59 protein-coding genes and 3 pseudogenes (2 of these 62 only partly in view) are annotated in these 57,671 nt (G+C 45.9%); 10 read left to right on the top strand and 52 right to left on the bottom strand.

Annotated elements, in window-relative coordinates; translation table 11 throughout:
• From pstA to ACWJJ5_RS12490, 7 genes are all read right to left on the bottom strand, one after another.
• A protein-coding gene (gene pstA / locus ACWJJ5_RS12520; RefSeq protein WP_017418153.1) for a phosphate ABC transporter permease PstA crosses the window boundary here: on the bottom strand, window positions 1-332 show its 5' portion. It extends 553 nt beyond the left edge of the window; the window shows 332 of its 885 coding nt (coding positions 1-332); the start codon lies at window positions 330-332; its stop codon lies beyond the left edge, outside the window.
• Window positions 332-1,261 carry a phosphate ABC transporter permease subunit PstC gene (gene pstC / locus ACWJJ5_RS12515; RefSeq protein ID WP_007612605.1) on the bottom strand — a complete coding sequence of 310 codons (930 nt, stop codon included), beginning with the start codon at window positions 1,259-1,261 and terminating at the stop codon, window positions 332-334. Before pstC ends, pstA begins: the two co-directional genes overlap by 1 nt.
• A gap of 48 nt (window positions 1,262-1,309) precedes the next feature.
• Entirely contained in the window at window positions 1,310-2,212 is a 903-nt protein-coding gene (locus tag ACWJJ5_RS12510) for a phosphate ABC transporter substrate-binding protein (RefSeq protein ID WP_454022440.1), read from the bottom strand.
• A 156-nt stretch (window positions 2,213-2,368) separates the two neighbouring features.
• Entirely contained in the window at window positions 2,369-4,516 is a 2,148-nt protein-coding gene (pbpA, locus tag ACWJJ5_RS12505; protein WP_102421889.1) for a penicillin-binding protein 2A, read from the bottom strand.
• Between the two features lie 101 nt (window positions 4,517-4,617).
• Entirely contained in the window at window positions 4,618-5,907 is a 1,290-nt protein-coding gene (locus ACWJJ5_RS12500; protein WP_012118002.1) for an MFS transporter, read from the bottom strand.
• A 117-nt stretch (window positions 5,908-6,024) separates the two neighbouring features.
• Window positions 6,025-6,630: a superoxide dismutase SodA gene (gene sodA / locus ACWJJ5_RS12495; RefSeq protein ID WP_003153025.1), complete on the bottom strand. Its 606-nt coding sequence runs from the start codon at window positions 6,628-6,630 to the stop codon at window positions 6,025-6,027.
• A gap of 166 nt (window positions 6,631-6,796) precedes the next feature.
• Window positions 6,797-7,279, bottom strand: a complete 483-nt coding sequence (locus ACWJJ5_RS12490) for a DUF456 domain-containing protein (RefSeq protein WP_017418157.1) — start codon at window positions 7,277-7,279, stop codon at window positions 6,797-6,799.
• A gap of 158 nt (window positions 7,280-7,437) precedes the next feature.
• On the opposite strand from ACWJJ5_RS12490, the gene ACWJJ5_RS12485 reads away from it, so the two are divergent.
• From ACWJJ5_RS12485 to ispG, 3 genes are all read left to right on the top strand, one after another.
• The gene (locus ACWJJ5_RS12485; RefSeq protein ID WP_014418394.1) at window positions 7,438-8,202 is read left to right on the top strand and encodes a DUF1189 domain-containing protein; all 765 of its coding nucleotides are present in this window, start codon (window positions 7,438-7,440) and stop codon (window positions 8,200-8,202) included.
• A 91-nt stretch (window positions 8,203-8,293) separates the two neighbouring features.
• Entirely contained in the window at window positions 8,294-8,596 is a 303-nt protein-coding gene (locus ACWJJ5_RS12480; protein WP_003153022.1) for a LysM peptidoglycan-binding domain-containing protein, read from the top strand.
• Between the two features lie 132 nt (window positions 8,597-8,728).
• Complete coding sequence (gene ispG / locus ACWJJ5_RS12475) at window positions 8,729-9,847, top strand: flavodoxin-dependent (E)-4-hydroxy-3-methylbut-2-enyl-diphosphate synthase (RefSeq protein ID WP_169510269.1); 1,119 nt, start codon at window positions 8,729-8,731, stop codon at window positions 9,845-9,847.
• Window positions 9,848-9,880: 33 nt separating this feature from the next.
• Here ispG and ACWJJ5_RS12470 read toward each other — a convergent pair whose 3' ends face one another.
• The gene (locus ACWJJ5_RS12470) at window positions 9,881-10,258 is read right to left on the bottom strand and encodes a DUF308 domain-containing protein (protein ID WP_087920773.1); all 378 of its coding nucleotides are present in this window, start codon (window positions 10,256-10,258) and stop codon (window positions 9,881-9,883) included.
• Window positions 10,259-10,391: 133 nt separating this feature from the next.
• On the opposite strand from ACWJJ5_RS12470, the gene ACWJJ5_RS12465 reads away from it, so the two are divergent.
• Window positions 10,392-10,973 carry a nucleotidase gene (locus ACWJJ5_RS12465; protein WP_007408297.1) on the top strand — a complete coding sequence of 194 codons (582 nt, stop codon included), beginning with the start codon at window positions 10,392-10,394 and terminating at the stop codon, window positions 10,971-10,973.
• Window positions 10,974-11,004: 31 nt separating this feature from the next.
• Here ACWJJ5_RS12465 and ACWJJ5_RS12460 read toward each other — a convergent pair whose 3' ends face one another.
• On the bottom strand, window positions 11,005-11,415 hold the full coding sequence (locus tag ACWJJ5_RS12460; protein ID WP_003153018.1) for a Fur family transcriptional regulator: 411 nt from the start codon (window positions 11,413-11,415) through the stop codon (window positions 11,005-11,007).
• A 123-nt stretch (window positions 11,416-11,538) separates the two neighbouring features.
• Window positions 11,539-12,420, bottom strand: a complete 882-nt coding sequence (locus ACWJJ5_RS12455; protein WP_003153016.1) for a YitT family protein — start codon at window positions 12,418-12,420, stop codon at window positions 11,539-11,541.
• A gap of 118 nt (window positions 12,421-12,538) precedes the next feature.
• On the opposite strand from ACWJJ5_RS12455, the gene ACWJJ5_RS12450 reads away from it, so the two are divergent.
• Complete coding sequence (locus ACWJJ5_RS12450) at window positions 12,539-12,793, top strand: DUF2624 domain-containing protein (protein ID WP_003153013.1); 255 nt, start codon at window positions 12,539-12,541, stop codon at window positions 12,791-12,793.
• A gap of 28 nt (window positions 12,794-12,821) precedes the next feature.
• Here the strand turns inward: ACWJJ5_RS12450 and ACWJJ5_RS12445 are convergent, their stop codons facing one another.
• Together ACWJJ5_RS12445 and ACWJJ5_RS12440 are read right to left on the bottom strand one after the other, a co-directional pair.
• Window positions 12,822-13,715 carry a deoxyribonuclease IV gene (locus ACWJJ5_RS12445; RefSeq protein WP_367069088.1) on the bottom strand — a complete coding sequence of 298 codons (894 nt, stop codon included), beginning with the start codon at window positions 13,713-13,715 and terminating at the stop codon, window positions 12,822-12,824.
• 11 nt (window positions 13,716-13,726) lie between these two features.
• On the bottom strand, window positions 13,727-15,043 hold the full coding sequence (locus tag ACWJJ5_RS12440; protein ID WP_017418162.1) for a DEAD/DEAH box helicase: 1,317 nt from the start codon (window positions 15,041-15,043) through the stop codon (window positions 13,727-13,729).
• 165 nt (window positions 15,044-15,208) lie between these two features.
• Between ACWJJ5_RS12440 and vrrA the strand changes: the two genes are divergently transcribed.
• Window positions 15,209-15,904, top strand: coding sequence for a VrrA/YqfQ family protein (gene vrrA / locus ACWJJ5_RS12435; protein ID WP_454022439.1), 696 nt, complete (start codon window positions 15,209-15,211; stop codon window positions 15,902-15,904).
• Between the two features lie 122 nt (window positions 15,905-16,026).
• The gene (locus ACWJJ5_RS12430; protein WP_003153006.1) at window positions 16,027-16,971 is read left to right on the top strand and encodes a 4-hydroxy-3-methylbut-2-enyl diphosphate reductase; all 945 of its coding nucleotides are present in this window, start codon (window positions 16,027-16,029) and stop codon (window positions 16,969-16,971) included.
• A 20-nt stretch (window positions 16,972-16,991) separates the two neighbouring features.
• Here ACWJJ5_RS12430 and ACWJJ5_RS12425 read toward each other — a convergent pair whose 3' ends face one another.
• The 25 genes and pseudogenes from ACWJJ5_RS12425 to rpsU all read right to left on the bottom strand — a co-directional run bounded on the left by ACWJJ5_RS12425 (window position 16,992) and on the right by rpsU (window position 39,976).
• Window positions 16,992-18,113, bottom strand: a complete 1,122-nt coding sequence (locus ACWJJ5_RS12425; RefSeq protein ID WP_017418165.1) for a Nif3-like dinuclear metal center hexameric protein — start codon at window positions 18,111-18,113, stop codon at window positions 16,992-16,994.
• Window positions 18,106-18,810, bottom strand: coding sequence for a tRNA (adenine(22)-N(1))-methyltransferase (locus tag ACWJJ5_RS12420; RefSeq protein ID WP_038460841.1), 705 nt, complete (start codon window positions 18,808-18,810; stop codon window positions 18,106-18,108). The genes ACWJJ5_RS12425 and ACWJJ5_RS12420 overlap by 8 nt, the downstream gene beginning before the upstream one ends.
• Window positions 18,811-18,935: 125 nt before the next feature.
• On the bottom strand, window positions 18,936-19,298 hold the full coding sequence (gene cccA / locus ACWJJ5_RS12415; protein WP_003152999.1) for a cytochrome c550: 363 nt from the start codon (window positions 19,296-19,298) through the stop codon (window positions 18,936-18,938).
• 350 nt (window positions 19,299-19,648) lie between these two features.
• Window positions 19,649-20,770, bottom strand: coding sequence for an RNA polymerase sigma factor RpoD (gene rpoD / locus ACWJJ5_RS12410; RefSeq protein ID WP_003152998.1), 1,122 nt, complete (start codon window positions 20,768-20,770; stop codon window positions 19,649-19,651).
• Window positions 20,771-20,962: 192 nt separating this feature from the next.
• Window positions 20,963-22,774, bottom strand: a complete 1,812-nt coding sequence (gene dnaG / locus ACWJJ5_RS12405) for a DNA primase (RefSeq protein WP_003152996.1) — start codon at window positions 22,772-22,774, stop codon at window positions 20,963-20,965.
• Window positions 22,775-22,795: 21 nt separating this feature from the next.
• Window positions 22,796-23,302, bottom strand: coding sequence for a YaiI/YqxD family protein (locus ACWJJ5_RS12400; RefSeq protein ID WP_014418404.1), 507 nt, complete (start codon window positions 23,300-23,302; stop codon window positions 22,796-22,798).
• 255 nt (window positions 23,303-23,557) lie between these two features.
• On the bottom strand, window positions 23,558-24,370 hold the full coding sequence (locus ACWJJ5_RS12395) for a pyruvate, water dikinase regulatory protein (RefSeq protein WP_146277181.1): 813 nt from the start codon (window positions 24,368-24,370) through the stop codon (window positions 23,558-23,560).
• Window positions 24,371-24,395: 25 nt separating this feature from the next.
• Window positions 24,396-25,034: a transcriptional regulator CcpN gene (gene ccpN, locus ACWJJ5_RS12390; RefSeq protein ID WP_003152989.1), complete on the bottom strand. Its 639-nt coding sequence runs from the start codon at window positions 25,032-25,034 to the stop codon at window positions 24,396-24,398.
• Window positions 25,035-25,134: 100 nt separating this feature from the next.
• The gene (gene glyS, locus ACWJJ5_RS12385; protein WP_146277183.1) at window positions 25,135-27,174 is read right to left on the bottom strand and encodes a glycine--tRNA ligase subunit beta; all 2,040 of its coding nucleotides are present in this window, start codon (window positions 27,172-27,174) and stop codon (window positions 25,135-25,137) included.
• Complete coding sequence (glyQ, locus tag ACWJJ5_RS12380) at window positions 27,167-28,054, bottom strand: glycine--tRNA ligase subunit alpha (protein WP_003152984.1); 888 nt, start codon at window positions 28,052-28,054, stop codon at window positions 27,167-27,169. The genes glyS and glyQ overlap by 8 nt, the downstream gene beginning before the upstream one ends.
• Before the next feature lie 301 nt (window positions 28,055-28,355).
• Window positions 28,356-29,123: a DNA repair protein RecO gene (gene recO, locus ACWJJ5_RS12375; RefSeq protein ID WP_003152982.1), complete on the bottom strand. Its 768-nt coding sequence runs from the start codon at window positions 29,121-29,123 to the stop codon at window positions 28,356-28,358.
• A gap of 36 nt (window positions 29,124-29,159) precedes the next feature.
• Entirely contained in the window at window positions 29,160-29,303 is a 144-nt protein-coding gene (locus ACWJJ5_RS12370) for a YqzL family protein (RefSeq protein ID WP_007408286.1), read from the bottom strand.
• Between the two features lie 155 nt (window positions 29,304-29,458).
• On the bottom strand, window positions 29,459-30,364 hold the full coding sequence (gene era, locus ACWJJ5_RS12365) for a GTPase Era (protein WP_007408285.1): 906 nt from the start codon (window positions 30,362-30,364) through the stop codon (window positions 29,459-29,461).
• Window positions 30,345-30,755 carry a cytidine deaminase gene (locus ACWJJ5_RS12360; protein ID WP_003152976.1) on the bottom strand — a complete coding sequence of 137 codons (411 nt, stop codon included), beginning with the start codon at window positions 30,753-30,755 and terminating at the stop codon, window positions 30,345-30,347. Before ACWJJ5_RS12360 ends, era begins: the two co-directional genes overlap by 20 nt.
• Window positions 30,756-30,878: 123 nt before the next feature.
• Window positions 30,879-31,253, bottom strand: a complete 375-nt coding sequence (locus ACWJJ5_RS12355) for a diacylglycerol kinase family protein (protein WP_038461537.1) — start codon at window positions 31,251-31,253, stop codon at window positions 30,879-30,881.
• Window positions 31,234-31,707, bottom strand: coding sequence for an rRNA maturation RNase YbeY (ybeY, locus tag ACWJJ5_RS12350; RefSeq protein WP_003152973.1), 474 nt, complete (start codon window positions 31,705-31,707; stop codon window positions 31,234-31,236). The genes ACWJJ5_RS12355 and ybeY overlap by 20 nt, the downstream gene beginning before the upstream one ends.
• Window positions 31,708-33,840, bottom strand: coding sequence for an HD family phosphohydrolase (locus tag ACWJJ5_RS12345; RefSeq protein ID WP_070082124.1), 2,133 nt, complete (start codon window positions 33,838-33,840; stop codon window positions 31,708-31,710).
• An 80-nt stretch (window positions 33,841-33,920) separates the two neighbouring features.
• Complete coding sequence (locus tag ACWJJ5_RS12340) at window positions 33,921-34,880, bottom strand: PhoH family protein (RefSeq protein WP_003152970.1); 960 nt, start codon at window positions 34,878-34,880, stop codon at window positions 33,921-33,923.
• Window positions 34,844-36,068, bottom strand: a pseudogene (gene yqfD / locus ACWJJ5_RS12335) (sporulation protein YqfD). Before yqfD ends, ACWJJ5_RS12340 begins: the two are co-directional and overlap by 37 nt.
• A 17-nt stretch (window positions 36,069-36,085) precedes the next feature.
• The gene (gene yqfC / locus ACWJJ5_RS12330; protein ID WP_003152966.1) at window positions 36,086-36,367 is read right to left on the bottom strand and encodes a sporulation protein YqfC; all 282 of its coding nucleotides are present in this window, start codon (window positions 36,365-36,367) and stop codon (window positions 36,086-36,088) included.
• 56 nt (window positions 36,368-36,423) lie between these two features.
• Window positions 36,424-36,858 (bottom strand): hypothetical protein, encoded by a 435-nt coding sequence (locus ACWJJ5_RS12325; RefSeq protein ID WP_024085620.1) that lies wholly within the window; start codon window positions 36,856-36,858, stop codon window positions 36,424-36,426.
• 27 nt (window positions 36,859-36,885) lie between these two features.
• Window positions 36,886-37,878 carry a flotillin-like protein FloA gene (gene floA / locus ACWJJ5_RS12320; protein ID WP_003152961.1) on the bottom strand — a complete coding sequence of 331 codons (993 nt, stop codon included), beginning with the start codon at window positions 37,876-37,878 and terminating at the stop codon, window positions 36,886-36,888.
• A gap of 24 nt (window positions 37,879-37,902) precedes the next feature.
• Complete coding sequence (locus ACWJJ5_RS12315) at window positions 37,903-39,219, bottom strand: NfeD family protein (RefSeq protein ID WP_017418173.1); 1,317 nt, start codon at window positions 39,217-39,219, stop codon at window positions 37,903-37,905.
• 122 nt (window positions 39,220-39,341) lie between these two features.
• Window positions 39,342-39,788: a GatB/YqeY domain-containing protein gene (locus tag ACWJJ5_RS12310; protein ID WP_003152958.1), complete on the bottom strand. Its 447-nt coding sequence runs from the start codon at window positions 39,786-39,788 to the stop codon at window positions 39,342-39,344.
• Between the two features lie 14 nt (window positions 39,789-39,802).
• Window positions 39,803-39,976: a 30S ribosomal protein S21 gene (rpsU, locus tag ACWJJ5_RS12305; RefSeq protein ID WP_003152957.1), complete on the bottom strand. Its 174-nt coding sequence runs from the start codon at window positions 39,974-39,976 to the stop codon at window positions 39,803-39,805.
• 171 nt (window positions 39,977-40,147) lie between these two features.
• Here rpsU and ACWJJ5_RS12300 point away from each other — a divergent pair, with 171 nt between their 5' ends.
• A complete protein-coding gene (locus ACWJJ5_RS12300) occupies window positions 40,148-41,074 on the top strand; it encodes a Na/Pi symporter (protein WP_454022438.1) in 927 nt (308 codons plus the stop codon).
• A gap of 37 nt (window positions 41,075-41,111) precedes the next feature.
• Here the strand turns inward: ACWJJ5_RS12300 and mtaB are convergent, their stop codons facing one another.
• The 12 genes from mtaB to gpr form a co-directional block, all read right to left on the bottom strand.
• Complete coding sequence (gene mtaB, locus ACWJJ5_RS12295) at window positions 41,112-42,467, bottom strand: tRNA (N(6)-L-threonylcarbamoyladenosine(37)-C(2))-methylthiotransferase MtaB (RefSeq protein ID WP_014305444.1); 1,356 nt, start codon at window positions 42,465-42,467, stop codon at window positions 41,112-41,114.
• Entirely contained in the window at window positions 42,467-43,237 is a 771-nt protein-coding gene (locus tag ACWJJ5_RS12290) for a 16S rRNA (uracil(1498)-N(3))-methyltransferase (protein WP_094247719.1), read from the bottom strand. The genes mtaB and ACWJJ5_RS12290 overlap by 1 nt, the downstream gene beginning before the upstream one ends.
• A 22-nt stretch (window positions 43,238-43,259) precedes the next feature.
• Window positions 43,260-44,195, bottom strand: a complete 936-nt coding sequence (prmA, locus tag ACWJJ5_RS12285; RefSeq protein ID WP_077722610.1) for a 50S ribosomal protein L11 methyltransferase — start codon at window positions 44,193-44,195, stop codon at window positions 43,260-43,262.
• A gap of 23 nt (window positions 44,196-44,218) precedes the next feature.
• On the bottom strand, window positions 44,219-45,346 hold the full coding sequence (gene dnaJ, locus ACWJJ5_RS12280; protein ID WP_003152895.1) for a molecular chaperone DnaJ: 1,128 nt from the start codon (window positions 45,344-45,346) through the stop codon (window positions 44,219-44,221).
• Window positions 45,347-45,531: 185 nt separating this feature from the next.
• Window positions 45,532-47,370: a molecular chaperone DnaK gene (dnaK, locus tag ACWJJ5_RS12275; protein ID WP_003152893.1), complete on the bottom strand. Its 1,839-nt coding sequence runs from the start codon at window positions 47,368-47,370 to the stop codon at window positions 45,532-45,534.
• 24 nt (window positions 47,371-47,394) lie between these two features.
• The gene (grpE, locus tag ACWJJ5_RS12270) at window positions 47,395-47,970 is read right to left on the bottom strand and encodes a nucleotide exchange factor GrpE (RefSeq protein WP_003152892.1); all 576 of its coding nucleotides are present in this window, start codon (window positions 47,968-47,970) and stop codon (window positions 47,395-47,397) included.
• Between the two features lie 59 nt (window positions 47,971-48,029).
• A complete protein-coding gene (hrcA, locus tag ACWJJ5_RS12265) occupies window positions 48,030-49,061 on the bottom strand; it encodes a heat-inducible transcriptional repressor HrcA (RefSeq protein ID WP_017418176.1) in 1,032 nt (343 codons plus the stop codon).
• An 80-nt stretch (window positions 49,062-49,141) separates the two neighbouring features.
• Entirely contained in the window at window positions 49,142-50,281 is a 1,140-nt protein-coding gene (gene hemW, locus ACWJJ5_RS12260) for a radical SAM family heme chaperone HemW (RefSeq protein WP_025649831.1), read from the bottom strand.
• A 59-nt stretch (window positions 50,282-50,340) separates the two neighbouring features.
• Window positions 50,341-52,176 carry a translation elongation factor 4 gene (gene lepA / locus ACWJJ5_RS12255; RefSeq protein WP_013352938.1) on the bottom strand — a complete coding sequence of 612 codons (1,836 nt, stop codon included), beginning with the start codon at window positions 52,174-52,176 and terminating at the stop codon, window positions 50,341-50,343.
• A gap of 132 nt (window positions 52,177-52,308) precedes the next feature.
• Entirely contained in the window at window positions 52,309-52,647 is a 339-nt protein-coding gene (locus ACWJJ5_RS12250) for a YqxA family protein (protein ID WP_007408270.1), read from the bottom strand.
• 16 nt (window positions 52,648-52,663) lie between these two features.
• On the bottom strand, window positions 52,664-53,857 hold the full coding sequence (spoIIP, locus tag ACWJJ5_RS12245) for a stage II sporulation protein P (RefSeq protein ID WP_454022437.1): 1,194 nt from the start codon (window positions 53,855-53,857) through the stop codon (window positions 52,664-52,666).
• Between the two features lie 67 nt (window positions 53,858-53,924).
• Complete coding sequence (gpr, locus tag ACWJJ5_RS12240; protein WP_003152878.1) at window positions 53,925-55,031, bottom strand: GPR endopeptidase; 1,107 nt, start codon at window positions 55,029-55,031, stop codon at window positions 53,925-53,927.
• 202 nt (window positions 55,032-55,233) lie between these two features.
• On the opposite strand from gpr, the gene rpsT reads away from it, so the two are divergent.
• On the top strand, window positions 55,234-55,500 hold the full coding sequence (gene rpsT / locus ACWJJ5_RS12235; RefSeq protein ID WP_003152876.1) for a 30S ribosomal protein S20: 267 nt from the start codon (window positions 55,234-55,236) through the stop codon (window positions 55,498-55,500).
• Window positions 55,501-55,516: 16 nt separating this feature from the next.
• Here the strand turns inward: rpsT and holA are convergent.
• Together holA and ACWJJ5_RS12225 are read right to left on the bottom strand one after the other, a co-directional pair.
• Window positions 55,517-56,558 (bottom strand): annotated as a pseudogene (gene holA / locus ACWJJ5_RS12230) (DNA polymerase III subunit delta).
• A 39-nt stretch (window positions 56,559-56,597) separates the two neighbouring features.
• A pseudogene (locus ACWJJ5_RS12225) lies at window positions 56,598-56,752 on the bottom strand (hypothetical protein).
• A gap of 40 nt (window positions 56,753-56,792) precedes the next feature.
• On the opposite strand from ACWJJ5_RS12225, the gene ACWJJ5_RS12220 reads away from it, so the two are divergent.
• A complete protein-coding gene (locus ACWJJ5_RS12220; RefSeq protein ID WP_003152870.1) occupies window positions 56,793-56,927 on the top strand; it encodes a YqzM family protein in 135 nt (44 codons plus the stop codon).
• Between the two features lie 18 nt (window positions 56,928-56,945).
• Here the strand turns inward: ACWJJ5_RS12220 and ACWJJ5_RS12215 are convergent, their stop codons facing one another.
• Window positions 56,946-57,671 carry the 3' portion of a DNA internalization-related competence protein ComEC/Rec2 gene (locus tag ACWJJ5_RS12215; protein WP_327969212.1) on the bottom strand. Its footprint extends 1,626 nt past the window's final position, so only the last 726 of its 2,352 coding nucleotides appear in the window; the start codon falls outside the window, past its right edge — the gene reads right to left on this strand; it ends in the stop codon at window positions 56,946-56,948.

The raw sequence follows: 57,671 nt of genomic DNA, 5'->3' as shown, positions 1-57,671 counted from the left end.
GGAAGCGAAGACAGCACCTCAATACACGTTCTGATAAAATCGGTGATTTTATTTCGGGGCGCATATTCAGCCATAAAGACGCCGCCCCCCACACCAAGCGGTATCGTGATCAGCATGGTGATAAACAGAATGTAAAAGGAGTTAAAAAGCTGATCCCGTATTCCGCCGCCTGAGGCAATGGCGCTCGATTTTGACGTAAGAAAATGCAAGGAGATTTCAGAGACGCCGTGAATAAGAATGTACAAAAACAATCCTGCCAAAATCGCCGCGATTACAGCGGCGCATAACCCGAATACACCGGTGGCCAATTTATCCGTTATTTTCCGGTTCATTACACTTTCCTCCTAGATGACAAGTAGCGTATGAGCAATATAAACAGAAACGACATGATGAGAAGAACAAGCCCCATAGACCATAACGTATTATTTTCAATACTGCCGTATGTGGTATGGCCCATGTTTAACGTGATAATCGTCGTTAATGTTCCCGCCGTATCAAGCAGGCTTTCCGGCAGAAGCTTTGTATTTCCGATAACCATCTGTACGGCGAGTGCTTCTCCGAACGCTCTTGCCATCCCGAGCACGACAGCAGTCAGCAATGTCGGAAACGCCGCCGGGATAAGCACCTTTCTGATTGTCTGCCACCTCGTCGCACCAAGCGCATATGAACCGTCGCGAAGGTGTTTCGGAAGTGACGCAAGCGCATCAGCGGAAATCGATGTAACAGTCGGCAGAATCATTACCGAGAGTACGATCGTCCCCGCCAGAAGGCTGTGACCCGTTCCGCTTGATTTAAAAGAGCCGATAAACGGAACCAATACTGTAAGACCTATGAATCCATAAACGACGGACGGAATGCCGACAAGCAGCTCAATTACCGGCTGCAGCACCTTCTTTCCCCAAGTCGGCGCAATTTCCGTCATAAACACGGCACCCGCAATACCGAGGGGCGCTGCGATCAGAGCGGACAGAACCGTGACCGCAAATGATCCGAAAATAAAAGGCAGCGCGCCGAACTCAGGTTTTGCCTGGGTTGGATTCCAATTCAGACTTGTTAAGAACTCAATCGGGCTTACACCATTTACAAAAAAAGATTGCAGCCCCTTTATGCCGAGAAAAATTGTGATCGCCGCTGATGCCGCAATGATAATCGCGGCACACACAGACACAATCACCCTTCCGCGGACTTCATCCAATTGCCTGTTTTGTTTTGAGCTTATTAAGCGTTCGCTTACAGACTCTTTTTCTCTGTGATTTATCATTTGTTTACACTCCTATAAAGAAGAAGAGGCGGGGAGCCCGCCCTCCCCTCAGCTTTGCTTGCCGTTTGCGTCACGTGTGACTTTCATATCAGAGATCGGAATGTAGCCCTGATCTTTTACGATACTTTTCTGTACTTCATCGCTGTTCATATAGTCAAGAAACGTTTTTGTCAGGCCTGACGCTTCACCTTTCGTATAAGAGTGCTCGTAAGCCCAAATCGGATACTCGCCTGTGACGACGTTTTTCTCTTCCGGTTTGATGCCTCCGATCGATAAAGGCGTTACTTTGTCATCGTTTATATAAGAGAATGCCAGATAACCGATTGCTCCCGGCGTCTCCGCAATGATTTTTTTGACTGTATTGGAGGAATCCTCTGTAATGCCCTCTGCAGGCTCTGCTCCGTCAAGAGCATATTTGACGAACGTAGCGCGTGTTCCAGATGAATCAGGACGGTTCACGAGTGTAATTTTTTGATCTTTACCGCCAAGCTCTTTCCAGTTTTTAATTTTGCCTGTAAAGACGTCTGTCAGCTGTTTTTTGGTTATATCCTTTACGCCCGCACCGGGGTTGACCGCAGCCGCCATCGCCACTACCGCTACTCGGTGGTCTTTTAGGTCTTTCGCATCAATGCCTTCTTTTTCTTCAGCAAAGACATCTGAGTTGCCGATTTGCACTGCCCCTTCAGACACTTGCGAAAGTCCTGTTCCTGAACCTCCCGCTTGCACCTGCACATCAGCATCCGGATGTTTTTCCATAAACTTTTCCGCCGCTGCCAGTACTAACGGCTGCATGGCTGATGAACCAGAAATGGTTAAAGAACCTGATGCTTTTTTATCCTCACTTGCAGATTGACTGTCTGTCTTGCCGCTTTCCTTTGCATTTCCGCATGCTGCAGCAACAATCATAACAGCAGCCATCAGAAGCATAAGCATCCATTTGTTTTTTTTCATTTCCTGAATTCCCCCTGCATTTAATGTGTAATTTGTCCTACACGTATAGAGTAAAGGGTTCTTGTAAAATGCGTATAAATCAAGTGTTAAGGTTTTGTAAATCCGGATGTTTTTTTGTATAAAAAAAAACGCTCACAGGTTGTGAGCGTTTTTCTGTTAGTTGCTTGTATTGCCGTTTTCAGCGTCTTCCTGAATTTTATCTTCGTTTTTCTGCTTCGTATTATTATCTTCTTGTTTCTTTTTCAGCTCAAAGTATTTGTCCAGAGCTGCTCTTCCTATATCATTCGTAATCGAATATCGATCGCTGTAATTAATATAGGCCCAAGGAACGACTACAGAAATAGCCACTTCCGGATTATCAGCAGGTGCATACGCGACAAGAGTCGTATTATACGTTCCTTCACCCGTCTCTGATTTGTCAGGACCGTCATAGAAAGATTGCGCCGTACCCGTTTTACCGGCAGGACTGTATGTCGCCGTCGCAAAATCAGTTGCGGCTGTCCCTTTTGTCATGACACGTCTGAAACCTGCCTGCACTTCTTTAATGTCTGCATGATTCATATCAATCTTGTTCAGTACTTGAGGCTGAACAGACTCTACAACGGCTCCGATTCCTTTTTTCGAATCAGGCTGTCTGACCTCTTTTACAAGCTGAGGTTTCAAACGATAGCCTCCATTGGCGATCGTTGATACATACTGCGCCATTTGCAGCGGTGTAAACGTATCATACTGTCCGATGGCAAAGTCTAACAGAAGCCCGGAAATTCGCTGTGTCCCTTGGTACCCGGTTGCTTCATTCGGAAGATCAATCCCCGTCTTAACTCCGAGTCCGAACTGATTGAAGTAGTATCTGAAAGTATCGAATGCCTTCATATCAAGCGGCAGGGACTGGCCTTTTTTGTACTCCCCTTTACCGACAGCAATCGCCGTTTTGAACATGAACACGTTTGATGATTCCTGAAGCGCTTTTTGGATATCTACGGGTCCTAAATTCGTCCATGATTTTTTCGGGTTTTTACTTCCCTTGAAATACATAGGTTCATCCTGGAAAACGGTGTTCAAATTAATCGCGCCCGTCTGCAGTCCGGTCAACACCGTCGCTCCTTTGACCGCCGATCCCATTGCGTAGGAGGAAGTCATTGCGCCGAGGGCATAATCATTAATTTTGTACTTTCCATGGTCATTCGTAATCTGCTTGCCGGCCATCGTCAGCACTTCTCCGTTTTTCGGGTTCATCATGACGACGAAGGCCCGATCAAGAAGCTTCGTGCTCGGTCTCGCTTTTGCCGATCTTAAATTTTTCTCAATGATTTTTTCAACGGATTTCTGCAGGTCCATATCAATGGATAAAACAAGGTCTTTGCCGGCCTGTCCTTTTGAAATCACTTTGCTGCCCGTGACATTTCCGGATGAGTCGGTTAAGTTCTGCACTTTCTCTTTTTGACCCTGCAGCAGGCTTTCATATTGATATTCTAAATAGCTTTTTCCGACCCTGTCATTCCGGCTGTAGCCGAGTGACAGATAGTGATCCAGCAGATTGGAAGGAAGACCTTCGTTCGCACTGGATACACTGCCGAGCAATGTCCGGATCAGGCTTTTATAAGGATAAGACCGTTCCCAGTCAGACGTCACGTCAACTCCCGGCAGTTCATCTAAATGTTCACTGACGACGGCCATTTCTTTTGCCGACACCCCTTCATTTTTGATGTATTGAGGCGTCAGTGAGTAGCCTGAATCCATCTGCCTTTTGATCGCAAGGATCTGCATATCTTTTGAAGTGAGCTCATTCAGCTGTTTGTCTGTGATACGTTTCAGCTGAAGCTGATATAAATCATCTACAGACAGTTTTTTGTCTTCAGCTTTTTGCTTTTCTTCGGCCGTAATCAGTTTTTTCGCTTCATCAGGCCTCGTTAACATCCAATAGTCTTTTTTATCCCGCTCAGTCACCTTTTTGGTGCTTACCTTAATCATACCCGACAGTTTTTTTGCGATTTTTAAACGCTGCGCCTGGGTGGTTGAGGCTGAACGTGTATATGTAATCGCATTTAATGCTTTATTCGTTACGATGGGATTTAGGTTCCGGTCGTATATTTTCCCTCTCGGAACCGCCGTGCTGACATCAGACTCCTCCTGCTTATTAGCGGCGTTTTTATAATCATCACCCTGAACGATCTGCTTGATGCCAAGCTCGACGATAATCCAAGTGAAAATAAGAAACGCGGCCAAAAACAAAAAATTAAGCCGGATCGGCAGTGATTTTTTCTTTTCTTTGTTTACAGCTATTTTCTTTTTATTTCTCCTCATGACATCACCTTTTCTTATTTACAGAAAGAAATGACACCTTCTGTTCAGGTGCCATTTTTCATTCTAAAGGTTTTTTCGATATTTTTCTACAGATAACCCTTTTATCTTTCTCCTTTTATAAAATTCGGTTCCGCCGCCTGTTTTTGTCGGTCTTCTTCTACTGTTTCATCAGAAGTTTCCGTATCCAGTTTAATGTCTTTTATAAAGTAATAAATCAGCGGATGGCCGGCTCCGAGCAGCACGAGCGCCGCCGGTATTCCCACTTTTTCCTTGAATAATGTAACGATTACAAGGAAACAAAGGATGGAAACGATCCGGCCCGCATTTAAAAATAACTCCCTGAGCACAATGTATTCAATTCTGGCTTTTCTGGCAAGACGCGCCCGGCCTATCACATCATATGTAAGCGAGACATACGGCACGAGCAGAACTGGATAGCCGATCGCAATAAACACTCCGTACAAAAGGAGCGTCGTGAAGCTCATTTTAAAAATGATGAGAAACAGGGCGCCGTACAAGATCAATCCGCCGATAAGAATCGCCTTTTTCCGAGCTCTTTTTTTGATGAGCCTTGATGCAAAATAATAGGCAAAAAAAGAAACCGCGGAATTGACGAGACCGAATGTTCCGAGCGCCAGCTCACTGTTTGTCGCAATGAATACAAATACGCTGATTAAAAAAACAAAAATCCCTTCTCTCAAGCCTTGAAAAAAGTGCGCGTTGGTAATCCGGCGCCAATTCAGATTCGTGTGGCGCTCATCAAAAACTTTTTTCAGCATAAACCGGCCTTTCGACTCCCTCCGCTTCAGAAAAAAGCTCATAACCACGGCAAGGGCAAATAAGCCGAGCGACAGGCTGAAAATGATTGTATAACCCGTATTGTTTTCAAGTCTTGAAATGACATATCCAGCCACAATCGGACCGATCATGCCCGCCGATGAAGACAAAATGCCTAAAAACCCGTTAAAAAAATCTCTCGTTTCCGGTTCCGTAATTTCGAACGTCAGCACATTAAAAGCCAGCCAGTAAAAGCCGTATCCAACTCCGAGCACGGCCCCTATCAAAACGAGACGGGAAGCCGCAGTTTCTCCGGCAAGCAGCACACTTAAATAAAAAGCGGCCAAAAAGATAACGCCGAACCTGAGAATAAACACCCTGTCAATTTTTTTAGCCAGCCGGCCGGCCAGCAGAAAGGTAACCGGCTGCATCGTTACGACCGACAAATTGTATATGGCCAAATCAATAAATTTTCCCGACTGCTTCCACAAATACACGTTGACAAATGTATTTGACAGCGCGATGCCCAATGAGTAAAGGCCGCCAATCGTCAATAACAGCAGCAGCCCTTTATTTATTTCGATGTCGCCGATAATTTTTTTTATTTTGCTCATCATTGACTCCCCTTTACTACACATTAGTTTGTCTCACTCAAACTGAGATATGTAAAAGGATTCAAAGTCAATAAAAAAACAAGGCCTCCCGCGGGAGACCTTGTTTTATCGAACTATTTATTTTGCTTCGCTGTAAAGACGGGCAACTTCATCCCAGTTCACAACATTCCAGAAAGCTGAAATGTAATCAGGACGGCGGTTTTGGTAGTTCAGGTAGTACGCATGCTCCCAAACATCAAGACCGAGGACAGGCGTTTTACCCTCAGAAAGCGGTGAATCTTGGTTTGGCGTGCTTGTAATTTCAAGTTTGCCGTTGTTTACAACAAGCCAAGCCCAGCCAGAGCCGAAACGGCCGGCTGCTGCGGCGGCGAATTTTTCTTTAAATTGATCAAAGCTTCCGAACGTGCTTTTGATCTCTTCAGCAAGCTCACCAGTCGGTTCGCCTCCGCCGTTCGGAGATAAAAGAGTCCAGAATAAAGAGTGGTTGGCATGTCCGCCGCCATTGTTGCGGACAGCTGTGCGGATGTCCTCCGGCACTGCGTTCAAATCAGCAACAAGCTCATCTACAGATTTCTCTGCAAGCGCTGATCCTTCGATCGCTTTGTTGAGGTTTGTCACGTATGTGTTATGGTGCTTCGTATGATGAATCGTCATCGTTTCCTTATCGATATGAGGTTCTAAAGCATCATAAGCGTAAGGCAATTCTGGAAGTTTGTAAGCCATAATTTTTTTCCTCCTTTAAATATATGTACTGAAATGCCGCTTAACGCGAACTTTTCTAATCTCAATGTAACAAAAGAAAGCATGGTAATCAATGAAAAAGCTCACAATCCGGCGATTCCAGCAGACATATTACACTTTATCCGTTCACTGCCGAAATTAAACCTTTCTAAAGCACCGTCCATAAGAAATATCCGATCATAAAGAGCTGAATGACGCCTTTTGCCGCCACGCTTGTTAAAAAGCCGATTAACGAGCCGAGCCCCACTTTTGCCGCGGACTTGATATCCTTTTGATGAACAAACACCTCAGCGCAGACAGCACCGATAAACGGGCCTATTATAATGCCTGCCACAGGAATAACGAAGGGCCCGATCAACAATCCGATCGTGCTTCCCCAGATTGCCGCCCTGCTTCCTCCGTACCTTTTAACGCCAAGTAAATTTGACACATAATCAGCTGCAAATAAAACGGCCGCAAATACCGCCTCAATGAGCCAAAACAGGTAAGAATAAGGACTGAAGGAAAACAAAAATCCGTAGAGAAGAAAACCGGCCACAATAAAAATAACGCTTGGAATCACCGGATATACAAGCCCGATAAAAGCAATGACGAAGACCGCAATGATAATCAGCCAATACAAAACACTCATGACAAAAACACCCTCCTTTGTTTTGCGGGCGATCACCGCTTCCCGCTTTATCTTATTATGTATGATTCCTTATCACCGCTTTAAATACTCTCACTTGTGTTCATCCCCTGTGAACGATACAATAAGCAACATATACCAGTTTAGGCTAGGAAGTGAAGATGTTGAACATATTTACGGCTTTATTGAAAAGTACATACTCTCCGGCAGATATTGCAAAAACACGGTTTCAGGGGATAGGAAAAGCGATCCTTTATGTATTTTTGCTGTCTGTCCTTTTTACGCTGCCAAGCGCTTATTACCTTTGCTCCGGCACCGTAAACTCAATGAACGGTTTCAAAACCGTGTTAAAGAAAGATTTCCCTGATTTCAGCATTTCAAACGGAGAATTGCAGACGAAAGCATCCGCCTCTAAGGAAACGGAAGCGAACGGGTTCGTCATCGTGTTTGATCCCACAGATGCTTACGGCGCGAAACAAATAGCGGCGAAACAAAATGCGATCGGCATTTTGAAAAATAAAATGGTGCTTGCTGTAGACGGACAGGCGACAGAAATGAATTATTCGCTGATGCCTGCCGATATCACAAAAAAAGAAATCATATCAGCATTAAACCAAAATAAAACAATGATCGTCACCGTCCTGTCCGTTTTGCTGTTCATCATGACAGCGGCCGGCAAATTCATTGAAGTATCATTTCTCGCCGTCATCGGCCTGATATTGAAAAATGCGCAAAGAAAGACATTGAATTACCAGCAGCTCTGGAAGCTTTCGGCTTATTCCATTACACTTTCGACCATATTCTTTACGATCATGCGCGCGCTTGTTATTACGGTGCCGAGTGAATTTTTAGTGAATTGGTTTGTAAACTTTATCATCCTTTTCCTCGTCTTAAAAGAGATACCGCCAAGAAAAACAGCTGTGTAACAAAGACTGCCCCCGGCGGTCTTCTTTTTTGTCATGAACAAAACGGGACAAGCATACAATGAAGTAAAAATGTATGCGGGAGGCGGTTGGAATGAAGCGGCTTACTTTTGTATTCGGCAGTTTATTTGTGATATTCATTATCTTTTACGATCTTAAAATCGGCACGATCCCTTCTCAAGACCTTCCAGCATACGCAGCGGCGGCACAGCCAGCACAACAGGAAGCTTCATACAGAACGGTTACGGTCAAAAAAGGCGATACGGTGATGTCGATAGTCGGCGCACATAAAGCGCCAGATGATATTGCACAAGATTTTGAGGCGCTGAATCCGAATGTAAAAGCAAATGCCATTCAGGCAGGCACCGCTTATAAATTCCCCGTCTACCGCAATTAAACGTTAATTTCTTGTCAGTTCGGCAAATACACTGTTACAATATAACATGTAAATAGAAGTTGCCTGACATGTAAAAGGCTCAGCCTGCAAAAGCGGTAACTACAATTAAGGAGCGATTGACAAGTGAGTGAAATCACACATCGTACAAAAACGCGTCCCGTCAAAGTGGGACCTTTAACAATAGGCGGAAATAACGAAGTCGTCATTCAGAGTATGACGACGACCAAAACACACGACGTAGAAGCAACAGTTGCGGAAATCAACCGTTTAGCCGAAGCCGGCTGCCAAATTGTCCGGGTGGCATGTCCGGACGAACGCGCCGCTAACGCGATTGCCGACATCAAAAAACAAATTTCCATCCCTCTCGTTGTCGATATTCATTTTGACTACAAGCTTGCATTAAAAGCAATTGAGGGCGGGGCCGACAAAATCAGAATCAACCCGGGTAACATCGGCCGGCGCGAAAAAGTGGAAGCCGTCGTAAAAGCGGCGAAAGAAAAAGGAATTCCGATCCGGATCGGCGTAAACGCGGGATCTTTGGAAAAGCGTATTTTAGAAAAATACGGCTATCCGACTGCTGACGGAATGGTTGAGAGTGCGCTTCATCATATCAAAATCCTGGAAGACCTTGACTTTCATGACATCATCGTCAGCATGAAAGCCTCTGACGTCAATCTCGCCATAGAAGCATACGAAAAAGCGTCAAAAGCATTTGATTATCCGCTTCACCTCGGAATTACAGAATCGGGCACGCTGTTTGCCGGAACGGTAAAAAGCGCGGCCGGACTCGGAGCGATTTTAAGCAAAGGAATCGGTAACACGCTCCGGATCTCTCTGAGCGCCGATCCTGTTGAAGAAGTAAAAGTAGCCAGAGAACTGCTGAAATCATTCGGTCTTGCTTCAAACGCGGCTACGCTTATTTCATGCCCGACATGCGGACGGATCGAAATTGATCTCATCAGCATCGCAAATGAAGTGGAAGAATACATTTCTAAAGTCAAAGCGCCGATTAAAGTAGCGGTTCTCGGATGTGCCGTTAACGGACCGGGCGAAGCAAGAGAAGCCGATATCGGGATTGCCGGCGCGCGCGGCGAAGGACTTCTTTTCCGCAAAGGCCAAATCGTCCGCAAAGTCCCTGAAGAAACAATGGTCGAAGAGCTCAAAAAAGAAATCGACAAGCTGGCAGAAGAACACTATGCAAAGCTTGAAGCAGAAAAAGCAAAAGCAGAACAAGAAACACAAAAAGCTTGACGGATATTCCGCCAAGCTTTTTTTTGCGTTGTGTTAAAAAAACGGTGTAATGAAGATGCCAAGCACAAGGGAAACAATACCGATTCCCATCGCCCATCCGCCTAAAGCGCCTGCTCCTCTTCTTCTGGCGATATAGCCGACGATAATGCCGCATGCCCCTAATAAAACAGGGAGCACAAACAGGGAAATGATAGAAATAGCCAATGCTGCATACCCTATCCCCCGGCCTTCACTTACTCCGTCCCGATTATCATCACGGTCTGCTGCCCGGTCAGAAGCACGATATGGCTCTGAGATTTCGGCCGCTGTTTCTTCTGAATAAACATCACGCGTGATATCGGTTCCTTCCGATCCATGATCTACATAGTAATCGTTGCCTTTTCGATTTTCGTAATCGTATGCCACCTTCAATTCCCCCTTTTTCTTTTATGAAAGGAGCTTTTTTAGTTTCCGCGTTTTTTACGAATTCATGTTTGCTAAACTTTTCTGGTATTGTTAATTGTTTATGTTACACTTGAAGGGATGAATTTATAGGAGTGTGGACATGTTACGGTTAGGTATAGATATTGACGGCACAGTTACGGCACAGGATACATTTGTCCCTTATTTAAACCGCTCATTTCATCTTTCCATTACCTTGGATGATATGACTGATTATGATCTGACGAAGCTTTTGAACATTACAGACGAGGAATTTTGGGAATGGATGAACGTTCATGAAGCAGCCATATATAAAGAAGCGAAGCTCGCGGAATTTGCCAAGCAGGCACTGGACGGACTGAAAGAAGAGCACCGTCTTATCTACATTACGGCAAGACGCGGCCACTTAGAAGATGTTACGCTGGACTGGTTTGCAAACCGGGACATTCATTACGATCACATTGAGCTTGTCGGAGGCCATCACAAAGTGGAAGCCGTCAAAAAACACGGCATTGATTTATTTTTCGAAGATCACCACGGCAACGCGACAATGATCGCAAAAGAAGCAGGCATTCCGGTTATCCTTTTTAACTCCCCATATAATCAGCTCCCCATCGATTCCAATATTATCAGGGTGCAGAATTGGCTTGAAGCCGTCGCCTGGATTAATAAAAACAAACACAGCTTTCAGCATGTTAAAAGCTGAAAAAAAACCTCCTGTATAAGCAGGAGGTTTTTTATCGGCACGCCGGACAGGTGCCGTAAATTTCAAACTTATGGCCGCTGATTTCATACCCTTCCAAATCATCGTGCAGCTTATCCATCGGACAGGACTCAATTTCCTTCGTTTTCCCGCAGGTTAAACAGATAAAATGGTGATGATGATGGGTATAAGAGCATGTAAAACGGAACAGTTTTTCTCCGGAAAGCTCCGTCGTTTCCAAAATGCCGAGTTCTTCATATAACGAAAGATTTCTGTATATGGTATCAAAGCTCAGACCCGGATAGTCGTCATTTAATGCGGCAAGCACGTTTTTGGCGGTCAGATATTTATCAGAATCAGCAAAAAGCTGCAGCATGTCTTCTCGCTTACTCGTATATTTATACCCTTTTTCTTTCAGCAGGTTCAACGCTTCTTGTACGTTCATGAGGACCTCCCCTTTACAACACGGTATCGCTCCAAAAAGAAAATGGCAGCTGTCTGAACAGCAGGCCATTTTCTTATGATGTATCAAATTATACCTATAAAATGATGAAAAGTAAATGAAAGCCTAGTGAATCGCGGTTTTGAACTTACCGCCCCTCGTTTCATGGGTATTCATGATCGTAATAAAGGCGTTTTTATCAATTTCAAACACAATGGATTTCAATTTAGTCACTTCAAGCCTTGTCACGACCGCGTAAATGACTTCTTTGGATTCATCCGTATATCCGCCTTTTCCCTGAAGCTTGGTGGTTCCCCTTCCAAGCCGATGCAAGATTGCATCTGAAATTTCCGCATACTGATCTGCCACAATAATGACCGCTTTTGTTTCATCAAGCCCCTGGATGACGGCGTCAATCGTTTTCATGGCAATATAATAAGTCATGAAAGAATACATCGCCTGCTCCGGACCGAACACAAAACCGGCCCAAATAAAAATAAACACATTGATGAGCATAACGAATTCTCCGACTGAGAAGGGCAGCTTTTTTGTGAGAAGGATACCGAGTATTTCAGTACCGTCCATCGAGCCTCCGTTTCGGATGACAAGGCCTACCCCGAAACCGAGCAAAAGCCCGCCGAATACCGTCGCCAAAATAGGCTGGGTCGTAATGGCCTCCACATGGTGCAAGGAGGATTCAATCAGCGCTAAACCGACAATTCCGATAACAGTAGAGATGAGAAATGTTTTTCCGATATATTTATATCCGAAAATCATAAATGGAATGTTGAGTAACACAACGAATAAGGCGAAATTGAGGAGGGGATTGGACATAAAGAGGTGGTCTAAAATTAATGAAACACCGATAATGCCTCCGTCGATAAAATTATTAGGGACCAGAAACAATTCAATACTTACGGCGGCTGAACCCGCCCCGATCAGAATCATGATGACCCTGAAGATAAAGTGTAAAAATGATTCTCTTTTGTGCTGTTTATTTGGAGTCATAAAATCTCCTTTCCTGTAATAACTATTTTAAACAGTAAGCAACTTCATTTTACCATTAAAAGCCGTAACATTTTAATGATTTGCTCAATACATTATGTCTAAAGAGGTGATAGTATCGATGATTTTAATACAAAGAATTATTTTGCAGCGGCTCAATCAAGTCACTGCGGACGATCTTCTGAAATATTCCAAGCAATACGGAATCAGCATTACGAGAAGTCAAGCGGCTGAGGTAGCGGCTCTGATGCACGGAAAAAACATCAATATTTTTGATGAACAGGAGCGGCTTCGCCTGCTGAAAAAAGTGGAAACGATAACCTCAAAAGAAACGGCTCGGAAAGTTGACGAACTTTTCAATCAATTCTCAGGGTAAAAAAGGAGGGGCAATTCCCCCTCCTTTTTTATTGAGCTGATATTTTTTTAAGAAGCTCCTGATCAAACTGCTTTTCTTTCAGCATTTCGATTTCAAAACGGTACGGCGGCTTCTTATTTTTCTTGTCTTCGCCTACATACGGTGTTTCGAGGATTTTCGGAATATCGGCAAGCTGCTCGTGATGAACGATGTACTGCAGAGCGTCAAAACCGATCTCTCCGAACCCGATATTTTCATGGCGGTCTTTCCGGGCGCCTTTAATATTCTTACTGTCATTCACATGAAGGACTTTTATCCGATCGATACCGACGATTTTATCAAACTCGTTAAGAACGCCGTCAAAATCATTGGCGACATCATATCCTGCATCATGGGTGTGACAAGTGTCAAAGCAGACGGATAGATGTTCATTATGCGTAACCCCCGAAATGATCTCGGCCAGCTCTTCAAAGCTTCTTCCGCATTCTGATCCTTTGCCCGCCATTGTCTCCAGCGCAATCTGCACGTGTTGACCGGGAACAATCACTTCGTTTAAACCTTCAATGATTTTTTTGATGCCCGTCTCAGCCCCGGCTCCGACATGCGCCCCTGGATGAAGCACGATCTGTTTCGCGCCGATCGCTGCCGTTCTTTCAATTTCAGAACGCAGAAAATCAACGCCCAGCTCAAACGTTGCCGGATTTGTCGTATTTCCGATGTTAATGATGTACGGCGCATGCACGACAATCTCGTCGATGCCGTTTTCCTTCATATGGGCGCGGCCCGCTTCAATATTCAAGTCTTCAATTTTTTTGCGGCGCGTATTTTGGGGAGCGCCCGTATAGATCATAAATGTGTTCGCCCCGTATGAAACGGCTTCCTTGCTTGCGGCAAGGAGCATATGTTTTCCGCTCATTGAGACGTGTGAGCCTATTTTCAGCAACCCGATTCCCCCTACTTTCCTCTGTTAGATTGGTTTCTTCTCTGCTTCTTTCTGATTTTTTCCATTTCGTAGCTCATTTTCTTTTTATAGCCCGGCTTTACTTTTTTCGGCTTTTTCACAAGGCGTTTCGCCATTTGGTCAGCCTCATTTGCCGTCTTTTTGCGATTTTTGCGGCGGTGGCGGTCATCGCCTTTCTTCCATTCGCCGTTTACAAGCTCCGCATATTCAAACACAATACCCATCTTTTCGAGTCTTACGAGCGCATCTTCGTCAGAAAGCTCATAAATGGTCAGTGCTTGGCCTGATGAACCGGCGCGTGCGGTTCTCCCGACGCGGTGAACATAAAAATCCAGATCGTCCGGAAGCTCATAGTTGATGACGTGGCTTACGCCTTTAATGTCAATTCCTCTTGCCGCAAGGTCTGTCGCAATGACATAAGTGAATTCCAGATCATTAATCTGCTTCATTACCTTCTTACGCTCACGCGGCGTTAATCCCCCGTGCAGAAGACCGATCCTCATGCCCTTTTCAGTCAGGTATTTCGCAATATGGTCAGCCGTGTTTTTCGTATTGGCAAACACAATGCCCAGATAAGGGTTCAGATGAGACATCATATCAAAAAGCAGTTTGTCTTTATCACGCTGTTTAGAAGGAACCAAAACATGTTCAATCTTTTCGGCTGTGATTCTTTTCGGCTCAACATGCGCGTACTTCGGATTTTCCATATACTTTTTCAAAAACGGCTTCAGCTTTTCCGGAATCGTAGCTGAGAACACAAGCATCTGAAGTTCTTCCGGCATCCGTGATCCGATGTAATCAACGTCTTCTAAAAAGCCCATGTCAAGCATCAGATCTGCTTCGTCAATGACGAGAGACTGCGCTTTATAGACGTTCAATGCCTGCGCCTTAATCAGATCCGCGATCCGGCCCGGCGTTCCGACGACGAGATGAGGCTGTGTTTTCAGCTTATCAATTGATTTTTGCTTGTCCGTCCCGCCGATGAAGCATTTTGTCCGGATCGGCTCATCTTCCGCACCCTGTGTGATTTTGAGCGCTTCCTGATGAATCTGATTGGCAAGCTCTCTCGTCGGCGCCGTGATAACAGCCTGCACCGTATCAGAACCCGGATCAATCCGATTCAAAATTGGCAATAAATAGGCGTGGGTTTTCCCCGTCCCCGTCTGGGACTGCCCGATCACGCTTTCGTTTTTCAGTACGGCAGGTATCAGCCGCTTTTGAATATCTGTCGGTTCATAAAAACCAAGGCGGTGAACTGCATCTATAATAAACGGTTTTAAGTTGTATCCATCAAATTTAGTTTCTTTCATTTTTCCCAGCTCCTTAAAGCGGCACATTCTGTGTCCATCATCACATTATAACCGATTTTACTTAAAAACACCATGTCTTGGGGGAATCCTGTTTTCAAGACAGAAAAGCAAATGCCCCCTCCGATGCATATTGTAATAGCAGAGAGACAGAAAGGAGGTACAAGTATGTTTCCACAGCAGCCGATGAGAAATATGGCGCAGCAGGGCCGGCCGTTGATGAATCCGCGTATGAGGATGGGAGGAAGACCGTCATTGCCGGGCCGGCAGCTGATGCAGCAGGGCCGGCAGCTTTTCCCTCAGCAGCAGATTGCCGGAGCGGGCCTGAGAAACGCAGGCACGGGCGGCGGAGGGGGCTTAAAAGGGATGCTTTCCCGTTTTTTACCCGGTTCAGGAGGAGGAAGCGCTGCCGCGTCGGCACCGGCGGCGGCCAGCGGAGGAGCAGGTGCAGGACTGCAGGGAATACAGAACCTGGCAAGTCCGGCATCCCTGTCGAGCATGCTCGGCAACGTTCAGAAGGTGCTCGGCGTGGCGCAGCAGGTTACGCCGATGATCCAGCAGTACGGTCCTTTAGTACGGAGTCTGCCCGCCATGATGAAGCTTTACAGCCAATTAAGCAGCAGCGATGATGAGAATGAATCTGACGAGACAAAAGAAACAGACGAACAGGACAAAAAGGATGAAGCCGAAAAAACAGATGAAACAGAAGATGAAAACAAATCAGACGCCTCATCCAAAACATCAAAGAAGACGTCTGAAAAAGCATCCGCTTCAAAAGAAAAAGACGCCGCACAGGCAGAATCAACGGAACAGCCGCGTCCAAAAAGAACATCGGGCAGATCAACGCCGAAATTATATATTTAACATTCTTTGATATCTCACGAAAGATTAGCTATAATGAGATCAGAAGAATGCAAGATTTGAGCCGTTTAACTACGGCTTTTTATATTGCCTCTACACTCACTTTTGATAGGAGGACATCTACATTGGACGTTATCAAAATATCGCCGCGCGGCTACTGTTACGGCGTTGTTGATGCCATGGTCATAGCCAAAAACGCGTCACTCGATAAAACACTGCCAAGACCTATATATATACTCGGAATGATTGTTCATAATAAGCATGTCACAGATGCGTTTGAGGAAGACGGCATTTACACGCTTGACGGCACAAACCGTCTGGAGATTTTAAAGCAGGTGGAAAAAGGAACCGTTATTTTCACGGCTCACGGGGTATCTCCGGAAGTAAGAAAAGCTGCTGAGGAAAAAGGGCTTGTTACGATTGACGCCACATGCCCGGACGTCACGAAAACACATGACTTAATCCGAAAAGTAAAAGCTGAAGGCTATCATGTCATATACATCGGCAAAAAAGGCCACCCCGAGCCTGAAGGAGCCGTCGGCGTCGCTCCTGAAATCGTTCATCTCGTTGAAACAGAAGAAGACGTCAGAAATCTCGATATTCAGGCTGAGAAATTAATCGTTACAAACCAAACGACAATGTCCCAGTGGGACGTCCACGATATTATGGAATCAGTCAAAGAAAAGTACCCGCACGTGGAATACCATCAGGAAATCTGCCTGGCCACACAGGTTCGTCAAGAAGCTGTATCGGAGCAGGCAAAAAAAGCGGACTTAACCATTGTTGTCGGCGATCCGAAAAGCAATAACTCCAACAGGCTGGCTCAAGTGTCAGAAGAGATCGCCGGAACAAAAGCCTACCGAATCGGAGACATCAGTGAACTGAAGCTCGAATGGCTGAAAGACGTCAATACCGTCGCCGTTACCGCAGGCGCATCAACACCGACACCGATTACAAAGGAAGTCATCCGCTTTTTAGAGCAGTTTGACCACAACGATGAATCGACATGGCAGCTTGAACACAGTGTGCCGCTCAAAAAAATCCTTCCGAAAGTAAAAATAAAAAACTGAGGCCCGGGGCCTCAGTTTTTTTATAAGAAGGTAAATGGGTTTGTATCTGTTTCGGAAGCGAAAATGCGCACGTCATAGTTTTTCTCTCCGGCCATTGCCGTAAGCTTCTCAGCCGTGCCTTTTCTCATGATCTTTTCAGCATAATGCCCCGGGTCCACGACGTTTAATCCCATCATCATCGCATCATGCGCTACATGAAAATAAAGGTCGCCCGTCACGTAAACATCTGCACCTTTCCGCTTTGCCTGATAAATATATTTATTTCCGTCCCCGCCAAGAACCGCGACCTTTTTCACCTTGCTGTTTCGCTCTCCGACCATCCGGACTCCGTTAACGTCAAACTTTTCTTTCACAAACAGAGCAAACTCTTCAAGCGTCATGTCCTGCTGAAGTTTTCCGATCCGGCCGAGGCCTTTTTCAAGCGGAGACTGCTCCACCGGATAAATATCATACGCCACCTCTTCATACGGATGGCTTTTTTTCAGCGCTTTTACGACGGTTTTCTCCATACTTGCCGGAAAAACGGTCTCAAGTCTCACTTCATGGACGAGTTCCAGCTCTCCCGTCTGTCCGATAAACGGGTCTGCCCCCTCCAGCGGCTTAAAGCTCCCGATTCCCTCAGAAGAGAACGCGCAATGGCTGTAATTGCCGATATGTCCCGCTCCGGCGTTGCCGAGCGCGGTTCTTACAGCTTCTTCATAGTCTTTCGGAACATATACGGCAAGTTTTTTCATCGGGTCCGAATATGTCGGGACGAGCACTTCTGTGTCTGTCAGGCCGAGAGCTTCGGCAAGCAGATCGTTAACACCGCCGTCCGCTACATCAAGATTCGTATGAGCCGCATATACGGCAATATCATGCTTTATACATTTCTCAATCAGTCTTCCGCCCGGTTGATCAGTGGTGATCTGTTTAAGCGGCCGAAAAATCGGCGGATGGTGGGCGATAATTAAGTCAACTTTTTTCTCAATGGCTTCATCTACCGTTTGTTCCAAAACATCCAGTGTCACCATGACATTTTTCACCGGCTTATTCAATGTACCGATCTGCAGTCCGATTTTATCTCCTTCCACCGCATAAGCCTTCGGTGAAAATTGTTCAAACAGCTGGATGATTTCCTGTCCGTTCACATGTTTAGGCATGTCCGATTACCTCCTTCAGCAGAGAAATCCGCTCTTTCAATTCAGCTAATTTTTCATGATTTTCATGCTTTGCACTGCGGCTGATCTGTTCATAAATTTGCTCAGTATGCTTAAGTTCCTGGCTCCATTTCCGAAGAAACACTTCATTCCTCTCTTTTAATAAAAACGGACCCGCAAGCATTCCGGCAGCCATCGGCACATCCCGATAAGGCGCATCACGGTCGCCAGTTTCCGCAACGAGGATTTCATAACACTTTCCGTCTTCTTCGAGAATCACTTCATCAAGCAGTTCATAGCCTTCCTGATACAGCCACTCTCTTATATGAACGGCATGAATATTCGGCTGCAGAATCAGCCGTTCACGCCCCGTCAATTTCGTTTTCCCCGATTCCAAAATATGAGCGATCAGTGCTCCGCCCATGCCAGCGATTGTAATGGCGCCGGCTTCTCCTTTTTCAAGGACGCTCAGCCCGTCACCTTTCCTTACGGAGATAAGAGTGCTTAAGTCCAGTTTTTCCACCTGCTGTTTGGCGGATAGATACGGCCCGTCTGTAATTTCACCGGCGATTGCCCGGCTTGCCAAATGATTCAAAACTGCATAGCAAGGAAGATACGCGTGGTCTGACCCGATATCAGCAACCAGGGCACCCGGAGGGATATATTCCGCCACAGACTGCAATCTTTTAGATAACTTCATTTCATTCACAATATCACAACTTTTCTCAGGTTCTTTTTCCTTTACTATCATATAAAAAAACCGCCCGGAATCCAAGCGGCGGATAGAGTTTTTCATATGTCTTTTATATAGGGACCGGTAAAGCTTTATTTAATGTCAGAAACCCATTTTGCCATGTCATCCAGCTTTTCGGCCGGCACAAGGCCCGCGGGCATCCCGTTGCCGCCTTTTTCAATTTTTGTTTTAATCTCAGCGACATCTTTTCTTTTGCCGACGCCTTTTAAGTTCGGCCCTGACACACCTTCATAGTTTTCTCCGTGACAGGTGATGCAGTTCGCTTTATAAATCTCTTCAGGTGAAGCGTTTGCAGTTTCCTTCTCGGCATTTTTGCTTTCACCGCCGCTTGCGATCTGATGCGCATCTCCATTGCCTTTTACAGCTAAAAAGAAAGTCAGCCCTATTCCCAGCACTGCAATGAGCAAAAAAGGAATCAGCGGATTCCACTTCATATCTCCATCCCCCTTTTTCATTCTCCCCCTATGTAAACACTTCTAATTCTAACTTATTTTTACAAAAAGTAAATGGTCTTGCTCAGCAATTTCATTGATTTCACAATTTATACAAAAAGCAAAAATAACTGTTTTGTTTATCACAAAATTATCTTTATTCTATTGTATAATGAATTGTATACGCTTACAATAAAGAATATAAATAAACTTATCTGATTCTCCCCCTTTCAGGACATGCCGCATTTTTTCCGAACCCATTTGCAAAACATATGCTTATCCAGTAAAATAAAGGTATATTATCCATATATCTTATACACAAAAAAGAACGGATCAAAAAGACCCGTTCCATTCTATTCGAGAAAATCCTTCAGACGTTTGCTTCTGCTCGGATGTCTCAATTTGCGAAGCGCTTTTGCTTCAATTTGGCGAATACGCTCTCTCGTTACTCCAAACACTTTGCCGACTTCTTCTAAAGTTCTTGTGCGTCCGTCATCCAGACCGAAACGGAGACGCAGCACGTTTTCTTCACGATCTGTCAACGTATCCAGCACATCTTCCAGCTGTTCTTTTAAAAGCTCATATGCCGCATGATCCGACGGAGATGTCGCTTCCTGGTCTTCGATAAAATCACCGAGATGTGAGTCGTCTTCTTCACCGATCGGCGTTTCTAAAGAAACCGGCTCTTGAGCAATTTTTAATATTTCACGGACTTTTTCAGGCGTAAGATCCATGTCTTCAGCAATCTCTTCCGGTGTCGGCTCTCTGCCAAGATCCTGAAGAAGCTGACGCTGCACCCGGATTAATTTGTTAATGGTTTCCACCATGTGAACCGGGATACGGATTGTTCTCGCCTGGTCAGCGATGGCGCGTGTAATCGCCTGTCTGATCCACCAAGTCGCATACGTACTGAATTTATATCCTTTACGGTAGTCAAACTTCTCGACGGCTTTCATGAGACCCATGTTTCCTTCTTGGATCAAGTCTAAGAAAAGCATGCCGCGGCCGACATACCGTTTAGCAATGCTGACAACTAAACGAAGGTTTGCTTCAGCCAGTCTGCGTTTAGATTCCTCGTCACCCTCTTCAATTTTTTGAGCGTAGGTGATTTCTTCTTTAGCAGAAAGAAGATTTACCCGTCCGATTTCCTTAAGGTACATGCGGACTGGATCATTGATCTTTACGCCAGGCGGTACGCTGAGGTCATTAAGGTCAAATTCTTCTTCGGCTTTGGCAAGCTGTTGAATATTAGGATCTTCCGTTTCTTCATTTTCACTAATTAATTCAACACCTTGTTCTCCTAAAAATTCATAATACTCATCCATTTGGTCTGATTCAATTTCAAAGCTGGACATGCGTTCAGCAATTTCTTCATATGTTAAAACGCCACGTTTTTTTCCAGTTTCAGTAAGCTGCTCTTTTACCTGGTCTAATGTAAGTTCTGTTTCTGTTTCGTGGGTTTGTTTATCAGCCATTATGGATCCCTCCTTCCAAAGCTTGCAACGAATTCTAAAAGCGGTATGTTTCTTATCCGACCCGGAAGCCTTCTCTCTTTTTCAGCATGCAGGGCTGCGGATAATAAATGACAATTCATGATGAGGTTAAGCGATCTATTTGCTCCTCCGCAAGGAATCATTGCCAATCAGAACGCAAGCCTCTTTTTGGTGTTACTTTAATGATCGGTTCAATGCAACAATTTCTTGAGCCAGAGACGCAGCTTTCACGAAGTCTTTCTGCCTCTCCGCATCCGCTCTTTCTGCTTCTTTTTCCTTTATCATTGACCATTTTCGGTGATCCAACACTTTTTTTACGTAATCGGATAACTCGGCCTCTGAGAGCTCCTCGTTTACTTGGAGCATCCCTATATCTGAAAGCAGCTGGCTGATTTCCTCATCCTGCATTCTCGCCATAAGATGCTGCGGCGTCATGTCAGCACCCTCTTCATAAACAGCGTACAGGTATGCTGCCAGCGCACGATGTCCGTCAATGTTAAATTCAAAGCCGACACGCTCAATCACTTTCTTTATGACGTTTCGGTCTCTCAGCATATGAGCGAGCAGAAGTCTTTCCGCGTTCTCATAGGCGGGACGGAGACGGCGCCGTTTCGCTTTTGTCGTCACCCGGGCCCGTCTTGTCTGCGGTTCGGCGTTTTTGTCGCCGGGGGCGTTTTGTCTGGCGTAGATGGAAAGCTGTTCCGTCAAAGATTCTACCGAAAGAGAAAATTCAGAGGCGAGCTGCTTCACATACATTTCCTGCTCAAGCGACCCGGAAAGAGCGCTGATTTCTTTCAGCACTTCTTTCATATAAGCGAGCCGGTCTCCTTCGTCAGATAAGTTTTTCCCTTTGCGGAAATATTGCATTTTAAAAGCCATGACCGTAACGCTTGCATCAATGATATCGGTCCGGAATTTTTCTCCGCCCCGGGTTCTGATATAATCATCAGGATCAAGCCCGTCAGGCAGCATGCTTACTCTTACCTTACAATCGGCTTTCTGGAGCAGGCCGGCCGCTTTCAGCGTAGCTTCGTACCCGGCTTTATCCGAATCGTAGCAGAGAATGACCTCCTGAACATTTCTTCTGAGAATTTTCACATGCTCTTCGGTGAGCGACGTCCCCATTGTGGCAATACTTTCTTTTACGCCTGAGCTGACGGCGGATATGACGTCAGCGAAGCCTTCAAACAGAACGGCTCTCTCCTCTTTCCTGATCGGCAGGCGCGCCTTATGAAAGTTATACAGCAGCTTAGATTTATGAAACAGCGGCGTTTCCGGGCTGTTCATATACTTCGGCTGCTGGCTTCCGAGCGCCCTTCCTGAAAAAGCCGCCACGGCTCCGTGGTGATCATGAATGGGAAACATAATTCTGTTTCTGAAACGGTCAAAATACCCGCTGCCGTCTTCCCTTCTGATCAGCAGACCCGCTTTTTCCATCATTTCTTCCTCAAAACCGCGCTTTTTCAAGAATTTCGTCATGAAATCCCAGGAATCCAGCGCGTAGCCGATTTCAAACTCATCTATGAGCTCTTTCGTAAAACCCCTTGATAAAAGGTAATCTAACGCTTCCTGGCCTTCCTTTGTATTTATTAGCAAATGATGGTAAAATTTCTTCAGAAGCTCGTGGGCTTCCGCCATCTTCTGCTCTCCGGAAGATTCAGGCCTGGATGCAGAGTGAATCGTTATATCATCAGGGAAATCAATCTGATATTTATCCGCAAGGTGAGAAACAGCTTCCGTAAATGAATAGCCTTCCATCTGCCGTAAGAAAGAGAAAACGTTCCCGCCCGCTCCGCATCCGAAGCAATGAAAGATCTGCTTATCGCTGGAGACGGAAAACGAGGGCGTGTTTTCCCCGTGAAACGGACAGAGCCCAAAGTAGTTGCGGCCTTGCTTTTTCAATTGGACATAATCACCTATGACTTCAACAATGTCTGCTGACTGCTGCACCTGATTAACTACTTCATCTGGTATGCGGTTTCCCATCTTATAACACTCCGTCGTACATTATTCGATGTTTTGATTTGAAATCCCTTCATCATTCGACAGGATTTTTTTAAGCAGGGTAACAAATCGATTCCGATCTTCTTTATTTAATTTTTTAGGTCCTTTGGAATGAATGCCGCTTCTTCTCATTTTGCCTGACATATGACGGCTCATCAGAGCGAAGTCAATCGTGTCTTCAGTATAAGAACGGCCCCTTTCCGATAAGACGGCAATATTTCTGTTCAGCAAAAGAGATGCTAAACCGATATCCTGCGTGACTACGACGTCTCCCGATCTCACATGGTTTGCGATATATAAATCTGCCGCTTCTTTATGAGGATCAACGTATACCCAGTTCTCGTCTTTGCTTCTGGAAAGCTGGTAGTGTTCAAATGATGCGACGAAAATAACCCGAACGCTGAATTGCGATGCAATGAGCATTATTTCCTCTTTTACGGGGCATGCGTCTGCATCGACAAAAATCGTCTTTTCTTTTTCATTTAGAAGACTAATTCTCCATCCCTCCATCAATCTCCTGCATAAAAACAAGCGAAATCGCATATGCTCCATGACTGCGGATCTATTTTGAGCTTTGTCGAAAAATTTCCGGGAGTTATTCTTGACATCTTACCCATAATAGTTTATTCGTATCACACGAAGCTTAAACCTAAAAATAAACATTTTATCACAATTTTTTATTATAATACAAACTTCGCGAAGATGCCATCCTTTTTGTTTATTCCCTATTTGCATACCCAAAAACCCAGGATAAAGCGTCCTGAGTTATCGGCCCTTTGTTTTGAGATGATGAATGATGTTCGCTGTTTCTTCGACCGCTTTATTCGAAACGTCAACGACTTGGCAGCCGATCCGGTTCACGATTTTCTCAAAATACTCCAGCTCTTCTTTAATTCTGTTGATATTGGCGTAAATGGCTTTGTCATTTAAGCCGAGAGATTTTAACCGTTCTTTACGTATATGGTTCAGTTTATCAGGGCTGATTTTTAAGCCGATGCATTTTTTCGGATCAACGCTGAACAGTTCTTCCGGCGGATCGACCTCAGGAACGATCGGCACATTGGCCACTTTCAGACGCTTATGGGCAAGATATTGTGATAATGGGGTTTTAGACGTTCTGGATACTCCGAGCAGGATGATATCGGCTTTTAAAATGCCTCTTGGATCCCTGCCATCGTCATATTTGACGGCAAACTCGATCGCCTCGACCTTTTTGAAATAATCTTCATCAAGCTGCCGGACGCGGCCCGGTTCATATTTGGCGGTCAGACCGTAAGCCGATTCCATTTTATCGATGAGCGGACCGATAATATCGTAATACAGCACATTCGCTTTTTCCGCTTGTTCAACCAGGTATTTGCGCATTTCAGGAACAACGAGCGTAAAACAAATAATGCCGCCGTCCACTTTGGCGAGAGACACGACTTCATTAATGGTGCCGATATCTTCCACATAAGGTATTCGTCTGATATGCGTATCATCGGCTGAGCCGTTAAACTGGCTAAGCGAGGCTTTTACAACGAGTTCGGCGGTTTCTCCGACTGAGTCTGATACTACATAAATGATGCGATTGTCCATGTTATCCCCCCGTTAGTTTTCAAGCTTATATGATTTCATTTTCTGATAAACTGACAAGTATCTTAGTCATATTCGTTTTGGTAAACCGGCCGATGACCTCAAAGCCTTTATCCGTATCTTTAATAACGGGCAGGGCATCGATCTGTTTTTCAATTAAATACTTGGCGATGTCCATCACATAATCATCACGCCGGCAGACGGCGATATTCGGCATTCTTGTCATGATAATATGAACCGGTATTGAGGCAAGTTCCTGCTGGCCGATGCTCGCCCGCAGCAAATCTTTGCGTGACAGCACACCGACTAAGACAGCATCACGATCTACGACAAATAACGTGCCGACATCTTCTAAAAACATGGTGCAGATGGCATCGTATACCGAGACATTTTCATTGATGACAACAGGGATCGATTGAAAATCTTTCACTTGCAGCTTTTTCAATTTATCCGCAAGCAGCTGATTTCCCGTTTTCCCCGTATAAAAATAACCGACCCGCGGACGGGCCTCTAAGAAGCCTGACATGGTGAGTATGGCCAAGTCCGGCCGCAGCGTGGCCCTCGTTAAATTGAGCTGTTCTGCGATATGCTCTCCGGTAATCGGGCCGTTTTCCTTTACAATCTGTAAAATTTGTTCTTGCCGTTTATTTAATTCGATCGTACTCACCACCTTTATGGAAGGGTTTCTTTATCTATGTTTTCATTCTGTGATGTTTATGTAAAAGGGGAAAAGACGATTGCCGATCACACAGCAACCGTCTTTTTCTTTATTTTACAATAAGATGATTCATATTAGCAAAAGACTTGATTACATCTGCAAGAGCGGTCATTTGCGCTAAACGGTTGGTTTTTAATGCTTCATCGTCCGCATTTACCATCGTGTGATTAAAGTAATCTTCGATCGGCTCTTTTAATCCGCTGAGCACGGCAAGCGCCTGTTCATAGTTTTTGGAGGCAAAGCTTTCCGCGACACTGTCTTTTGTTTTTTCATAAGCGTCAAACAGCTTTTTCTCCTGTTCATTTTCAAACAGATCCGGCTTGATATCGCGGCTCTCGCCTTTTTTACTGATGGAGATAACCCGGCCGAGTGATTCAGCCGTTTCTTTAAAGCCGGGTGTGCCGAGGTGCTTCTCAAGCACTCTTGCCTTATGAACGGCTGCATACGGCTCAAGTTCTGTGCTGTCCAGAACGGCTTCAATAACGTCATGACGGATGTCTTCGGCGTTTAAGACGTATTTCAGACGCTGTGTAAAGAAATCGAGGAGTTCATTTTCTTTTTCCGTTTCTGTCAACGACAGCAGTTCTTTAAAAGAAATGCCCCAGTTGCGGTCGATCAGAATGGAAACAATGCCGCTTGCCTGACGGCGCAATCCGTACGGATCCTGAGAACCTGTCGGAATTACGTCAATGCTGAAGAAGGAAGCAATCGTGTCCAGTTTATCAGCTAACGCCACGACCGCGCCGGTAAAGGTTGAAGGCACTTCTCCCCCGGCCGCTCTCGGCATATAGTGCTCATTGACAGCGGCAGCGACGGCTTCATCTTCACCGAGCATGCGCGCATATTTTTCTCCCATCACGCCTTGAAGCTCAGGGAACTCATAGATCATATGTGTAACCAGGTCAAATTTAGAAATCTCTGCGGCGCGCTTCACAAGTTTTTGCGTCTGTTCATCCGCTTTCAGGCGGACGGCAAGTTTGCCCGCAATGGTGACCACTCTTCTTACTTTATCTCCAAGGGAGCCGAGCTCTTCATGGAAAACGATATTTTCCAGTTTCTTCACGTTCTCATCAATGTTCAGCTTTTGGTCTTCTTTGTAGAAGAACGCAGCATCTGAAAGCCTTGCTCTCAGCACTTTCTCGTTTCCGCGGGCAACATTTTCAATTGCATGGCTGTTCCCGTTTCGCACCGTAATAAAATGAGGAAGCAGATTCCCGTTTTCATCTTTTACCGGGAAGTAGCGCTGATGCTCTTTCATTGTTGTCACGAGCACTTCTTCAGGGATAGAAAGAAACTCGGATTCAAAAGATCCGTAAAGCGCCGTCGGATATTCCACCAGATGGTTGACTTCGTTCAGCAGATCCTCATCGACCGGAATGTTCCATTTCTTCTTGGCCGCAAGCGCATCCAGCTGGCTTTGGATCATTTGTTTGCGTTCTTTCGGGTCAGCAATGACGCTTTGTTCTTTCAGCAGCTTTTCGTATGATGACGGCGCATCAACAGATACTTCTTGGCCGAGAAAGCGGTGTCCCTGCGTGTTCCGGCCCGTCTCGACATTTGTGATTTCAAACGGAATGACATCTTTTCCAAAGAGGGCGGCAATCCATTTGATCGGACGGATATAACGCAGATCCTGCGTGCCCCAGCGCATGTTTTTCGGAAAATGCATTCCGGCAATCAAATTTTCCAGCTGCGGTAAAAGTGTCTTCGTCTCTTGTCCCGCCTGGAATTTTTGAACGAAGACATATTCCGTGCCGTTTACATCTTTTATATACAGGTCATCCACTCCGGCGCCTTGGCCTTTTGAAAATCCGATAGCGGCTTTTGTCCAGTTTCCGTCAGCATCCAGAGCGATTTTTTTCGCAGGGCCTTTTGCTTCTTCCTGAATATCAGCCTGTTTTTCTGCTACGTCTTTTATATATACTGCCAGACGTCTCGGCGTATTAAAAAGTTTCACTTCGCCGTGGGCGATATTTTTTTCAGCAAGCCAGCCGGTCAGCTTTTCACCGAGCTGCACCATGCTGTCATGTAAAAACCGCGCCGGCATTTCCTCGAGTCCGATCTCTAAAAGCAAGTCTTGTTTACTCATGGGAAGAGCCCTCCTCTTTAAGCATTGGGAACCCTAATTTTTCCCGTTCTTCATAATACGTTTTTGCCACTTTTCTCGCTAAGTTGCGGACACGGCCGATATAACCCGTCCGCTCTGTCACCGAGATCGCGCCTTTTGCATCAAGCAGATTAAATGTGTGAGAGCATTTCAGCACATAATCATAGGCCGGATGCACAAGCCCGTTATCCATTTGTCTGATCGCTTCTTTTTCATAGGTGCTGAACAAATGGAAAAGCATATCCACGTCAGATGTTTCAAAAGTATAAACGGAATGCTCATATTCAGCCATCATAAATAAATCTTTCACAGTAAATCCTGACGTCCATTCAAGATCAAAGACGTTTTCTTTATCCTGAATATATGACGCGAGACGTTCAATACCATATGTGATCTCAACGGACACCGGTTTACATTCAATTCCGCCCACCTGCTGGAAGTATGTAAACTGAGTAATTTCCATCCCGTCAAGCCATACTTCCCAGCCGAGACCTGCACAGCCTAAAGACGGGTTTTCCCAGTTGTCTTCTACGAAACGGATATCATGTTCAAGCGGGTCAATGCCGAGCGCACGCAATGAATCAAGGTAAAGCTCTTGAATGTTATCAGGCGACGGCTTGATAATGACTTGAAATTGGTGATGCTGATAGAGCCTGTTCGGGTTTTCACCGTACCGTCCGTCCGCAGGCCGTCTGGACGGCTCAACGTAAGCCACTCTCCACGGCTCCGGCCCGATGCTTCGTAAAAATGTATACGGACTCATTGTGCCTGCGCCTTTCTCCACATCATACGACTGCATGAGCACACAGCCTTCATTCGACCAGTGCTTCTGCAAGGTTAAAATCATATCTTGAATGTTCATTTCAAGCACCTCCACTTTCTCCATTCTTTTACAAGTGCGGCGGCAACCAAAAAACTCCCGTCTCTATGCTTGCCGGCCGCAAACATAGGGACGAGAGTTCTCCCGCGGTTCCACCCTAGTTGCTGAGGATGTGAATCACTCAGCCTCTTTTTAAAGGGTTGCTCGAGAATGCCTTTCGTTGCGCGCTCATCCTTAGCTTACACTGTCCTAAGGTCGCTTGTATGAGTTGGACGCAAGTACTTCTTTCTGTCACTGCAACATATTTTATAATAAATGATCATATAAAAAGATGGGCAGAATGTCAACTTTTGTTTTCATCCAAAAGGTTCTTCATGCTTTCCATCTGGTCTAAAAACCGTTTTGACTTTAAATAAAGTCCTGAATATTCCTCGTAATACAGATCAATGACCTGTTTAATTTCGTTTTTGGTTTCCTGTTTTAACGAGACGCTGCCGAGCCTTCCGATATCAAAGTAATAAAAAAGCCTTAGCAGCCTTGCCGTTTGCGGCGAAATCGGAACTCTGTACGGATCCTTTTCAAAGCAGCGGTGGCAGATAAAACCGTTATCTCTTATCGAAAAATGAAACGTCCCTTCCCCGCTTTTGCAGTGGACACAATGATTCAGCTCCGGATACAGCCCCATGACGCCGAGCATTTTCATCTGCACGATGAAGGTGATCACGTCCGGGTCAGTCCCGTCATTCAGCCTCTTAAAGGATTCAAGAATCAATTCGAATAAATAGGGGTTCGGTTTCTTCTCTTCCGTTCCTTTGTCAGTGAGTTCAGCGATAAAAGCGGCATACGCCGTCAAAAATAAATCTTCTCTGATCGTTCTCATGCTGAGAATCATTTCACCCTGCTGGAGCGTGCCGAGTCCGGATGTTCTTTGCATTAAAAATGACCCGTACAAAAACGGCTGGCTGACTGCTGACAGCCGGCTGGCTGACTTCCTGGCGCCCCTTGCCATGACGCCGATTTTGCCGTGTTCCCTCGTCAGCAATGTCACGATTTTATTCGTCTCCCCGTAGTCATTCGTACGGAGCACGATTCCTTCACATTTAGTCAGCATTTCCGCACCTTCCAACAACGGGAGGGGCCAAGAGGTTTACAAAATTGGAAAATCAATTCGGGCTAGCTCATCTTCCGGTTCTTCGGGTCTTTCCAGGTTCTCTTTTTCCAGTTCTTTAAAAAGAAGGTACGTATCAACACTTCCTGTTTGAGAAAATACGTTCCAGGTAAAATTCAACACAAAAAACCCACCTTTCATCATTAAACTAGCTTGCCAATCCAAATTCTTACCCTTATCTTGACCTGATGTCCTCCTTTTCATGTTAAACAAATTTTGCTAACGAATCCCTGTTTCTGTGAGGTAATCCCACACATCAGGCATGCGCCTCAGATGAATTAATATTCATCCTCTTTGAAGCCGAAATCACGCAGCTGAGACATTTTATTCCGCCAGTCCTTCTGCACTTTCACCCATAATTCGAGGTAAACGCGTGAACCCAGCAGCGCTTCAATATCAGCCCGCGCTCTTTTGCCGACTTCTTTCAGAAGTGCTCCTTTTTTCCCGATGACGATGCCTTTTTGAGAATCCCGCTCGACCACAATGGTGGCGGCGACATGGACAGAGCCGTTTTCCTGCCCTTTAATGGACTCGATAGCGACAGCGATGCTGTGCGGCACTTCTTCCCTTGTCAGATGGAGCACCTTTTCCCTGATCAGTTCAGAAATAATGAACCGCTCGGGATGGTCAGTCACCTGATCGCTCGGATAGAACTGAGGCCCTTCCGGTAAATACGCTTCAATCTGCGCGAGAAGGGTTTCAACGTTGTTCCCTTCCAAAGCTGAGATCGGCACGATTTCTTTAAACGGATAGCGCGTACGGTACTCATCAATTAAAAGAAGCAGCTGGTCAGGGTGGATCTTATCAATTTTGTTTACGATCAGAAAGACCGGCGTGGACGTCTGTCCGAGCTTTTCAATGATAAACTCGTCGCCCTTTCCGTACCCTTCTTCGGCGTTAATCATAAATAACACCAAGTCAACTTCTTTCAGCGTATTCTGCGCCACTTTCATCATAAAATCGCCAAGCTTGTGCTTCGGTTTGTGAATGCCCGGTGTATCAATAAAAATGGTCTGCGACGTGCCGGTTGTCAGCACCCCTTGGACTTTATTTCTTGTCGTCTGGGGTTTGTCGCTCATGATGGCGATCTTTTGACCGATGACCCTGTTTAAAAAGGTAGACTTTCCTACGTTCGGTCTTCCGATGATAGATACAAATCCTGATTTAAAGCTTTCGTTCGTCATGTAAATCCTCCGATGAAAATGCGCCCGGCAATAATTCTTCCGCAGTCATTTCTTTTATTTGTCCTTGTAAGTTGGTCAGAATAACAAGCATATCCTTTGAGCACAGCTCGGAAATTACTTGTCTGCAGGCTCCGCACGGCGAAACCGGTCCCGGAGTATCCGCAGCCACGGCGAGCATCGCAAATTCCGTATCCCCCTCGGAAACAGCTTTGAATATCGCCGTGCGTTCAGCACAGTTGCACATGCTGTATGCCGCATTTTCAATGTTGCAGCCTCTGTACACTTTTCCGTCTTTGGTAAGAAGAGCGGCTCCCACTCTGAAATTTGAATACGGCACATACGCAGTGTCCCGTGCTTTTAATGCTTCTGCAATCAATTCTTGTCTGTTCATGTGTACTTAATTCCTCTCTTACCTTTATCCTGTATGATACCGCTGTCACTTTTATTTTACATAATTATGATCGATTTTTCACGCCCATTTTTGGCAATGTAAAATAATTGTAAGAATCTTCTGCTAACATATCTTCGGCAGGAAGATGAGTAAACCAATGATACACGATATCACGGCAAAGACGCAAACGGCTCCGGCGGCCGCGTCCTTTGCCGCTTTTGCGAGCGGGTGATACTGATCGGTAACTAAATCCACAACATGCTCTATCGCCGTATTTAAAAGCTCCAAAGCAAGCATCCCTCCGATCAGCACCAAAACAACGGCCCATTCGGCTGTGCTCAGCCCGGTGAGAAAACCGCAAACGATAACGGCGCAGGCCGCGGTAATATGAAATTGAAAATTCCGCTCTGCCCGCGCCGTTTTCCAGATTCCCCTCCATGCATGGACAAAGCTCTTCAGGAACCTGCTCCACTCGTTTTTATGATCTCGTGAGTCCATACTCATCCAGCAAATCCTTTTGCTTTGAAAACATTTCTTCCTCTTCTTCTTTTGTCATGTGATCATAGCCAAGCAAATGCAAAAAGCCGTGCACGGCCAGAAAACCGAGCTCTCTCATAAACGAATGGCCGTACTCTTCCGCCTGCTCTTTCGTTCTGTCTGCGCTGATGATAATATCTCCTAAAACAGGCGGCATGTCGGCGCCTACGATTTCAACCTCGTCTTCGCCTTCTTCTTCAAGCGCAAACGAAATGACGTCAGTCGGAGTGTCTTTTCCCCGGTAGTCTCTGTTGATTTCTCTGATTTCTTCATTTGTCACAATCGTGACCGATACTTCAGCCTGATCCTGAACGCCTTCTTTTTCCGCCGCGAATTGGAGCAGCTTCTCCACTTCTTGGAGCGCATCAGCTGAGACGCTGTTCGTTTCATCAACAATATCTATGAGTAAACCCATTTATTTCACCTTCTTCGTAGCCTCCGGATATTCAATCCGGGAGTGGAAAATTCCTTTTAAAGTCGCACATAGTGTTTTTGCGATCGTATCCAGTTCTCGGAACGTGAGATCACATTCTGAGAATTGTCCGTCCTGAAGCTTATCGGATATAATTCCCCGCACCAGTTTTTCGATCCGCTCAGGATTGGGATTATGCATGGAACGGACGGCGGCTTCAACGCTGTCGGCCACTGAGATAATAGCCGCTTCTTTCGATTGCGGCTTCGGCCCCGGGTAGCGGAACTCTTTCTCTGTAATCTGGTCGCCCTTTTCTTTCGCTTTATAATAAAAGAATTTTAAAAGGGACGTTCCGTGATGCTGTTCCGCGATATCCACAAGCTCTTTCGGAAACTTATAGCTTCTGAGCATATTCGCACCGTCTGTCGTATGTGCGATAATGATATTTTTGCTGAGCTGAGGAGACAGCTTGTCATGCGGATTATCCATATTCATCTGATTTTCAATAAAATATTGCGGACGTTTCGTTTTGCCGAGATCGTGATAATACGCTCCGACCCGTGCCAAAAGACCGTTTGCCCCTACGGCTTCACAAGCCGCTTCCGACAGATTTGCCACCATGACGCTGTGATGATATGTACCGGGTGTTTCCGTTAAAATCTTTCGAAGCAGGGGATGATTCGGATTAGACAGTTCAATCAGCCTCATCGTTGAAAGAATGCCGAATCCCGTCTCAAAAAACGGCATCAGACCGATAATTAAAACGGATGAAGCAAGTCCCGAGACGACCCCCATCAGCATCAGCGTTCCGATTTCAACCGGTGACAGCGCCGTATTTTGTATTAATAAAAGCGACAGCACGATAATCATATTAATAAATGAGACGAACAGTCCCGCCTGCAATATTTTTGATCTCGCATTGTGTTTCCCCAAAAACAGAATGCCTGAAATGCTGCTGATTAAATAGTAAATGCCGATGACGTAATTAAATGTTCCCGTCACACCCTGATTAAACATCATACTGCCGCAGATCGCCAGAATGATGCTTCCTAAAATGGCGAGCCTTTCATTGAGCAGCAGCCTGATTAAAATCGCGCCGGCGGCGATCGGCACAAGATAGCCGATATTGGTGTATTCAATCTTCTGAAAGAGACTGACGACTTCCATAATGACGAGAATAAGCGTTGTAATGATAGAAAACAGCAAAAGAGATTTATTTTTCAGCTTAAGCTCCTGCTGCTGTTTCTCAAAATAGTAGACAAGCGTGGCAATAAACAGCCCGATCATCAGAAGCAGACCGCTGATCGGTTTTAACAGGTTGGAATTATTCAAAAGCCCCGTCAGTTCAAGCTTCCTGTATACTTCCCGGTCGATCAGATCATTCTCTTCCACGAGAACCTGTCCCTGTTTGATCTGTACCGGCTGGACGCTGTCTGACGCTTCCTGGCGTTTTTCATCCGTCGCTTTCGGATCAAATACGTAATTCGGGATGACCGCGTATTTTCCGATTTCAGTCGCAGCCGCTAAATATTTTGACGGCACAGAAGCGCTTTTGAGCTCTTTTGCGACCTTATCCTTCGCTTCAGCAAGCTTTTCAGAAGGAATTTCACTGCTCATCACCGTATTCACCGCGGTAATGACGGAATCCCTCACAAATGAGAAATCTTCATTGTTTGCATGGAGAAGCGATTTAATGGCATCTTCCGAGACGGATTCATTGACATCCTGTGTCAGCTTGTTTTTCACCGATTTGACCAGTGATTTTTCCGAAGGTGTCTTTTTGTCTTTTTCCGCATCTTTTTTCACTTCGCCGATGCTGTCAAAAATGGAAGTGATCAGGTCAAGCCGGTTGTCGGTATAGCCTTTTTTCAGAGTGTATTGATCTTCCACCGCATCTTCGGCCGCCTGTTTTTTCGATTCCGTCGCCTGCTGATCTTCCACTGTGGCGGGCGCGTAAATCGTCTTATCACTGACTGAAAACAAATCCAAATTAAGTGATTCAGGTTTTACATGAATAAAGAGCAAACCAAACATGATCGCTGAAAGCAGCAGGTACAGCAGCACATGGGCTGAGCGGGCATGTCTGAAACTGCGGAACCGTTCCCGGGCGCTTTTGCCCTTTCCCTTCTTTTTCAAAACAAGAACCTCCTCCCTGAAACATCAGGAACACATCATATAAAAATGACCCGATAACGGGAGATCGGGTCATTTTCGCATTACTTTTGCTTATCATAAGCTTCAATAATTTTTGCAACAAGCGGATGCCTGACCACATCTGTCTGGTCAAGTTCAATAACGGAGATGCCGTTTATGTCCTTCAGCATATCCTTCGCTACTGCAAGTCCCGATGTGACGCCTTTCGGCAGGTCAATTTGGCTTACGTCGCCCGTAATGATCATTTTAGAGCCAAAACCCAATCTCGTCAAAAACATTTTCATTTGAGCGGGAGTGGTATTCTGGGCTTCATCAAGAATCACATACGCGTCGTCAAGCGTCCGCCCTCTCATATAGGCAAGCGGGGCGATTTCGATAACCCCTCTTTCCATAAGACGCTCCGTATGGTCGCTTCCGAGCACATCATGGAGCGCGTCATACAGCGGGCGCAGATAAGGATCTACTTTTTCCTTTAAATCTCCGGGCAGAAAACCGAGGCTCTCGCCGGCTTCCACAGCGGGTCTAGTTAAAATGATTTTTTTAATGTGGCCGTTTTTTAAAGCATGCACCGCTTTTACGACCGCCAAATAAGTTTTGCCGGTTCCCGCCGGCCCGATGCCGAACACCATGTCGTTTTTCTTCATCGCCGCCACATATTCTCTTTGGCCGAGGGTTTTGACACGGATCGGTTTGCCTTTTGCCGTTTTCGTTATTTCCTCTTCATACATACTTTCAAAATAGTCCAGTTCATCTTTTTTTGCCATTTTCACGGCATACAGCACATCACGTTCCGAAATCTCGATCCCCTTGCGAATTAAAGTAAGGAGCGAGCCCAATAATCTGTCAGCGATCTCAAATGTTTCATCATTCCCGGAAACGTAAATGGTTTCACCGCGTGTGATGAGGCTAATGCCCAGATCCTTCTCCATTAAATGTAAAAAGGCATCTTGGCTGCCGAACAAAGAAAGTGCTTCGTCCGGGCTTTTCAGTTTGTGATTAATCGCAAGTAAATGTTCTGCCATTCTTTAGTCTCCCTGAACAATAGGTGTGGTTTGAACGATATCTTCTATAACTTGGTAGAGAATAATCAACTTTACTTTACCATTCTCAACGGATTGGTGCAAAACTTTTTCACTTTCCACCTCTCCGCTGCCGTTTAATCGCTTTTCTACATCTTGTCTTCCCATTTTGATACCGGCCTGAACCGCTTCGCCTTTCGTATAAGTCCGCACGGTTGTTTCACTTTCTCTTGTCTGTTCCTGAACGTAAGACACCGGAAGCTTCATCCCCAGAAATTGAAACGGGTGCTTTTCTTCCTCTGTTTTCGGATGTTTCAGCGGCTCCTCATTAAATTCAAAGCCCCAAAAAGGCACGCCCCATGATCCGAAAGACAGCTTGTGCTTCGTCCTTACTTTACCCGTATATAGCGTAAATGATGTTTCAAGAGGCACGGTTACTTCAGACTTGTACCATGTTTCTCCGTAAATTTCCGCTTTTGAGGCGACTTTCCGGTCTTCATTTCCGATCAGTCCTGAGACGAGAAGCTGTCCTTTGTCAACATGATCGTTCACAAAAGCCATCGGCTGCCCCTTTTGCACGAACATCCTTTTGATGACCGCCTTCTTTTTGGCAACGATATGGCGGGGGCTCACGTACTTTTCTTTTGTCGGTTCGTTTTTTTCGACCACTTTCATATGAAGAGCTGTCCCGTTCAATTCCACACCGACCCACGTAATATTATCAATGCCGTTTGTTAATGATTTTTGGATTTTCTCCGGCGTCATCATTAAAAATTGCAAACGGCCTTTTTTCACACCGATTTCTTCAAGGTGCTTTACCATCTGATGCTCGGTTTCGGGCTTGGCCCCTTTAATATCAATGTCCCAAATCATGTTGGACAAAAGAAACAATATAATGAAAAACATCACAAATCCCGCAGTGAAGCCCAGGTTTAATTTTGATTTGAGAAGCAGAAAGGGAAGACCCTTTCTTTTTGTAAAGCTTGCTTTGCATTCATGTTTTCTGATGACTCTTCTGAAAGCATGTACATCTTGAAGCTGAATCATCAGCAGAACACAGTCTTGCTTTTTTTTCACCGCAAAGATGGCGATTCCGTTTCTCGTGCATTCATTCAGCAGCCGTTCAATCCCTTTTCCTTTGACTTCCATTTGGACTTTACCCGAAAAAAATGACAGCCATTTGTTTTTCACATTATTTCCCCCCGGCTTTATGAATCGACATATCGTACGTGATCTATCGTGCCTTCCAAAAGGATTTCCTCTGGAAGGATTGCCTTAATGACCAAGTTTTTTCCTGATATGATACATTGCCCCTGCTTGAGCATCAGCCTGACTTCTTCTTCGCTGAACAGCAGGAGGCCTCTGTGATTCTCTATGTAGATATGAAGTCTGCCGACCATCGTAATACGAGGCAGATCCATCATAACGTCCGGGGGAATTTCCAATGCTCTTGTCAGCCATGCCTTTACACGATTCTTTCTTTGCCCCATAAAAAAAGAACCCCCTTTCATCTCATATGTATGATTTGAAAAGGGGTTCTAACACTTTATTTTTTACCGATGCTCCGCATGGTCCGGTGCGGTTTTTTTGCACGGGGCGGACCCAAAACCTCACTGAATATAATGCCTTGAACCGCAGTTTCTTTATTTATTTTGAGGGCTGATTTCTTCAGAGACGCGTTTCGTGCGCGTTGAGATGTCAGCTTATGTTCAAGCCCGTTAAACATCTGCTCCGTCTCCGCTAGGCGCTTTTCAGCTTCCCTTCTTTTTTGCTCAAAAGGGTTCTCTTCTGAAACGGCAGGCAATTCTTCCGCTTCCGGCTTATGCTCTTTCTGCGGCTGTTTTTGATCCTGCTTTTTTGCCTGATTTTCGGGACGTGTACCCGGCGGCCGTTTTTCATCTTTGTTTTTCTTTCCGAATATTGCCGATATAATGCCGATGACGGCGGCAATGACGAGCGGATTTGTCAGAATCTCGTGCATATAGCGGCTCCCTCCTTAATAGAGAGGTTATTGTTGGTCTTCATCTTGCTGGTCATTCGTCAGCTTGCCGATAGAATCCCTCATGTCCGTATCCGCGTCGATATTTTTTATGTTCATATAGTCCATGACGCCGATGTTTCCTTCACGCAGCGCTTCTGCCATCGCAAGCGGCACTTCGGCTTCTGCTTCCACGACTTTTGCACGCATTTCTTCTACGCGAGCGCGCATTTCCTGCTCTTGGGCGACCGCCATGGCACGGCGCTCTTCGGCTTTGGCCTGCGCAATGTTTTTGTCTGCTTCTGCCTGATCCGTTTGAAGAATCGCTCCGATGTTTTTGCCGATATCAACGTCGGCGATGTCAATCGAAAGAATTTCAAATGCGGTGCCTGAATCCAGCCCTTTACCAAGTACGGTCTGCGAAATCATATCAGGGTTTTCCAGCACTTTTTTATGATTACCCGAGGAACCGATTGTCGAGACAATCCCTTCTCCGACACGGGCGACAACCGTCTCTTCTCCCGCTCCTCCGACAAGGCGCTCGATATTGGCTCTTACGGTGATTCTGGCTTTTGCTTTTACTTCAATTCCGTCCATGGCGACACCCGCGATAAACGGTGTTTCAATGACCTTCGGATTGACGCTCATCTGTACGGCTTCCAATACGTCACGCCCGGCCAGGTCAATGGCTGCGCAGCGTTCAAATGTCAGCTCAATATTGGCGCGCTGTGCCGCAATCAGGGCATTGACCACCCTGTCGACATTACCACCGGCCAGATAATGGCTTTCGAGCTGATTTGTTGTTGCGGATAGGCCGGCTTTGTGCGCTTTAATTAACGGATTGACAACGCGGCTTGGTATGACGCGCCGCAGCCTCATCCCGACCAAAGTGAAAATGCTGATTCTGACTCCTGCCGCAAGCGCCGAAATCCATAGCATCACCGGTACAAAGGTGAAGAATATGGCTAACACGATTATGGCAGCTGCAACTATTGCTAAAATCGCCAAACTTGACAGTTCCATCTAATTCCTCCTCAAGGTTATCATCTATATTTCTCTCACGACAATGCGTGAGCCTTCCGCTTTCACTACTTTCACCTGTCTGTCTTTTTCAGTGAATGATCCTTCCGAGACGACATCCAGACGTTCATCATCAATAATGACGGTGCCTGACGGTCTGAGGGCTGTAGCGGTAATGCCGACTTTCCCCAACAGCTCCGTCCGGTTCTGATTTGAAACATAACCGCTCTCCGTGCTTGTTGAATCAGTTAATATTAATTTTTTAAAGAATTTCATTCGTTTCCCCAACACCCTTGTTAATATGATAAAGGCTGTAATAGACACAGCAATGGCGATCAAGAGAGAAACCGCCATTACGGTAAAGCTGCCCGCAGCGAGAAAGAGGCTCGCGATGACGCCTGCAATACCGATAAGACCGATTATGCCTCCGGGCAGAAATATCTCTAAAAGGATAAAAACCAAGCCCGCGCAAAATAAGAATACGCTGTCATAGCCGGCGAATCCGGCAGCGATATGCCCGGTGAAAAACAGCAGCATGGCCGTCAGTCCGACGGCACCCGGTATCCCGAGGCCCGGCGAGAACAATTCAATGGTCAAACCAAGCAAAGCAAGCGTTAATAAGACGGGGACAACAAACGGATTTGTCAGCCATCTGCCCAGTTTGCCGACGAAACCTTCTTTTGCATGGTGAACATCTGCTTTGTCAAAACCTAGCTTTGTATATAAAGCATCAAGGTCTGAAACCGTGCCCTCCGAATATCCGACTTCCTTGGCTTTTTCAGCTGTCAGTGTCAGCAGTTTTCCCTTTGGGGCGCCCGCTTCCTTTGCATTGATGGCGGGATCTGCCATGGCCAGGGCGTATTTCGGATTTCGGTTGTTTTTAACCGCTGCGTCCTCCATTTCTGCATGCCACAGTGATTGAGCCTTTTTGTCCGCCGCGTTTCCTTTTCCGTCGATGATGGCTGCGGCACCCATTTTTCCGCCCGGCGCCATATAGATTTCATCTGCCTGAAGCGCTATATACGCTCCGGCAGAAAGCGCCCGTTTATTAACGTAAGCGGTAACAGGCACATCCGCGCGGCCGATGATATCCGCAATATCCAAGGCTGATTGAACGGCGCCTCCCGGTGTATTGATGTCAAGAATAATGTGTGACGCGCCGGACTCCTTCGCTTCTTTGAAAGAACGCGATAAAAACGAGGCGAGCCCCTGTTCGACATTTTTCTCAACCGGGATGACATAAACCGATGGGTGATCAGCTTTCGCGTTCAATTGAACCCCTAATAAAGATAATACAAATAAGCCCAATAGAGCAACAGCAATTCCGTTTTTTTTTCGGAACAAGGCAAATATACCCTCCTTCCCGTTTCGTTCTTCTTTATATACGTAACAAATGTACTTTAGTTTCATTTTTTTATGTATAAAAAAAGACATCTCTCTAGGAAAGATGTCTTTTTTCTCGTCAATTAAGATAATTGACTGCTGACAAGTCTGTTAATTACGCTGCCGTCAGCTTTACCTTTTACTTTAGGCATAATAGCACTCATCACTTTGCCCATGTCCGCTTTGGAGCTCGCACCGACTTCAGCGATGGTTTCATTTACAATTGTCTGCAGCTCTTCTTCAGAAAGCTGCTTCGGTAAATAAATTTCTAAAATGTCCAGCTCTTTTTGAACTTTATCTACTAAATCTAAACGATCAGCGTTTGAAAATTCATGGAGGGAGTCTTTACGTTGCTTAAGTTCACGAGATAGGACAGTAAGTTCCTCATCCTCGGTCAAACTGTCTTTCTTAAGCTTAATTGCTTCGTTTTGAAGTGAAGCTTTCACCATTCGAACGACAGTCAGTTTGTCTTTCTCACGGCTTTTCATATACAGCTTCATATCTTGGTTAAGTCGCTCAAGAAGACTCATAAATCCACCCTCTTTTAGAATTTGCGTTTTCTAGCAGCTTCTGACTTTTTCTTGCGCTTTACGCTAGGTTTTTCATAAAATTCGCGCTTTCTTGCTTCTTGCAAAGTACCTGTCTTTGATACACTGCGTTTGAAGCGACGAAGAGCATCTTCAAGCGATTCGTTTTTTCTAACGACCGTTTTTGACATTCTCTTTCCCTCCCTCCGAATACACCAATCGACTACCTTTAAAAAGATACATATATAAACATGTACTTTGACATTATAATATAAGCCATCAGTCAGGTCAACTAAGCGAGCTCACTTTTCCGTCATGAATAAGGATGCTTGTCTATATAATGATGGAAAGGGGTGTTTCGTTTGATAATACTGATTCTCTTTACCGCACTTATCCTGTTTTTTTTACTCGGAATGAGCCTGCTCAGGCAGGGCCTGATCGCATTAACGTATTCAAAAATTGAGAAAAGCCTGCTCTTATTTACCGACCACCCTTTGAAAGCTTTTCTCATAAGCATCATATTCACCGGTTTTCTTCAGAGCAGCTCAGCCTTCATGGTCATTGTCATCGGCTTTGTCAGCGCAGGCGCTTTATCTTTTAAACGGACCATTCCGATGATTCTCGGCACGAATGTCGGCTCCACGTTTACGACGGAGTTTTTAGCCATAAAGATGGACGTGCTCATTTGGGTGCTTTTTATCGGAGGCCTTGTGTTTATCCTCATCCGTAAATATCCGTTCAGGCAGATCGGTATAAGCTTCCTCGGTCTCGGCATCATCTTTTTTTGCATCACATGCTTCAGCCGGCTTGCCGTTCCGCTGACAGAAATGAAGGCGGGGGCGGAGGTTTTGCGCCATGTGAATGATTCGAGCTGGTCCGCTCTTTTTATCGGTATGATATTGACGGCTATCATTCATTCAAGCTCCGCCTGCATCGGCATTTTGATGAGTTTTATGAACGAAGGGGTGATCGGCATTGAACAAGCGGTCAGCGTCGTTCTGGGATCTAATATCGGGACATGCGTCACGGCCGTCATGGCTGCTGTTTCAGGCGGTTATGCCGCCAGACAGACCGCCGGTGCTCACGTAGTGTTTAATATTCTCGGCGTGCTGCTCGTCTTTCCCTTCCTGTCCGCATCAGCAGGTATTACGGAGCGCCTGTCTGATGATCCCGCGCAGATGATTGCGCATTTCAGCCTGTTATTTAACGTAGTCACCGCGTTATTGTTTCTGCCGTTCACACATTTGTTTTACCGGCTGATTGACAGGCTGATTCCTCCGAAACCGTAAAAAAACCGATGCGGGAAGGCACCGGTTTTTTTATCTGTTATGAAGACATGCGCATGTTCCGGGTCATTTCATCCTCAACGACGCGGACGAATTGTCCTTCATTATACGGATAGCCCGCTTTTTGAATTTTGACTTTGACAAGTTTGCCGATTACATCTTCCGTGCCTTTGAAGACGACTTTCATGTAATTGTCCGTATAGCCGACGAACATGCCGTCCTCATCAGACTCTTTAAATGCCTCTTCCGGAATGATTTCCAGAACCTCTCCTTCATAATCGGAGGCGTATTCTTTGGCAAGCTGGTCAGACAGCGCAATCAGCTTATGCACCCGTTCGTTTTTCACGTTCTCGTCAACCTGGTCTTCCATTCTGGCCGCAGGTGTTCCGGTACGTTTGCTGTAAGGGAATACGTGAAGCTCTGAAAACTTATGTTCTTTAATGAACCGGTATGTTTCCATAAATTCTTCTTCCGTTTCACCCGGGAAACCGACGATGACATCAGATGTGACGGCAAGACCCGGCAGCGCTTCTTTCAGCTTATTTAAACGGTCCGCGAAAAATTCCATCGTATATTTGCGTCTCATCCGTTTCAGAACGGTGTTTGATCCTGACTGAATCGGGATATGAAGGTGGCGGACGATTTTATCAGACGCGTCCAGCACTTCAATCACTTCATCAGTGATTTGGCTTGCTTCAATAGATGAAATTCTGATCCGCTTCAGTCCTTCTACACGTGTATCAAGCTCGCGGAGAAGCTTGGCGAAATTATAATCTTTCATATCTTCGCCGTAGCCGCCCGTATGAATCCCCGTCAGGACGATTTCTTTATAGCCGGCATCCACCAGCTGCTGCGCCTGTTTAATGACTTCTTCCGGATCGCGGGAACGAAGCAGGCCGCGCGCCCAAGGGATAATGCAGAACGTACAGAAGTTATTGCAGCCCTCTTGGATTTTTAACGACGCTCTTGTGCGGTCAGTAAAAGCGGGAACATCCAGCTCTTCAAACACGCGTGCTTTCATAATATTGCCGACGCCGTTGATCGGCTGACGCTCTTCCCTGTACTGCTCAATGTAACCGAGCATTTTTTCACGATCCTGCGTGCCGACGACGATGTCAACACCCGGGATGGCCATAATTTCTGCCGGAGAGGTTTGCGCATAGCACCCTGTTACGCAGATGACGCCGTCAGGATTTTGGCGGATCGCCCGTCTGATGACTTGACGGCTTTTTTTATCTCCCGTGTTTGTTACCGTACATGTATTAATGACATATACATCTGCTGTCTGTTCGAATTCTTTTCGTTCATAACCCGCATCTTTAAACAGCTGCCAGATTGCTTCTGTTTCATAATGATTGACCTTGCAGCCAAGGGTATGAAAAGCAACAGTTGCCATTACTGATCACCTCTTAATAACTCTGTATGATAGGAAACTGCGCTTAACGCGTAAAGAGGCGCAGTTTCAGTCCGTAAAATTCTCGGTCCGAGGCCGCATAAGACGGCGCCTTTTTCTGAAAGCTGATGAACTTCAGACTCAGTCAGACCGCCTTCAGGGCCGAATACGATTAAAAGAGACGAACCTTGCGGAAGGCTTTTAAGCTCCGCGGCGAAAGCGCCCGTTTCCCCCTGCTTTGATGACTCCTCGTATGCAACGACACATTTATCGACATTCTCCGCCATTTCAAGCAGCTGCCGGAACGTATAAACGGTTTTCACTTCGGGAATTTCATTGCGGTACGATTGCTCCGCCGCTTCCTTCGCGATTTTCGCCCATCTCTCCCGCTTTTTCTTTGCCTTTTTGTCGTCTAGCTTAACGACGGATCTGGCGCCTTGAAAGGGGATGAACATACTAGCCCCCAGCTCGGTCCCTTTTTGGATAATCCATTCAAGCTTATCGCCTTTCGGAAGGCCGCTGGCGATCCTGATCTTCAAAGGCAGTTCACGGTTTTCACCCGTCCATTCAGCAATGCTGCATGATATATGATCTTTAGAAACCGCTTTGAGCAGGCATAACGCTTCATGGCCGTCTTTCGAACAGCAGATTATCCGGTCTCCCGCACTCATTCTCATGACGTTCGCTATATGGTGGACGTCTTCCCCCGTAATTTGAAAATCGGGAGTTTCGTCCATCTCCTGCTTCGTGAGCTCGATAAAATATCGTTGCATACGCTGTGACACCTACTAACTGTTATTTTTTCGCGATGATGCTGACCCAATCTTCCATAGACAGAATTTCTGTGATGGTAAAGCCGGCTTTTTCCAACGCTTCTTTTACTTCCTGTTTTTTCTGGCCGATAATGCCTGAAGTAATAAAATGGCCTCCGTCTTTGAGCAGGTCGTACGCCTGTGATGTAAAGCGGAGAATCACTTCCGCCAAAATATTTGCGACAATGACATCATGTTCGCCCGTGATGCCGTCTAACAAATTGTTCTGCTTCACTTCGGCCGTATCACTCACTTTGTTCAATTTTAGATTCAGACGCGCGCTTTCAACAGCGACCGGATCAAGGTCATATGCATGAACCGATTCGGCCTCAAGCATGGCGGCCGCGATGCTTAAAATTCCTGAACCGGTGCCGACATCAATGACATGGTCGCCTTTTTGAACGATACGCTCAAGCGCCTGAATGCACAGAACGGTTGTCGGATGCGTTCCCGTACCGAATGCCATGCCCGGATCCATTTCGATAATCAGTTCATCGGTATTCACGGGTGTGTACGTTTCCCATGTGGGTACGATCGTGAATTTTTCAGAAATTTTCACCGGATGATAATACTTTTTCCAAGCTGTCGCCCATTCTTCTTCATTAACTTCAGAAATGGTGATTGTGTTTCTGCCTAAATCAATGTCGTACAAAAGCAGATTATTAATCGTCTCTTTAATGCCGTCCACCGTTTCGCCGAGGAAACTGTTAATCGGCAGATACGCTTTGACAATGACACCCTCATCGGGGTAATCATTGGGGTCGAGCTGGTAGATTTCCCCGTAAACATTCTCACGCTCTTTCATTAAATCAAGCGGATCTTCGATGACAACCCCGCTCGCACCAGCTTCATGCAAAATATTTGAGATGGGTTCGACCGCTTCATGTGTTGTGTGAATGCTGATTTCGGACCATTTCAAAACTACCAACTCCTATCCAATCATTACTCGCCTTTAAATGCGCGTTTTACTTTGTCAAAGAAACTCATTTCTTGTTCATCCGGCAGGTTTCCGCTGACTTCAGCGAACTCGCGGATGATGTCTTTTTGTTTGTCTGTCAGATTCGTCGGTGTGACGACGCGGACGACAATGTGCTGGTCGCCTTGTCCGTAGCCCCGGACGTTCTGAACGCCTTTGCCTCTTAATCTGAATTTCGTGCCGGTTTGTGTGCCGGCAGGTATTTTCAATTTCACTTTTCCGTGAAGCGTCGGCACTTCCACTTCGTCTCCGAGTGCCGCTTGGGCAAACGTTAACGGCATTTCGCAATAAATATCGTCTCCATCGCGTTCAAAGAACTCGTGGGCGCGCACATGGAATACGACAAACAGATCTCCCGCAGGCCCTCCGTTTACGCCAGGTTCACCTTGGCCCGGAACGCGCAGCTGCTGTCCGTCATCCACACCGGCAGGAATCGTGACATTGATTTTTTTCCGTTTTTTCACTTTGCCCGTGCCGCCGCAGTCAGAACACTTGTTTTTGATGATTTTTCCTGTTCCTTCACAGTGGTGGCAGACTCTTCGGTTAACCACTTTGCCAAACGGCGTGTTCTGTTCGACGTTCAGCTGGCCTGAACCTCCGCAGTGCGAGCACGTATCCGGCTTTGTTCCCGGCTTTGCGCCCGATCCTTTACATGTTTCGCAATTCTCTTCGCGCGGAATTTCAATGATCGTTTCTTTTCCGAAAGCCGCGTCTTCAAATGACAGGGTCATTGTATACTGCAGATCCGCGCCTTGCCGCGGCGCATTCGGGTCACGGCGTCTCGTGCCGCCTCCAAAGATGCTTGAGAATATGTCATCGAAACCGAAGCCGCCGAAGTCTCCGCCGCCTCCGAAACCGCCGCCGAATCCCTGGTTAGGGTCTGTATGGCCGAATTGGTCATATTGAGCGCGTTTTTGGTCGTCTGAGAGCGCTTCGTACGCTTCTTTTACCTCTTTGAATTTTTCATCTGCTCCGGATTCTTTATTGATATCAGGATGATATTTTTTTGAAAGCTTCCGATAGGCTTTTTTGATTTCATCCTTTGAAGCGCTCTTACTTACCCCAAGCACTTCATAGTAATCACGCTTACTCATCTCGCTTCACTCTCCCGAATTTCTCACATAAATTAGATTGTATCATTTTGAATTATGTTTTTTCAATTCCTTTTATCCCGGGCAAGAAAAAAAGTCAAAGCCAAGAGATGCCTGACTTTGACTTTCTGTCTGTTGAATCAGAATATGCTGGGTGTTCTTCCGCCTAAAGCCATGCGGGAAAGAACTTATTTTTTCGTTTCGTCGTCTTTTACTTCTTCGTATTCCGCATCGACAACGTTGTCATCCGCTTTTTTGCCTTCAGCGTTTGCTGCGCCTTCAGCCTGCTGCGCTTTTGCCGCTTCTTCATAAAGCTTCATAGAAAGCTCTTGAACGATTGTTTGAAGCTCATCTTTTTTCGCTTTGATGTCTTCAATTTCGTTTTTCTCGATAGCGGCTTTCAGCGCGTCTTTCGCGTCGTTTGCTTTTTTCACTTGCTCTTCGTCCACTTTGCCTTCCAGATCTTTTAATGTTTTTTCCGTTTGGAACACAAGCTGGTCAGCTTCGTTGCGGACTTCGATTTCTTCTTTTCTCTTCGCATCAGCGTCAGCGTTTTCTTCCGCTTCTTTTACCATGCGTTCGATCTCATCATCAGAAAGACCTGAAGAAGATTTGATTGTAATGTTTTGTTCTTTTCCTGTGCCTAAGTCTTTCGCTCTTACGTTTACGATACCGTTTTTGTCAATATCGAAAGAAACTTCGATTTGCGGTACGCCGCGCGGTGCAGGCGGGATATCAGTAAGCTGGAAGCGGCCGAGCGTTTTGTTGTCGGCAGACATCGGGCGCTCACCTTGAAGCACATGAATGTCAACAGCCGTTTGGTTGTCAGCTGCAGTTGAGAATACTTGAGACTTGCTCGTCGGAATTGTCGTGTTGCGGTCGATCAGTTTCGTGAACACGCCGCCCATTGTTTCAATACCGAGAGAAAGCGGTGTAACGTCAAGAAGAACAACGTCTTTTACGTCTCCCGTGATGACGCCGCCTTGAATCGCTGCACCCAGCGCTACAACTTCATCAGGGTTTACGCCTTTATGCGCTTCTTTACCCGTTTCTTTTTTAATTGCTTCCTGTACGGCAGGAATACGTGTTGATCCGCCGACAAGGATAACTTTGTCGATTTCGCTCGCAGAAAGATCCGCATCTTGAAGAGCCTGACGGACAGGAGCCATTGTGCGCTCAACAAGGTGAGCGGAAAGCTCTTCGAATTTAGCGCGGGTCAGTGTCAGCTCAAGGTGAAGAGGACCTGCTTCTCCCGCTGTGATAAATGGTAAAGAAATTTGTGTAGATGATACGCCGGAAAGATCTTTTTTCGCTTTCTCAGCCGCATCTTTCAAACGCTGAAGCGCCATTTTGTCTTTTGAAAGATCAATGCCGTTTTCTTTTTTGAATTCTGCTACGAGATGATCGATGATGACTTGGTCAAAGTCGTCCCCGCCAAGACGGTTGTCACCGGCAGTTGAACGGACTTCAAACACGCCGTCGCCAAGTTCAAGAACAGATACGTCAAACGTACCGCCGCCAAGGTCGTAAACAAGAATCGTTTGGTCTTCGTCCGTTTTATCAAGTCCGTATGCAAGCGCTGCTGCAGTCGGTTCGTTGATAATACGCTCTACTTCAAGACCGGCGATTTTACCGGCATCTTTTGTCGCTTGGCGCTCTGCATCGTTGAAGTATGCAGGAACCGTGATAACGGCTTTTGAAACTGTTTCGCCGAGGTAGCTTTCAGCGTATGCTTTCAGATGCTGAAGGATAATAGCTGACACTTCTTGAGGCGTGTAGTCTTTTCCTTCGATTTCCACTTTATAGTCAGTACCCATATGGCGTTTAACAGACATGATTGTGTTAGGATTTGTGATTGATTGGCGTTTCGCCACTTCCCCTACTTGGCGCTCGCCGTTTTTAAATGCAACGACTGACGGAGTCGTACGGTTTCCTTCAGCGTTGGCGATAACTGTAGGCTCTCCGCCTTCAAGCACTGCCACACATGAGTTTGTCGTACCCAAGTCAATTCCGATTACTTTACTCACTTTGAATTACCTCCTGCTATGTAGTTATTGATTCACTTTTACCATTGAAGGACGGATGACGCGATCCTTCAGTTTGTAGCCTTTTTGCAGTTCTTCGATAACAATATTGCTGCCGAAGTTTTCATCTTCCACCTGCATGACGGCTTGGTGAAGGTTCGGATCAAATTCCTGACCGACAGCTTCGATGGCTTCAACGCCTTCTTTTTCAAGTGCGTCCATCAGCTGGCGGCGGACCATTTCCATACCTTGCAGCAAGCTTTTTGTCTGCTCGCTTTCAGCTTCTACCTGTAACGCCCGTTCAAAGTTGTCGAGAGCCGGAAGGATTTCCGTTACGACGTTTTGAGAACGGTATTTCTGAGCAGCTTCCATCTCAAGGCGGCTGCGTCGTTTATAGTTTTCAAAGTCTGCTTGAACACGCAAAAGCTTGTTTTCTTTTTCATCAAGCAAACCCTGCAATTCATCAATTTGGTGCTGAAGGGCTTCTTCCTGACCTGCCGTTTCTTCATGCTGCTCTTGTGAAGCCGCTTGTTCTGCCTGTTCTGTCACTTCTTCTTGTTCTGCTGCTTCAACCTGTTCTGCGGTTTGTTTTTCTTCTGACATTGTGTTCACCTCCCTCAAATGCTGTAAAAAGATGACTGAAAATGATTGCCAAAATTCCCTTATTCATCATACAAACTTGTGAATGCTTTTGACAAGTCCGAAGTCACATGCTGCAGCAGGCTGACGACTCTTGAATAATCCATGCGCGTCGGCCCGATAATCGCGATTGATCCGATCTGTTTCGTATCAACTGTATAAGTGGCCGTGATTAAGCTGCAGTTTTCCATTTCTTCGTAGTCGTTTTCTTTCCCGATTTTGATTGAAATCCCCGCTTTTGATGACTGAAACAGCTTCAGAACATCCTGCTCTTTTTCAATTAAAGATAAAAGCGAGCGGACCCTTTCAATATCATGGAACTCCGGCTGATTCAGCATGTTGATCTTTCCGCCGAAAAACAATTTCTCAACGTGGGCCGCCGGATGGAATGTGGAGCGGAGCGATTCAAGTATGCTGTCATAGTTGGCGATATGCTGCCTTAAATATGTGACAACCTCTTTAAAAATGCGCTCATTCAGTTCGTCCATCGGCACGCCCGCTAATCGATCGTTTAATATATTGACCAGTTTTTCAATATCGGCCAAATCCACTTTAGCCGGGAAATTGATGGTGCGGTTTTCGACATGCCCCGTGTTCGTGACGAGGATGGCGACCGCCTTATCCGGCTGGATCGGAACGATTTGAATCTGTTTAAGATAGTTCTCGCTCAGCGTCGGCCCGAGGACAATCGATGTGTAGTTTGTCAGGTCGGACAGGATTTGCGCTGATTTTTGGACTGTTTTTTCCAGCTCGAAGATTTTTTCTTTAAATATCGAGTGAATTAAATCCAGATCGGTTTTTGTCAGCTTGACGGGTGACAGCAAATGATCGACATAATACCTGTACCCTTTTTCCGACGGAATCCGTCCTGAGGATGAATGGGTTTTTTCAATAAAGCCCAATTCCTCCAAGTCAGCCATCTCGTTTCTGATCGTTGCAGAGCTGAATGTAATCTCGTCTTTTTTTGAAAGAGTTCTTGATCCTACAGGCTGCGCTGATTGTATAAAATCATTAATAATCACTTGCAGGATCAACAGCTGACGATTTGTTAACATCATCATCACCCCTGTTAGCACTCAAGGTCAGCGAGTGCTAATTCTATATCAAAAGTAACAAACCAAAAGAAAAATGTCAATTATAACTCACCCAAAAAAGCGCCAAAAACCTCATTTCCTAATAATTTGCCCTCATGCGTTAATGCAACCGATTCTTCCGTGTCACAGATCAGGCCTTTTTCGGTTAAATCTTTGAGAACATCGGGAAACAGTTCGTCAACCGAGCGTCCGAATTTATCGAGGAAAGCTTGCTTTTGTACGCCGGACATTTTTCTGAGACCGAGGAACATTTCTTCTTCAATCTGCTCCTCACGTGTCACCTCGTGCGTGTCACGATAAGGCAGCCCCTTTTCTTCGATGAGCTGAATGTAATGTTTCACAGGCCCGGCGTTGACGGTGCGCGTGCCGCTGATATACCCGTGAGCGCCTGCGCCAAAACCGAAATACGCTTCATTGCTCCAATACGTCAGATTATGCTGCGACTCGTATCCGGGCTTTGCAAAGTTGCTGATTTCATATTGGCGGATGCCTGCTTCACTCATCTGCCTCATGACCGTTTCATACATCTCGGCCTCTTGTTCTTGCGCCGGGAGATGCAGGCGGCCTTTTTGCATTAAATTATAAAACACCGTTTTCGGCTCTACGATCAGCGAGTAAACGGAATAGTGCTCCGCACCAAGAGACAAAGCCGTTTTGACGGAATTGTCAAGATCGGCCAGCGTCTGACCCGGCAGGCCGAACATCAAATCGAGACTGATGTTGTCGAAGCCGAGAGCCCTCGCACGTTCAAAGGAAGTGAATACGTCCTTTTGTTTATGCACTCTGCCGATTTTTTGTAAAAGCTCATCTTCAAAGGTTTGAACACCGAAGCTCAGCCGGTTGACACCGGCATTTTTCATGATTTTTAATTTTTCCGGGGACAAATCATCCGGATTCGCTTCCGCGGCAAATTCTATGAGTCCGTCAGAAGGTTTCAGCACGCGGTGAATGGAATCCATCAATTTTTCCAGCTGGGCGGGTGAGAGCGATGTCGGCGTGCCTCCCCCGATAAAAATCGTGCGGAGATCAGGGCGTCCCGTCCGTTCTATTGTATTTATCATTTCCTTTTCGAGTGAGTTTAAGTACTCATCGACAGGCTGGCTCTGAATAAAATATTTATTGAAATCGCAATAGTGGCAGATATGCTCACAAAACGGAATATGAATATAAGCTGATTTCATTTTGAAACACCTTCTTCTTTACAGAAAGAAGCCGCAGCGCGGGACTGCGGCGGCTTCCGTTATTTTTTCGGGCTGTCATCCATTTTAAGAACGGCCATAAACGCTTCCTGCGGCACTTCTACCGAGCCGACCTGCTTCATCCGGCGTTTTCCTTCTTTTTGTTTTTCAAGAAGCTTCCGTTTCCGCGAGATGTCTCCTCCGTAACATTTTGCAAGGACGTTTTTCCGCATGGCCTTAATGGTTGAGCGGGCCACGATTTTCTGTCCGATCGCTGCCTGTACGGGCACTTCGAATTGCTGGCGGGGAATCAATTCTTTCAATTTTTCGACGATGACTTTCCCGCGCTCGTATGCGTAATCGCGGTGCACGATAAACGACAGCGCATCAATTTTTTCTGCATTCAGCATAATATCCATTTTGACGAGTTTGGACGGTTTGTAGCCGATCAGCTCGTAATCGAAAGAGGCGTACCCTTTCGTGCTGGATTTCAGCTGATCAAAAAATTCATATACGATTTCCGCAAGAGGCATCTCATATACAATGCTGACCCGGTTGGCGTCTAAGTACTGCATATCGATAAAGTTGCCCCGTTTCCCCTGACAAAGCTCCATAACCGCTCCGACGTAATCGTTCGGAACCATCATCGTCGCTTTGACATAAGGTTCTTCCACCCGCTCTATTTTTTGCGGGTCAGGCATGTTTGACGGGTTATCCACGATGATCTTTTCGCCGTCCGTCATATAAACGTCATAAATAACGCTCGGCGCGGTCGTAATAAGGTCAATTTTAAATTCCCGTTCAATCCGCTCTTGAATGATTTCCATGTGAAGCATTCCTAAAAAACCGCAGCGGAAACCGAAGCCGAGGGCTTGTGACGTCTCCGCCTCGTATTGAAGAGATGAATCGTTCAATTCAAGTTTTTCCAGAGCTTCACGCAAATCATTATATTTGGCTGTGTCAATCGGATAAAGTCCGCAGTATACCATCGGATTGAGTTTGCGGTAGCCCGGAAGCGCTTCTGCCGCAGGCTTAACCGCGCTCGTGATCGTATCACCGACACGGGTGTCGCCGACGTTTTTGATTGCGGCTGTCAAATAGCCTACGTCACCGACTGTCAATTCGTCAGCCGGCTGCGCTTTCGGCGTAAAGACGCCGACTTCAATGACTTCAAACTCTTTTCCGGTTGCCATCATTTTAATTTTCTGGCCCGGTTTGACCGTTCCTTCTACGACTCTGATATACGCGACGACTCCGCGGTACGCGTCATAAAGCGAGTCAAAGATGAGCGCTTTCAGCGGAGCTTCCGGATCTCCCGCGGGAGCCGGCACTTTTTCTACGATCTGTTCTAAAATGTCTTCGATGCCGATGCCCGCTTTCGCTGAAGCGAGGACGGCGTCTGAAGCGTCAAGGCCGATAACGTCCTCAACCTCTTGACGCACACGTTCTGGCTCTGCGCTCGGAAGATCGATTTTATTAATGACAGGAAGAATCTCAAGATCATTATCAAGCGCCAGATAGACGTTCGCCAATGTCTGCGCTTCTATTCCCTGAGCCGCATCAACAACGAGAATCGCGCCTTCACAGGCAGCCAGGCTTCGCGAAACTTCATATGTAAAGTCGACGTGTCCGGGCGTGTCGATGAGATGGAATATATATTCTTCTCCGTCTTTTGCTTTGTATTTCAGCTGAACGGAATTTAATTTGATGGTAATTCCCCGTTCGCGTTCAAGGTCCATTGAATCAAGCAATTGTTCTTTCATTTCCCGCTGGGTGATCGCCGATGTTTTTTCTAAAATCCGATCCGCCAAGGTCGATTTGCCGTGGTCTATATGGGCGATGATGGAGAAATTCCGGATTCTTGACTGCCTCTCTAAACGCTTTTCTTTATCTGTCACAATCTATCACTCCTACTATTAAACGCAAAATACACTAGCTTAGATTATATCAATAGGATTGTAAACATTCAATTAAAACAAGAAAGAGAAAAGCTTCCTTTAAGGAATCATCCGCTTTTCTCTTCATCAATGCTATCGGTTCAGTTTCGAAACCCACTCGTACATCGCCTGCGCCGAGTCCGTCACGGTATTTGAAAGGGTTTCTCCCGCTTTTGAAAACAGGTTGAAGGTTTCCGCCTGTTCCAGCTGTTTTTGTTTTTCTTCCAGATCTTTCGCCGTAACGGTTTGCCCCAAAATGGAAGCTTCTTTTTCCTGTCCTTCTCCGCCGCCGAGCGTGAATGCTCCTTTTAAGGAGGGATCTTTGTATCCTTTCATATCAAGCATTCCGCTGTTTGCCTGCTGCATGCCGAACAAAACGCCGAAAAACATGACAATGGCGATCAGCAGGCATTTGCCGGTAAAACGGATCATTCGAATCACCTGATTTCTATTGTTTTTTCTTCTCTCCTGATTGCGAGCTGACCTTGTCTGCATCCCAGTACAGTTCGCTGAACACATCGGCCGCGGCATCTGATGCGCGCCTCAGTTCTTCTAGATTGTTATCCACGCCCCCGAATTCCAGCAGAAGCGACCTGTCGTTTAAATCCTGGTTGTATACTCCATTATCTCCCGGAGAGCCTTTTGATAAAACACCGACGCTTAAGCCGGGGTATTTTTTCTCCATCAGCTTATGAAGTTCACTTGCGAGTTTATAGTTTTCTTCAAAATTAGCGCTTTTTTTCCCGACCACGATGGCGACTCTGGCATAGCTTTTTCCTTTGATGTCGGCTGTCGTATTTTTCTTGCGGCGGGAATCCCGGTGAATGTCTATGGTATATTGCAGATTTTTATTTTTGGCGAGCGCGCTTTTTACGACCGGCCTTGATTCGTCATAGCTTCGCGCATAATTTAAGCCGTCTTTGTTCAGGCGGGCCTGAATGTCGGTTTTATCTACGGTCGCTCCTACACCTTGCGCTTCAAGCGCTTTTCCGAACATATCTCCGACAAGCGTGACATTGGCCTTCGAATGGCGGGCGTTATTCGGATTTGTTTCCCCCTTTAACAGAGGAAGATAGGATTCGGTATTATGAGTGTGGTAAATAAAAACGACTTTTTTGCTGCCTGTTGAATGTTTCGGCGGCGCCGTTTCTTCTTTTTTCGTTTTGTTTTCGATTTCTGCCAGGTTCACTTCTTTTTCTTTTTCCATCACCTTCGACGGCGGCGGAGATTCAGCAGGCATATTCGTATAATCCGTCCCCTGCCCCGCCAGAAGGATCTCCGTATCGTATTGGGCAAATCCCGGCAGCTCACGTCCCAAGAAACTCCGCGGGTCTTCCATATTAATACTTGTCGCCAGTTTTAAGGAAAGCCGGGACAGCTGAAAAGAGTCTTTTTCAGGAAGCTCTGAGGCGAAATAATGATTTTCCATACCGAGGAGGTGTGCAAACGCGTCACCCGGAAGTTCTCCGGCAATTCCGTGAAGAGAATCCGAAGAAAGCCTCAGTTCAGGGCGAAGCGATGTGAGCACACCCGATAATACGAAAATAACGATAAGGCTTGTCATAAACAAAAACATGCCCTTGAGCGCATTTCCACCGTTTACTGCAACGACAATTTGACGGTTTCTGCGTTTTTTTCTCATGATTTGAATCCCTCCAGCGCTTGTCTAGTAATTACTCTATGAACAAGCTAGAGGAGGTAGAACCATTTTAATGATTATAAGAACCTTTGTTATCTTGTGACACTTTTTCATGAAGGGCGGTGTTTAACCCGTTTGCAAGCACGTTCGCCATATCATCAATAAAGGTGTCAATCTCCTTCGGCGTGACCATCAGATTATGGCCGAGCGGAGAGAGCACTTCGTGAATCAGCTGGCGTTTTTCGTTTTCGTCCAGCGTGCCGACAATACCGAGAAAGGATTGGCGTTCTTTTTCTCCGGGAAGATCTTCGTCTGTCAGCACCTTCTTTTTGCCGAAGTTCATTCCGGCGGGCACCAGAGATCTTGACGGGCTGTCATCTTTCATCTCTCTGCCGAAATGCTTTAATATATAATCCACCGTATCGCTCGCGATCGTAACCGCATCAACGACAGTCGGTACCCCGATTGCGATGACGGGGATGCCGAGCGTCTCCTTGCTTAATTCTTTTCTCTTATTGCCGACGCCTGATCCCGGGTGAATGCCCGTATCAGAAAATTGGATGGTCGTGTTCACCCTTTCAACGGCTCTTGCCGCAAGAGCGTCTACCGCAATCACAAAATCCGGCTTTGATTCTTTGATCACACCTTGAATAATATCGCTCGTTTCAATTCCCGTTAATCCCATCACACCGGGAGCAAGCGCGCTGACCGGCCTGTACCCTTCCTGTACGTTTTCCGGCTGAAGCCTGAACAGATGCCGTGTCACAAGAAGGTTTTCGGTCACGAGAGGGCCGAGCGCATCCGGCGTCACATTCCAGTTGCCGAGACCGACGATCAAACAGCTTGCATCCTTTGGAATCTTTAATGCCGACAGGTAGGCGGAAAATTCCTCGGCAAACACTTCCGTTACTTTTTCCTGCATGTCAGAGTCGTGTTCCCGAACCCCTTGAGCCTCGATCGTGACATAGCGTCCCTGCTTTTTCCCCGATAGCTCGGCGCCTTCTTTGGTAATATCGACGGTTCTGACTTTAATGCCGCCCTTGTCGCGTTCTTTTTCAATAAACCCGTTTATTTCTTTTGTCTGACCGGCTTGTCCGTCTTTTACCGCCTGTTTCGTTTCTACCGCTAAATCCGTCCGTATCAGAAATTGATTGACATCCAGTTCGTTGTTTTTCACAGGAAAGACCTCCTTCAATCATCGTGGTACATAGTGTGGCCATTTACAAAACGAATCATGCGAATTTACCCATCAACGAAAAATACTTTACATTTATATTGCAATCTAAAGTTCTGTTTGATAGAATACAATTTGTTCTATTGTGAAGAAGATTTAACCTTAAGACACTGTGCTACAGGTTGTATCTTAGGAGGTGAAACACATGCCAAACATTAAATCAGCGATTAAACGTACAAAAACAAACAACGAACGCCGCGCTCATAACGCGACAATCAAATCTGCTATGCGTACTGCAATCAAACAAGTTGAAGCTTCTGTTGCTAACAACGAAGCGGATAAAGCGAAAACTGCTCTTTCTGAAGCAGCGAAACGCATTGATAAAGCAGTGAAAACAGGTCTTGTACACAAAAATGCCGCAGCTCGATACAAATCTAGACTTGCGAAACAAGTGAACGGACTTTCTGCATAATACAAAAACGATCCCTTTAACGGGGATCGTTTTTTTCATTCAGTCCGGAGAAGCTCAAGGAGAAAGAGCTCCAGCAAGAGCTGCTTGTCCTTTTTCCCCGTTTTCATTTCATAATCCATCACTGCGAGCCTTTCTATAATACGCCGCAGCTCTTCTTCAGAAAAAAGCCTCGCCTGATCCATCGCCAGCTTTACCCGGAAAGGGTGCACCTTTAAGTTGGAAGCGATTTGCTTTTGGCCGTATCCTTGTCCCGCAAAATACTTTGTCTGCATAATCAGACGGAATTGGTTGGCGATCAGCGCCATAATTTTGATCGGTTCTTCGTTTTGTTTTAAAAGATCATAAAATATTTGAAGACTTTCCGTCCGTTTTCGGTTCACGATTTTGTTGATCAGCTCAAAAATATTCTGCTCCAAACTTCTTGCGACAAGCTCCCGGACATCTTCAAGCGTGATCTCATGTCTGTCACCGGTGTAGGCGGAGAGTTTTTGTATTTCCCGATATATGGAAGACAGATGGCCGTTTGCAAGCAGAACCAAATGCTCGGCAGCTTCTGTATCCATCGTTTTATTTTCGGATTTCGCCAGATTAATCGTAAAATCAGTCGTCTCCTTTGCATTCAGCTCCTTAGCTTCAATCATAAGGGCTTTTTGCTTCAGCGCTTTCGTCAGCTTTTTCCGTTCGTCCAGCTTTTCATACGGAGCCACAATCACAAAGACCGTATAAGGCGCAGGCTCCTTCAGGTAAGTCTCCAAAGCGCTTGTATTATGCTCTATTTTTTCTTTCTTTTTTTCCCCTGTTAAAAAAGACGGATTTTTTACGATAACCAGCCGCTTCTCTCCCATAAACGGAAACGTTTCCGCATCGGTTATGGCCTGGTCAAGCGGATCCTCTTCAAGATCAAAAACAGACAGGTTAAAATCTTTAGTCTCCTCATCAACGACAGCTTGTCTGATCCGGCTGACAGTCTCTTGGAGCAGATACGTTTCTTTTCCGTATAAGCAATAAACGGAGCGGACATCCCCTTTTTTCAGGGCTTTCCAAACATCAAATACCATGATCGTATGACTTCCTCTCTTTCTTGATCCCCTTCTATCCTAAATTGAGTTCGGCAAATAGTAAAGAGGAAGCTTTAAAAAGGACAGCTTCCTCATTTATAATAAACGCCTGATTCACAAGCTCCCGGGTCTGCTTGTAAAAAGGCGATAATCACAAGAACAGAAAACGTTACCATCACTTCTAGATTTTTCAAAACAATTCCAGTATACTTAGGGAAGTCAGGAGGGATGAAATTGAATGATTTTGAAAAAAACGTTCAAAGCAAACGAAATGATGCTGTTGACTCAGCTGTCGGTTTTGTCGTGTCCTTCGGATTTTTCGCCTTTTTGTTCGTGATGGCAACAGCCATCCATCTTATCGGCTCTTAGCCGCATTCCGGGCTGCTGTCAATCGGCAGTCTTTTTTACTTCTTGCGCCCTGGTTTCTTCTATATCATATGGAGGGAAGACGGAAAACGTTCCGGCGCCTTTTTCAAATCTGTATTGAATCGTTCCGCTGATATCGGTGCGAAGCACATTGACAGAGTACGCCTTCAAACGATCCAGCACTTCTTCATGCGGATGATGGTATCGATTCTCTTTTCCTGCTGAAATCAGCGCTGCTTCCGGCTGAAGCTGTTTCAAAAAGGCTTCACTCGTTGAGCTTTTGCTGCCGTGATGACCCGCCTTCAATATATCAGCCTTCAGTTTCGGATACGTTTTCAGCACTTCTGTTTCGCCGTCCGATTCTAAATCTCCCGTCAAAAGCCAGCTCACTCCGCCTAAAACCGTCCAAAGCACCAGTGATGAATCATTTTTACTCTTTCCGTCAGATGACTCCGGAGACAGCACCTGAAACTGAAGATCACCCGCTGTAATGGTGTCGCCCCGCTTTGCTTCGGCAACGGGAATGTTGTTTTCTTTCGCCATATTTAATATGTTCTGATCCTTCGGTTCTTTTACGAATCCCACGGGGACAATTAACCGTTTGACTCTATGATTTTTGATTAACACTCCGGCTTCCCCGATGTGATCCTGATCCGCATGGGTTAAAATCAGCGCATCCAGCTTTTTCACCCCTTTTCCGTTTAAAAACGGAATCAAAACCTTCTCGCTGATAGAATACGGGTGGCG

The sequence above is a fragment of the Bacillus sp. JK74 genome (assembly GCF_053663395.1).
Note: the sequence above shows the minus strand (reverse complement) of the source record. Positions and strands in the feature narration are given on the sequence as shown.

Coding starts and splice junctions, on each gene's coding strand:
- pstC (WP_007612605.1), bottom strand. CDS start 1,261: ATGATAAATCACAGAGAAAAAGAGTCTGTAAGCGAACGCTTAATAAGC.
- ACWJJ5_RS12510 (WP_454022440.1), bottom strand. CDS start 2,212: ATGAAAAAAAACAAATGGATGCTTATGCTTCTGATGGCTGCTGTTATG.
- pbpA (WP_102421889.1), bottom strand. CDS start 4,516: ATGAGGAGAAATAAAAAGAAAATAGCTGTAAACAAAGAAAAGAAAAAA.
- ACWJJ5_RS12500 (WP_012118002.1), bottom strand. CDS start 5,907: ATGAGCAAAATAAAAAAAATTATCGGCGACATCGAAATAAATAAAGGG.
- sodA (WP_003153025.1), bottom strand. CDS start 6,630: ATGGCTTACAAACTTCCAGAATTGCCTTACGCTTATGATGCTTTAGAA.
- ACWJJ5_RS12490 (WP_017418157.1), bottom strand. CDS start 7,279: ATGAGTGTTTTGTATTGGCTGATTATCATTGCGGTCTTCGTCATTGCT.
- ACWJJ5_RS12485 (WP_014418394.1), top strand. CDS start 7,438: ATGTTGAACATATTTACGGCTTTATTGAAAAGTACATACTCTCCGGCA.
- ACWJJ5_RS12480 (WP_003153022.1), top strand. CDS start 8,294: ATGAAGCGGCTTACTTTTGTATTCGGCAGTTTATTTGTGATATTCATT.
- ACWJJ5_RS12465 (WP_007408297.1), top strand. CDS start 10,392: ATGTTACGGTTAGGTATAGATATTGACGGCACAGTTACGGCACAGGAT.
- ACWJJ5_RS12460 (WP_003153018.1), bottom strand. CDS start 11,415: ATGAACGTACAAGAAGCGTTGAACCTGCTGAAAGAAAAAGGGTATAAA.
- ACWJJ5_RS12455 (WP_003153016.1), bottom strand. CDS start 12,420: ATGACTCCAAATAAACAGCACAAAAGAGAATCATTTTTACACTTTATC.
- ACWJJ5_RS12450 (WP_003153013.1), top strand. CDS start 12,539: ATGATTTTAATACAAAGAATTATTTTGCAGCGGCTCAATCAAGTCACT.
- ACWJJ5_RS12440 (WP_017418162.1), bottom strand. CDS start 15,043: ATGAAAGAAACTAAATTTGATGGATACAACTTAAAACCGTTTATTATA.
- vrrA (WP_454022439.1), top strand. CDS start 15,209: ATGTTTCCACAGCAGCCGATGAGAAATATGGCGCAGCAGGGCCGGCCG.
- ACWJJ5_RS12425 (WP_017418165.1), bottom strand. CDS start 18,113: ATGCCTAAACATGTGAACGGACAGGAAATCATCCAGCTGTTTGAACAA.
- ACWJJ5_RS12420 (WP_038460841.1), bottom strand. CDS start 18,810: ATGAAGTTATCTAAAAGATTGCAGTCTGTGGCGGAATATATCCCTCCG.
- cccA (WP_003152999.1), bottom strand. CDS start 19,298: ATGAAGTGGAATCCGCTGATTCCTTTTTTGCTCATTGCAGTGCTGGGA.
- rpoD (WP_003152998.1), bottom strand. CDS start 20,770: ATGGCTGATAAACAAACCCACGAAACAGAAACAGAACTTACATTAGAC.
- dnaG (WP_003152996.1), bottom strand. CDS start 22,774: ATGGGAAACCGCATACCAGATGAAGTAGTTAATCAGGTGCAGCAGTCA.
- ACWJJ5_RS12400 (WP_014418404.1), bottom strand. CDS start 23,302: ATGGAGGGATGGAGAATTAGTCTTCTAAATGAAAAAGAAAAGACGATT.
- ACWJJ5_RS12395 (WP_146277181.1), bottom strand. CDS start 24,370: ATGGACAATCGCATCATTTATGTAGTATCAGACTCAGTCGGAGAAACC.
- glyS (WP_146277183.1), bottom strand. CDS start 27,174: ATGAGTAAACAAGACTTGCTTTTAGAGATCGGACTCGAGGAAATGCCG.
- glyQ (WP_003152984.1), bottom strand. CDS start 28,054: ATGAACATTCAAGATATGATTTTAACCTTGCAGAAGCACTGGTCGAAT.
- recO (WP_003152982.1), bottom strand. CDS start 29,123: ATGCTGACTAAATGTGAAGGAATCGTGCTCCGTACGAATGACTACGGG.
- era (WP_007408285.1), bottom strand. CDS start 30,364: ATGACGAACGAAAGCTTTAAATCAGGATTTGTATCTATCATCGGAAGA.
- ACWJJ5_RS12360 (WP_003152976.1), bottom strand. CDS start 30,755: ATGAACAGACAAGAATTGATTGCAGAAGCATTAAAAGCACGGGACACT.
- ACWJJ5_RS12355 (WP_038461537.1), bottom strand. CDS start 31,253: ATGGACTCACGAGATCATAAAAACGAGTGGAGCAGGTTCCTGAAGAGC.
- ybeY (WP_003152973.1), bottom strand. CDS start 31,707: ATGGGTTTACTCATAGATATTGTTGATGAAACGAACAGCGTCTCAGCT.
- ACWJJ5_RS12340 (WP_003152970.1), bottom strand. CDS start 34,880: ATGGCAGAACATTTACTTGCGATTAATCACAAACTGAAAAGCCCGGAC.
- yqfC (WP_003152966.1), bottom strand. CDS start 36,367: ATGGGGCAAAGAAAGAATCGTGTAAAGGCATGGCTGACAAGAGCATTG.
- ACWJJ5_RS12325 (WP_024085620.1), bottom strand. CDS start 36,858: ATGCACGAGATTCTGACAAATCCGCTCGTCATTGCCGCCGTCATCGGC.
- floA (WP_003152961.1), bottom strand. CDS start 37,878: ATGGAACTGTCAAGTTTGGCGATTTTAGCAATAGTTGCAGCTGCCATA.
- ACWJJ5_RS12310 (WP_003152958.1), bottom strand. CDS start 39,788: ATGAGTCTTCTTGAGCGACTTAACCAAGATATGAAGCTGTATATGAAA.
- rpsU (WP_003152957.1), bottom strand. CDS start 39,976: ATGTCAAAAACGGTCGTTAGAAAAAACGAATCGCTTGAAGATGCTCTT.
- mtaB (WP_014305444.1), bottom strand. CDS start 42,467: ATGGCAACTGTTGCTTTTCATACCCTTGGCTGCAAGGTCAATCATTAT.
- ACWJJ5_RS12290 (WP_094247719.1), bottom strand. CDS start 43,237: ATGCAACGATATTTTATCGAGCTCACGAAGCAGGAGATGGACGAAACT.
- dnaJ (WP_003152895.1), bottom strand. CDS start 45,346: ATGAGTAAGCGTGATTACTATGAAGTGCTTGGGGTAAGTAAGAGCGCT.
- grpE (WP_003152892.1), bottom strand. CDS start 47,970: ATGTCAGAAGAAAAACAAACCGCAGAACAGGTTGAAGCAGCAGAACAA.
- hrcA (WP_017418176.1), bottom strand. CDS start 49,061: ATGTTAACAAATCGTCAGCTGTTGATCCTGCAAGTGATTATTAATGAT.
- hemW (WP_025649831.1), bottom strand. CDS start 50,281: ATGAAATCAGCTTATATTCATATTCCGTTTTGTGAGCATATCTGCCAC.
- ACWJJ5_RS12250 (WP_007408270.1), bottom strand. CDS start 52,647: ATGATCCGTTTTACCGGCAAATGCCTGCTGATCGCCATTGTCATGTTT.
- spoIIP (WP_454022437.1), bottom strand. CDS start 53,857: ATGAGAAAAAAACGCAGAAACCGTCAAATTGTCGTTGCAGTAAACGGT.
- rpsT (WP_003152876.1), top strand. CDS start 55,234: ATGCCAAACATTAAATCAGCGATTAAACGTACAAAAACAAACAACGAA.